The following is a 54,610-nucleotide window of genomic DNA, read 5'->3' as shown; positions in this document are numbered from 1 at the left end:
GGTCAACGAGAACAACGCGACCTACAGCTTTGCTTATGACGCCTCGGACCGGCTGAGCGAAGAGGTGCGGGTCGATAACCTGACCCGGCGCTTCATGTACAACGTCGCTGGTCACCCCACCCGGCTGGATGAGATTGGCTATGGCGAAAATGCCGAACGCCCAGAGCGGCATACGCTGTTCGAACGTGACACCATTGGCCGCTTGATCGCCAAGCTTAATAACGACGCACAGCAGCAATTCACCTATGACGACGGCGACCGGCTGCTGAGCATCGAGCGACAACCCAGCGGGATCGGCAAGCAGCTGGGCATCACCGAAGAAAAGCTGGAATACACATACGATCTGCTGGGGCGGCTGACGAAAGAAATCACCCCCGATGGCACGCTCGGTTATGAGTACGATCCACTCAGCAATTTGACGGACAGTGACGGTAAGATCGTCTGGCAGGCGACGTATCGCTCCTGGGGTGCAATAGAGAGTCTGCCACTCAATGAGGTTGAGCAGCGCCTGCGCTTTCAAGGTCAGTATTCTGATTACGAAACGGGACTGTACTACAACACCTTCAGATACTATGATCCTGAAGCTGGGCGCTTTGTCACTCAAGATCCGATTGGATTGACAGGTGGGCTAAACTTATATTTTTATGCGTCTAACCCGGTCAATTGGATTGACCCACTAGGATGGTCTGGTATCGACGGTAGCGGCCGTCCGCTATCCAGTTCACAATACAGCGTCTGGACTAGTGTAGAGATGCCACAAGAAATTCATGGCTCGAGTAGGGGTGTGCACTTTAAGTATGCTAATGAAGAGCTGTACAAACGGACATTACAATACCCCGAGCTTAAAGCTGCTTTGCCTGCTGAAGTAGTTGAGCACATTCAGCCAGGCCCCAGAGGAGGCTTCAGCGACAGAAGCCCACCTAATCACTCTTGGCACCACAATGCTCAAGTCCCTAAAGATATCGAGCTTATTCCAAGAGCGCAACACCAGGCGAAAGGGCCGGTACAAGCGAGTTTGCACCCTAATCAAAAGGGTGGATTTAAGCAATTACAAAGCACGTCGTGTTGAGGCGATTATGAGAACTTATAGCATACGAGAAGTCCTAGAGAATCTGGATAAAATGCCGGATTCTTGGTTTTATTTGCCAAATACAAGTTGGACCTTGGATACAGAAGGGGCATTTTCATTAGATAGTCGTGACTTTGCTCCAGACTCGACGGATTATCTTCCTCGGCAGGTGGCTAGTGACGGCTGGATTGAAACATTAGATACGCCTATGATACAGGATGTGATTGACTATACAAATCAGCAACTGCCTGTGGCTACTGTTGAGGATTACTTTGAAGCATTTAAGTACTACTTTGAAAATGATGCCTTTTTAGAATTCTAGATAACGGACACGGCTCTGCTCTTTAAGTATCAGTCTTGAGGCGCGGCTCAAGCGCCTCGTTTCTTCCCTAAATAAACCCTATGCCAATGCTCTATCTACGACGGCGAGTGCCGATGCGTCAGCCAGGCATTAGATTATCAAGTAGTCTAAGCTCGATGGCGTGGTCGACCAGAAGCGGTTCTTGTGGCAAGGGTTGAGAATGCTGCACGAGGAGACACCTGGACAGAGTATCTTGTACCTATATGAGCCGGGTAGCTATGCGCCGTTGGCGCGGGTCGATCAGGCGGAAGGGCAAGGGCAGAAGCTTTATTACTTCCATACGGACCAGATCGGTACGCCGCTGGAACTGACAGACAGCAATGGTGAGGTCGTTTGGCAGGCAGTCTATCGGTCTTGGGACGAGATTGAAACTGTAAGTGTTAATAACACTGAACAGAATATGAGGTTCCAGGGGCGGTATCTCGATTTTGAAACTGGGCTGCACTATAATTTATTTAGATATTATGATCCTGAAGTGGGGAGGTTCATTGCCCAAGATCCAATAAGTCTTCAAGGCGGCCACAATCTTTACAGTTATGCTCCTAACGCACTTACATGGGTTGATCCTTTTGGACTGTGCAAGAGTGCCGCAAGTGGTGACAAAGGCCGAACCGAAGCTATGCATGACTTGGAGCGGAACGGTTACAAAATTGTGGCCGAAGAAGTCACTATGAAAGTAAACGGAAGCAGGGTTAGGGTCGATTTTGTGGCTAGAGATGCTCAGGGGAATTTACATGTATTCGAAGTGAAACATGGGTCTGGAGCGCTAACGAAAAATCAAAAAGCTTCGGGGGGTTTTCGACATGAGTAATCCTGCTAATAGTACGCAGCATCTAGGAGGGGGCGTTATTAAGCCGTCCAACGGCACTCCCGCCAAACTTAAAGTTGACACTAAAAGTGCGCGCGGAAAACTACTAGGTGGTAAGGTGCCGTGCATGAAGCTATATTTAATGTTCTCAAGTATCGGTGATTTATGAGTTCTGATGATTGGTTGCATTTTGAATCTGAACTATTGAAAGAACTAAAGAATGTTGCTTCGCAGTATGAGGGCGTGATGGCGTCCAAGAATAAACTGAAATTCAAGTATAACAAGAAGTTTGTCGCAGAGATTTTTCTTGATCACCTAGCCCGTATAGATTCCTATGTGCTATGCGGGATGGTCTATGGTGGAGAAATTCATGAATGCGCTTGCGGTTTCGCCCCTCCATATAAAAGCAATCTCCTCAATGAAGGCAGTTTTTCCTTTATTTCATCAGGTGAACAGAGCAAGCGTTTCAGTGGTGATTTCGGCGGTGCAATTAAAACTCCATTACCTGATGAGGTTGGTAAAGTCTGTGCGCATATCCGATCAGTGCTGGAGGAGTTTTATATTCCAAAAGTACTTGCATGTATCAGGCCTGCCAATCGAACCATAAGTGATGTTTTGTCTGCGCCTGATCAGTATGCCTACCCCGCGGTGTTCATACATTGCGCGGCAAAAATTGGTGGAGTAGGTGGCGCTAAAGATCAAATTAATGAGGCTGTAAATTCAAAGAAAATTATCAAGAATAAATCTTACGACACTCCATTGCTTGTAGAGGTTTTGTAAAGAATTTGGGAGGCCCTTTAAGGTAGGCAGTGATGCCGCTGATGATTAGGGATAATTACCTTTGACCTAAGTGATGCGGTCCACGTACTTTTCGGCAAGCAGGATGAGCTAGCTTCACATGAATCCTCGCAGCTGCGCGCTGTTGGCAAGGATGCCAGTTTGTATTGTTCAAAGACTTTTCAGTTGAATTATGATAGTTGGCCTGGTTTTGATTTACGAAAATCTATCAGTGAGTCGTTGCATAGCTGTATGCCTGATGGTCCACGATGGTTTGTTAAGATCGTTCTAGATGATTAGGCTAAACTGTCTAGTGATGTGGTAAGGCTGCAGAGGAAAGCGCTACTATTGTGGTGGCCGCTCGTGACAATTCTATTTTTGAGAGTAGCTCAGTTCGTGGAATTCGATCTTTAACAATTAATAGTTGAATCGGCTCTGCTAGATCTGTGGTGGAGCCACTATTTTTACGGCATATGCTCACAAGTGTAACGACAAGCCTCCCGAGCAGATGTGTCCGGTCTGCATACAGGGCGGCCACTTTCTGCACTTCTCCCACACCTCAGATTGCACCCGCGTTCACCTGCACTACGACAACCCGCTTGGCCGCCTAACCGACATCAAGCGCGTGGTCGACAACCAGGCCGTGGATGCTAATCTGACCCGGCGCTTCAGCTACAACGTCGGCGGCCATCTCACCCGTCTGGATGAAATCGGCTATGGCGAAAATGCCGAACGCCCGGAGCGGCATACGCTGTTCGAGCGAGACACCATTGGCCGCCTGATCGCCAAGCTCAATCGCGATGCACAGCGACAGTTCACCTACGACGATGGTGATCGACTGCTGAGCATCGAGCGACAACCGAGCGAGATCGGCAAGCAGCTGGGCATCACCGAAGAAAAGCTAGAATACACATAACGATCTGCTGGGGCGGCTGACGAAAGAAATCACCCCCGACGGCACGCTCGGTTATGAGTACGATCCACTCAGCAATTTGACTACATCGACCCTGCCAGACGGCCGCAAGGTCAACCACCTGTACTACGGCAGCGGGCACCTGCACCAGCTGAATCTGGATGGGCAGGTGATCAGCGACATGGAGCGCGATGATCTGCACCGCGAGGTGTATCGCACCCAGGGCAAGCTCACCAGTTGCTTTGGCTACGACGCGATGGGGCGCAAGGCTTGGCAGTTTGCCTCGACCTTGCCCGCCGACAAGCTTTCGCAGGTACACAACACCGGCATCAATACTTCGCTGCTGGTGGAGCATGCCTACAACCCGATTCACCGGCGATACCAGTACGACCCGGCCGGTGAGTTGGTACGCACGCTCGACAAGCTGCGTGGCGAGATCAAGTACGAGTACGAAGCCAATGGGCAGTTGCGCAGTCGCGATACCGGTTCGCTGGTGGGCAGCGAAGAGTTTCGCTATGACCCGGCGGCCAACCGCCTGGACTCCAATGCGCGGCAGTTTGACAAGGTCAAGGACAACCGGATCAAGCAATGGCGGGATCAGGAGTATCGGTACGATCCCTGGGGCAACCTGATCGAGAAGCGCTCGGGGCATAGCAAGCTGCAGCACTTCAGCTATGACTGCGAAAATCGGCTGGTGCGGGCACAGACACTGGTTAACGGCAAGCTGGAGAGTGCCGGTGAGTATCGCTACGACAGCTTAGGGCGGCGGGTTGCCAAGCGGGCTGAGATCAATGGTGAGGTCGAGCAGAAGCGCTTTCTGTGGCAAGGGTTGAGGATGCTGCGGGAGGAGACGCCTGGGCAGAGCATCTTGTACCTGTATGAGCCGGGAAGCTATGCGCCTTTAGCCCGGGTTGATCAGGCGGAAGGGAAAGAGCAGAAGCTTTATTACTTCCATACGGACCAGATTGGTACGCCGTTAGAGCTTACTGACAGTGATGGCAGGATTGTTTGGCAGGCGACGTATCGCTCTTGGGGGGAATTGGATAGTCTGACCGTCAACGAAGCAGAACAGAACCTGCGTTTCCAAGGGCAGTATTGGGACTGTGAAACAGCGCTTCATTATAATACGTTCCGCCACTATGACCCCGCTCTCGCAAGATTTATCACGCAAGATCCAATTGGCTTGTTTGGTGGGTTGAACCTATACTTATGCACCCAGTTCGACGGGGTGGCTTGACCCATTGGGATGGTGTGTCACGACGAATGTCACGAGGGGGATGGCAGATCAGCCATTGAAAGCGACTGCCACAATCACTAAAGGTGATCTGAAGACAGGCACGGCAACCAATCAGTCCTCGAGAGCATGGGCCCGTATGATGGGCAATCCAAATGATGACGCTGGACATATCATTGGTAAGCTCTTAGGTGGTTCCGGAGGCAAAGATGGTGTCTTCCCTCAGTTGAAAGGCATAAATCGTGGCCAGTTCAGAGCCTTCGGAGCTCAAGTTGCAAGTGTGATTCAGAAAAAGGGCGCTGCGGATGTTGAACTGAACTTCATATATGGTAATAGCGGTACGCGCCCCACGTCTATAACTTATGATGTTTATCATCAAGGTCGAAAAAATCCTTGAGGGAATATTTGGGAATTGATATGTCAAGCAAAAATGTTTCAGAAGGTGTGCCGGGAGCTCTTATTGCGTTCATGGAGCAGATGAATGTATGGGAAGTTGAATTTTTTGAAAAGCGCAAACAAAGCCTTAGCGAAGGGATTGATGAGCCAGCGTTAAAGGATGAGTATGCGCAGAAGCTAGAGTTCATTCTCAGCAAATACGCCATGAAAGACAAGTCTAATTGTGGGCGCCTTATAGATTTGGGCTGCACAAAGCCCGCTACCTATGATCCTAATACGGACGAAATTCAAGTTGTAGAGAGTGATGGGAGCAGTTTGACTGTGCAGGTACAGCAGGTTAAAGGGGCTGAAACAGTCTCGCGAATCTATATGGTATATAAGAAAGATGAATGGAAAATAAAAAAGAAAGAAATAATGACTTTTGATGGCAAGTGGCGTCGAGCTCCTTTATGAGTTTGCTGACTAGGCTCTGTACGAAAAGCCTTGATACTGCGTTGAAGACAGCCTCGGCATGCTCATTTACAACTGTTAAACTAAGCGTCCTCGGCTGATCTCGCCTTGCCTGACTTTCGTCTCAAGATTTTTCACAGGGAACCCAGGAAAGGTGGGAGCATGCCTATAGTTTACAAAACTGGTTTGACTGATGCCGAGATCATTTCACTTGAGGTTGCAGTGGTCACCTCACCCGGCTGGATGAGATTGGCTATGGCGAAAATGCCGAGCGCCCGGAGCGGCATACGCTGTTCGAGCGTGACACCATTGGCCGCTTGATCGCCAAGCTCAATCGCGATGCACAGCAGCATTTCACCTATGACGACGGCGACCGGCTGCTGAGCATCGAGCGGCAACCGAGCGGGATCGGCAAGCAGCTGGGCATCACCGAAGAAAAGCTGGAATACACATACGATCTGCTGGGGCGGCTGACGAAAGAAATCACCCCCGACGGCACGCTCGGTTATGAGTACGATCCACTCAGCAATTTGACTACATTGACCCTGCCAGACGGCCGCAAGGTCAACCACCTGTACTACGGCAGCGGGCACCTGCACCAGCTGAATCTGGATGGCCAGGTGATCAGCGACATGGAGCGTGACGACCTGCACCGCGAGGTGTATCGCACCCAGGGCAAGCTCACCAGTTGCTTTGGCTACGACGCGATGGGGCGCAAGGCTTGGCAGTTCGCCTCGACCTTGCCCGCCGACAAGCTTTCGCAGGTACACAACACCGGCATCAATACCTCGCTGCTGGTGGAGCATGCCTACAACCCGATTCACCGGCGATACCAGTACGACCCGGCCGGTGAACTGGTACGCACGCTCGACAAGCTGCGTGGCGAGATCAAGTACGAGTACGAAGCCAATGGGCAGTTGCGCAGTCGCGATACCGGTTCGCTGGTGGGCAGCGAAGAGTTCCGCTACGACGCGGCGGCCAACCGCCTGGACTTCAATGCGCGGCAGTTCGACAAGGTCAAGGACAACCGGATCAAGCAATGGCGGGATCAGGAGTATCGCTACGATCCCTGGGGCAACCTGACCGAGAAGCGCTCGGGGCCCAGCAAGCTGCAGCACTTCAGCTATGACTGCGAAAATCGGCTGGTGCGGGCACAGACACTGGTTAACGGCAAGCTGGAGAGTGCCGGTGAGTATCGCTACGACAGCCTGGGGCGGCGGGTGGCCAAGCGGGCTGAGATTAATGGTGAGGTCGAGCAGAAGCGCTTCCTGTGGCAAGGGTTGAGGATGCTGCGGGAGGAGACGCCTGGGCAGAGCATCTTGTACCTGTATGAGCCGGGTAGCTATGCGCCGTTGGCGCGGGTCGATCAGGTGGAAGGGGAGGAGCAGAAGCTTTATTACTTCCATACGGATCAGATTGGGACGCCGTTGGAGCTGACGGACAGCGATGGCAAGATTGTTTGGCAGGCGACATACCGCTCGTGGGGTTCGATTGAAAGCCTAGTGGTCAATGAGACTCATCAGAATTTGCGCTTTCAAGGGCAATACTTCGACGATGAAAGTGAGTTGCACTATAATATTTTGCGCTATTACGCATCGGATGTTGGGCGTTTTGTAACGCAGGATCCATTAGGTTTAGGTGGTGGCATAAATCTTTATCAGTATGCGCCAAATACTACTGCATGGATTGATCCTTGGGGACTATCGTTCAAGAGTGTTAACTTTGAAGGTTCGCCTGAGTTGTTTCCAGTAACCGGCGCTCAGAAAAATATCGTTTCTATTCAAATGCAAGGGTCTCGAGGGCGTGATTTTACCGAGGCTTATAAGCAGGCTGGCTTGACAAGGGCTCAGGTCAAGTCGATGGGGAAATACACTTGGCATCATGTCGATGATTTCGATCCAGTGACTGGTAAGGGAACTATGCAGTTAGTAACGCAGTCAGCTCACGAGGCTTCATTGCCGCATACAGGCTCGGTAGCGCAATTCGAGAAGCATTTTGGATTGCCTTCTGGATCTTATGGAACACCTGAAGCTGTAGCAGTCTCGCAGGATAAGGGTTGGCTAAAAGGCCGCCCGCAAAAAACAACGTCTACAAATTGCTGAGAATTATATAATGGGTGAATTTAAGCTGTTTAATTCTGATGGCACTGTTTCAGATCTTGATATTGATATGCTTGAGTCTGAGGTTGGTGTGAAGTTTCCCGTCGAGTTCAGGCAGCTATACTTGTCTTGCAATGGCGGGGCTCCAAGTCGGGAGTTTTGGGCGAAAGATGAAAATTATGAGCCGATTAGAGTTGAGGACTTTAAGAGTATTGCTAGTGCTCGTGCTCCAGATAAAAATGAAACCAAATACATAGGTGGGTGTTTCAGATTGATGGTGAGCAGGAACGTATTGCCAGCACACTTGGTGCCATTTGCTGTTGACGAGGCGGGTAACTTTATTTGCCTTGATAAAGACAAGGGGGAGGTCATTTATTTTGCGGTTGATATATTTCAACCGGATGTTGATATGCATATAAATCATATTAATGCTCAGAGGATTTTGTCGTTATCGTTCCGTGATTTTGTTGAGTCTTTGGTTGATGAGGATGAAGTTGATCAGTAATTTTTTGGTGTATGACAATGTAGGCTGGCGGGTGTTTGTTGGCTTGCCGTTTTGACATGATTGGTCTGTAGATTCAATCGATCGATTTGTATACGGCGTCACACCTGCCAAAATATCTATTGTGGGTCTGAGATCTTTAATAACTAAATGTTGGGGGGCTGAGGCAAAGGCCTCAGTCATTCCAGAGAAACGCGTGACACCGAGTGTGGCGTGCTGCTGCAACGGAACGAGGATGTCCTTCCAGGCGACATCAAGCGCGTAGTCAACAATCATGCCGTCGAAACACTGACCCAGTACCGTTACGACGAACACGGTCAGCTGAATGCGGTCATCAACCGCAACGGCGACACCGTGCGCAGCTTCAGCTATGCCGAAGGCCTGATGGTCACCCACAGCAACGCCCTGGGCCTGGGCTGCCACTACCGCTGGGAAACCCAGGGCGGCAGGCCGCGGGTGGTCGAGCACTGGACCAGTGACGGCGAGCATTACCATTTCCGCTACGACCTCGACGCCCGCACCAGCTGGGCAACCGACGTGCTCGGCCGTGAGCTGGAGGTGCAGTACAACGCCGACCATCGGGTCATCGCCAGCCGAGACTACGCTGGCGAACGCTATGCCATCGAGCTGGACGAAAACGGCAACATGGTCGGCCTCGACCTGCCGGACGGCAATCGCCTGACCTTCAAGTACGACGAGTACGCCCGCCTGCTCGAAGAAACCGACCCGCTGGGGCGCACGATCGCCTACGAGTATCACCACCTGATGACGCTGGTGACCAAGGTTAGCTGCCCGGATGGCAGCACCTGGACGGCGCGTTACGACGACAAGGGCAACCTGCTCGCTGAAATCGATGCGCTCGGCCAGATGACCGAATACCTCAACAGCGACGACGGCCTGCCGCACACCACCATCCATGCGGCCTACAAGTCCAGCTACTAGTGGTTGAGCACCTGGCCACAGGTCGGGCCATTATCAGGCCTGTGGGCGGCACGCTTGGGTAGGCAACTTTTCCGCCCAGCAAGTTTGAGGGTTATTTGGGGCTGTGCATGAGGGTTAGTGTGGTTTGGCGATCACAACTAACAGGAGCTGTATCATGCGACCGTCATTAATATTGGCTATTGATCAACAACGCACAGTGCATACAGGTAGCCATTTCCCGTTACGGCGCTATACACCGTATGGCCATCACACCATCGAAAGCGGAGGCTGGTTGGCCTTTGCCGGGGAAGCCGATTCGTTAGTGCCTCATTGTTATCTGCTCGGCAACGGCAAGCGCGCCTTTGACACAGTGCTGATGCGCTTTCATAGTCCGGACTCATTCAGCCCCTTCGGGCGCGGCGGGATCAACACCTATGCCTATTGCCAGGGTGATCCGATTAACAATGTTGACCGCGATGGCCATTCGCCAAGCCGCATAGTCGGGCAGTCAACCGGCCTGGTATGGGGCTCGGTGGGTATGCTTTCCTCGCTGAACAAGGCCTCCAGGACAATTGTCAAACGCTCGATTGCCAAGGCAAACGGGCTAGCTGTACCGAAGGAGTTCGATGACGCTAGCCGCACCAACAATGCAATGATCTTTAACGGGGGGCTGATGAGTACCTTGACTAAAGTGCCAGGCGTGGCATTTGCCTACGCCTTTCCAGCCGCCTCGATTGCCAATGAGGCGTTTACTGCAGTGGGTATTTCAGCCGCATCTTTTGCAGGGGCGGGAAAGTTGCGGCAGTTGTATACCGATATGAAAGCGACCTACCGGGAGGCCAGGTTGAACAGGCTGCCCTTGGTTAAATTGACTGTAGAATCAGTAAAAGAAGCCACCGGATGGAATCGGTTCCGCGGGCAAGAGTCAGCCATTCTTGAGCCCCTCCCGGAAAGGGTGCTGTTGGTGCGGTTTCCGAACAAGGCGTGAACGCGGTTAGTCGCCGCTTGGCCACATTGTGTTCCATAGTGTGAAACCAGATTCGATTGTGCTCCATCGCTCCTCGCGCTTTGCTGTCACCCAGCACGACCTGCCTTACCCGTCGTGACCTCAAGGCAAACAACAAGACCGGGAAACCACCCGCGCGAGGAGACTCTACATGTCCCGACATCAGCACATCCTGGCCTGGCTGAACGATGTGGCCAGCGACTTGCACGCAATCCGTCATGATATCCACGCCCACCCGGAACTGGGCTTTGAAGAAAGCCGCACCTCGGCCCTGGTCGCCCGGTTGCTCGAGGCGTGGGGCTACGAGGTGCACACCGGCATTGGCCACACCGGCGTGGTCGGCGTGCTGCGCAACGGCAGCAGCCCACGGCGCCTGGGCCTGCGCGCCGACATGGACGCGCTGCCTATTCACGAAGCCACCGGCGCGGCCTACAGCAGCCAGCACCAGGGCTGCATGCACGCCTGCGGCCATGACGGGCATACCACCATGTTGCTGGGCGCCGCCCGTTACCTGGCGGCAACCCGGCAGTTCGATGGCACGCTGACGCTGATCTTCCAGCCGGCCGAAGAGGGCCAGGGCGGTGCCGAAGCCATGCTGGCCGACGGCCTGCTGGAGCGCTTCCCTTGCGATGCATTGTTCGGCATGCACAACATGCCGGGGTTGCCGGCCGGGCACCTGGGCTTTCGCGAGGGGCCGATGATGGCCTCGCAAGACCTGCTCACCGTTACGCTCGATGGGGTCGGTGGGCACGGCTCTATGCCACACTTGACCGTGGACCCGCTGGTGGCGGCGGCCAGTGTGGTGATGGCGCTGCAAACCGTGGTGGCGCGCAATATCGATGCGCAGGAAGCGGCGGTGGTCACGGTCGGTGCCTTGCAGGCCGGCGAAGCCGCCAACGTGATCCCGCAACAGGCGTTGCTGCGCCTGAGCCTGCGCGCGCTGAATGCCGAGGTACGCGCGCAGACCCTTGAACGGGTGCGGGCGATCATTGTCAGCCAGGCCGAAAGCTTCGGCTGCAGCGCCAGCATCGAGCACCGCCCGGCCTATCCGGTGCTGGTCAACCATGCCGCGGAAAACGCCTTTGCCACCCAGGTCGGGCTCGAGTTGCTCGGCGCCGACGCAGTCGATACCAATACCCGCAAGCTGATGGGCAGCGAAGACTTCGCCTGGATGCTGCAACGCTGCCCGGGTGCCTACCTGTTCATCGGCAACGGCGTTTCGCGGCCGATGGTGCACAACCCCGCCTATGACTTCAACGACGACATCCTGCTGACCGGCGCCGCCTACTGGGGCGCGCTGGCAGAGCGCTGGCTCGCGCCCGCCTGACCTGCCTTTTTGACGACTGCCGCTGGATCCCGGGCGCGACCGCGCCTGGGCGATCACCCAATCATTGTGTGGAGTGTTCCCTATGCAGACTTCGAGTACTGGCGTGTCGCGTACCCGGCAAGTGGTGGCTGCCGTTATCGGCAACGCCCTGGAGTGGTACGACTTTATCGTGTACGGCTTTCTGGCCAGCATCATCGCCCGGCAGTTCTTCCCGTCCGACGACGAATACGCCTCGCTGCTGATGGCCTTGGCCACCTTTGGCGTCGGCTTTTTCATGCGCCCAGTGGGCGGGGTGTTGTTGGGCATGTATTCCGACCGCAAGGGCCGCAAGGCGGCAATGCAGCTGATCATCCGCCTGATGACCGTGTCGATCGCCATGATCGCCTTTGCGCCGGACTACCTGGCCATTGGCATGGCTGCGCCGATGCTGATCGTGGTGGCGCGCATGCTGCAGGGCTTTGCCACCGGTGGCGAGTACGCCAGCGCCACGGCATTTCTGGTGGAGAGTGCGCCGGCCCACCGCAAGGGGCTGTACGGTTCGTGGCAACTGGTGGGGCAATGCCTGGCGGTGTTCTGCGGTGCGGCGATGGTGGCGCTGGTGACCCACCTGTGCTCGCCTGCGGCGCTGGACAGCTGGGGCTGGCGTATCCCGTTCGTGCTGGGCCTGCTGATCGGCCCGGTGGGGCTGTGGATTCGCAAGCACATGGAAGAACCCGAGGCGTTTGTCGAAGCACGCCGCCAGGCCAAAGGCCCGTCGCCGAGCCTGCTGCAAGTCTTGCGTGTACACCGGCGCAGCCTGCTGGTGTCCATGGGGCTGGCCTGTGGCGCGACGGTGTCGTTCTACGTGGTGCTGGTGAACATGCCGACCTTTGCCCACAAAAGCCTTGGCCTGCCGCTGGACCAGGTGCTGCTGGTGCAGATGCTTGCAGTGGGGCTGATGACCCTCGTGATTCCTTTGGCCGGTGCGTTGTCTGACCGGCTGGGGCGGCGCCCGGTGCTGATGGCTTTCACCCTGGCGTTCTTCGTGATGGTTTACCCGCTGTATGTGTGGGTGGCCGCTGCGCCTTCGCTGGAGCGCCTGCTGGTCATGCAGCTGCTGCTGTGCACGGCCATCGGCGGCTTCTTCGGCCCGGCACCTACCGCGCTGGCCGAGCAGTTCCCGGTCGAGGTACGTTCCACCGGGGTCTCGGTGGCCTACAACGTGGCGGTGATGGTATTCGGCGGCTTCGCCCCGTTGATCGTCACCTGGCTGACCAAGGTGCTCGGCACCCCGGTGGCGCCCTCGTTCTACGTGTTGTTCGCCTGCCTGCTGACGCTATTGGGTACCTATTGCCTGAAAGAAGCACCCCGGGCGGGCAAGCGTGCCGCCTTTCACCTTGGAGTAAAACCGTGAAGCCGCTAGCCATCGACCCCATCGTGGCCCTCGACGCCGAGGCGTTGTCCCAGGCCATCCATACCCGCCAGCTGTCCTGCCGGGAGGTGATGCAAGCCTACCTGGCGCACATCGAGCGCTGTAACCCGCAGGTCAATGCCCTGGTCTCGCTGCGCCCGGCCGACGTAATGCTGGCCGAAGCCGACGAGCGCGACCGCGAACTGGCCCGGGGTCATTCACGCGGCTGGATGCATGGCATGCCCCAAGCGATCAAGGACCTGGCCGCCACTGCCGGGCTGCGCACCACCATGGGCTCGCCACTGTTTGCCGAACAGGTGCCTGAGCACGACGCGATCAGCGTGGCGCGGGTACGGGCGAGCGGTGCGCTGATCGTCGGCAAGAGCAATGTGCCCGAGTTCGGCCTGGGTTCGCAGACCTACAACAGCCTGTTCGGCACCACCACCAACGCCTACGACCCTGGCCGGGTAGCGGGTGGCAGCAGCGGCGGGGCGGCAGCGGCGTTGGCCATGCGCTTGCTGCCGGTGGCCGACGGCAGCGACATGATGGGCTCGCTGCGCAACCCGGCGGCGTTCAACAACGTGTTTGGCCTGCGCCCGTCGCAGGGGCGGGTGCCGCATGGGCCGGCACCGGAGCTGTTCGTGCAACAACTGGCCACCGAGGGGCCAATGGGCCGCAGTGTCACCGACGTGGCGCGGTTGCTGTCGATCCAGGCTGGCGTTGATGCGCGGGTGCCCTTGTCGATCAGCGAGGGGCGGCGCGATTTTGCCGCCGGGTTGCAGCGAGACTTGCGCGGCGTACGGGTCGGCTGGCTGGGGGACTACAACGGCTATCTGCCGATGGACGATGGGGTGATGAGCCTGTGCGAGGCGGCGCTGGCCGACTTTGCCGAGTTGGGCTGCCGGGTCGAGGCCTGCCAGCCGGCATTCGACCTGGCGCGCCTGTGGCAATGCTGGTTGACGCATCGCCACTTTCTGGTGCACGGCAACCTTGGCGCGGCCTATGCCGACCCAGGCAAGCGTGCATTGCTCAAGCCCGAAGCGCAGTGGGAGGTGCAGGGCGGCTTGCAGCTCGGCGCGGCCACGCTGTACCAGGCCTCGCTGGACCGCAGCGACTGGTACCGCGCCTTGGCCAGCCTGTTCGAACGTTACGATTTCCTGCTGTTGCCGTCGGCCCAGGTGTTCCCTTTCGATGCGCAGCAGGCCTGGCCGAAGGTGGTCGGGGGGCGGGTGATGGACACCTACCACCGCTGGATGGAGGTGGTGGTCGGGCCGACCCTGGCAGGCTTGCCGAGCATTAGCGTGCCGGTCGGTTTCAACGCTGCCGGGTTGCCCATGGGCTTGCAGATCATAGGCCCGGCCCAGGCTGACCATGCCGTGTTGCAACTGGCCTATGCGCATGAACAGCTCACCCGCTGGGTGCAGCGTTGTCCGCCAACCAGCCTGCAGGCGCTATAAGGCGCTGGCCAGGCGCGGTTCTTGCTGGCTATCCTGACCATCCCGTTACAAGGAGGTCACACCCATGGGCATCACGGCAGACAGTGGCGGCGTGCGTTCGGTGGAGCGGGCGCTGGCCATCGTCGACCTGCTGGGCGAACACCAGGCACTGGGCCTGGAAGAACTGCATTACCTGACAGCGTTGCCCAAGGCCACGGTGTCGCGCATGCTCGCCACCCTGCAGCTGCAGGGCTGGGTGTACCGTGGCCTGAGCGACCGGCGCTACCGGCTGTGCGCGCGGCGCCTGTATGGTGACCGCCACTTGCGCTTCAAGCGCCGCCTGGTAGAAAGCGCCGCACCGATGCTGCTGGACCTGAGCGAACGCACGGGGTTGGTGGTGGACCTGTCGTGTTTCGATGGCGAGCGGCTGGAAGTGATGGAAAGCGCCATTCCGCAGATACTGCGCAAGCGCTACCCGCATACCTGCCAGATTGTCGGGCATCATGCCAGCCTGTTCCATTCGGCCATGGGCCGGGCCTGCCTGGGTGAACTGGCGGTAGACGAGGTGCAGCGCCTGGCCAGTCATGAGCGGGTGGGTGATGACACGTTGCTGCGCAATATCGAGGAGGAAGCGCACAAGGGCTTTGGCCAGCGCACCGAAGGGCACTGGGAGTACCCGGTACGCCTGCCACACCTGATCCGCGCCATTGCCTTGCCGGTGCATGCCGAGGGGCGACTGGCCGGGAGCATTGCCTTGCACTGGCCACTGGACCAGGCGCCGGTTGAGCGGGTGCTGAACCTGCACCTGAGCAGCCTGGCCAGCACCGTGGGCGAGGTGCAGCGGGCTTTGGCCTGAGCCAGCCTGCACCGGCCTCTTCGCGGGTGAACCCGCTCCCACAGGGAAAGTGCATTGCCTGAAAGCTGCACCGTACCTGGGAGCGGGCGCGCCCGCGAAGAGGCCAGCGCAGCAAACAGCAAAAAGAGCTGTGTCCAAGGTCCTTCAACGCTCCAGGCTGTACATCCGGCATTCTGCCAGCAGCGCCAGCAAGTTGGGCTCGCGCTCCCGCGCCTTCAGGAACACCACGCCAATGTGCTGCTGCAGGCGGTATTGCGGCTTCAGGGCAATCAACCTGACGCGGTTCTCGTACACTGCGGCAATGCGCCCGGGCAACAGGGCAAAGCCCACCCCCGAACTGACCATGCTCAGCAGGGTGAAGATGTCGTTCACCTGCATGGCCACCTTCGGCTCGAAGCCGGCCTGCTGGAACACCCGGGCGCCATCACGGTGGGTGGCAAAGCCCTGGGTCAGGGTGATGAAGGTGGAGTCGGCGAGGTCGGCCAGGTCCACTTCGGCCTGTTCGGCAAAGGGCGAGTCGGTGGGCACGGCGAGGAAGATGTCGTCTGAGAACAGCGGCAGTTGTTCACAGGCCGGGTCGCTGGCGCTTTCGTCGAGGGAGACGAGAACGGCTTCCAGTTCGTGGTTTTTCAGGCGTTGCAGCAGGTCGACGTTGGAGCCCAGGGTCAGGTCGATGTTCAGTTCGCTGCGGCGCAGCTTCAGGCCCATGACCAGCTTGGGCACGGTTTTCACCGTCAGCGAGTAGAGCGCGCCCAGGCGGAAACGCTCGGCATAGAAGCCGGCGGCTTCGCGGGTCTGGCGCACCATCTGTTCAGCGTCCTGGATCAACTGTCGGGCTTTCTTTTCCAGTACGTAGGCACTTTCCAGCGGGATCAGCTGACGGCCTTCGTGCTTGAACAGCGGGCAGCGCAGGGCGCTTTCCAGTGAGTGAATGGCGCGGTGTACGCTGACTGCGCTGGTGGACAGCTCGGCGGCGGCGCGGCCGAGGTTGCCGGTACGCATGAAGGCGAGGAAGGTTTCCAGCTTTTTGAGGGTCAGTTCTTCGTCGATCAGCATGGGGGCCTTGGGTGTATGGCTTGGGTGTTATGGGGGCATTGAGATCGAGCGCCGCCCGCGCGGCGCTTCGCGGCACAAGGCCGCTCCCACATCTGTTTCGGGCCACTCTATTCTGTGAGGCCACCGCTGTCCGCCTTATTTGTTCGACTCGATATCGCGCCAGGGGGCCGCGAAGATGTCACAGGAGTGACTGGACCGAAACAGATGTGGGAGCGGCCTTGTGCCGCGAAGCGCCGCGCGGGCGGCGCTCGATCTCAAACTCACCACATTCCTCAAGCCATACGCTCGATCAACCCCCACAATTCAGGATCATCGAAATCGGCAATCACCAACCCGGCCCCCGCCGCCAGCAACCGCTCCGGTGTCTGCGTGGTGGCCACACCCACGGTAAAAATCCCCGCACCACTGGCTGCGGTAACCCCCGGCAATGAATCCTCAAACGCCAGCGCCTGCCCGGCCTCGACGCCCAGTAACTGCAGCCCGGTGAGGTAGGGCAGCGGGTCCGGCTTGGGCCGCGCCAGTTCTTCGGCCACCAACACATGTTCGAACTGCTGGCCAAGGCCCATGGCGTTAAGCATGTGCTCGGCGTTCAGCCGTGGTGCGTTGGTGACCACGCACATGCCGATATCACGCTCCCGGGCATGCTCCAACAGGCGCAACAGGCCCGGCATGGGTTCCAGCGACGGCGACATTTCACGGAACAAGGCTTCCTTGCGATCAGCCAGCGCCTGGCACTGTTCGGTACTGGCACCGGCAAACAGTTCGGCGAACAGCTCACCATTGGCGCGGCCACTGACCTGGGCGTCGAATTGCGCCTGGCTCAGTTCGCGGCCGTCGTGATCACGCAGCAGTTGGCGAAAAGCCTGCAGGTGAAGGGTGTCTGTGTCGGTAAGGGTTCCATCAAGGTCGAACAGCAGGGCGGTCAGCATGGGATATCCAGATCAAGAAAACACAAGCCAAGGGATCATAACCAAAGCCGACGACAAAGGGGGCTGTTCAGCGTGCGCCAAAGAGAGTACAAATGTGCTCCATGGACAATCTTACCCCCAAACGCCGCGCGATTTTCGAATTCATCCGCGAGCGCATTGCCGACCATGGCCAGCCACCGAGCCTGGCCGATATCGCCACGCGCTTCGGTTTCGCCTCGCGTAGCGTCGCGCGCAAGCACATTACCGCCCTGTGCCAAGCCGGCTATATCGATGTCACGCCCAACCAGGCGCGGGGCATTCGCCTGGCCGAGCCGCTGCGTCGACCAGAAATCCTTGAAGTGCCCGTGCTGGGCCAGGTGGCGGCGGGTGCCCCCATCGGCCCGGACCTCGACATTCACGAACAGTTGCTGCTTGACCCCAGCCTGTTCCGCCGTACCCCCGACTACCTGCTGAAGGTGCGTGGCGATTCGATGATCGATGACGGCATCTTCGACGGTGACCTGGTCGGCATCCTGCAACAGGCCGACGCCCGCGACGGGCAGATCGTGGTTGCACGCCTGGACGGCGAAGTCACCATCAAGCGCCTGCAACGCCAGGGCAAGCAGTACCGCTTGTTGCCACGCAACCCGGCCTATGCGCCCATCGATGTACAGCCAGGGCAGGCGTTCTTCATCGAAGGCGTGTTCTGTGGCTTGCTGAGGCGCGACTGATGGGCGCGGTGGTCGACCTTGATCGGCTGCTCGACCAGCGCCGGGTATGGCGTGGCCGGCAGGCCCAGGCGCGGCCACTCGGCTTGCAGCCGACCGGCCATGCGGCCCTTGACGAGCGCTTGCCGGAAGGCGGTTGGCCGGCGGCAGCACTGAGCGAACTGTTGCTGGCCAGCCCGGGTTGTGGCGAATTGCAATTGCTATGGCCAACCCTGGCGCGGCTGAGCGCCGAAGCCAGCCGCATCGTCCTGGTGGCACCGCCCTTTATTCCGTATGCACCGGCCTGGCAGGCCGCAGGCGTGGACCTGCGCTGGCTGGTGCAGGTAGACGCCAAACCTGCCGATGCCTTGTGGGCCGCCGAACAGTGCCTGCGCTCAGGCAGTTGCGCGGCGGTGCTGTGCTGGCCGGAGCGTGCCGATGACCGCGCCCTGCGGCGCTTGCAGGTGGCCGCCGAAACCGGCCAGGCGCTGGCCTTTGCCTGCCGGCCGCAGCAGGCGGCGCACAACCCTTCACCGGCAGCACTGCGCATTGCCGTCGATACTCACCCGGCACAATGGCGCGTGCTGAAAAGCCGCGGCGGCATGCCGCCGGCGCTGCCCATTGCCTGCCCGGGGCGGGGCTGATGCACCATGCTTTGGGCCTGCATTCTGCTGCCGCAGCTGGCGCTGGACACCGTCCTGCGTGAGCGCGACGACCCTGACGCACCCCTGGCATTGATTGGCGGGCCAACCCAGCGGCGCGTGTTGCAAGCCGTCAACCCGGCCGCAGCGGCACTTGGCCTGCGGGCCGGGCAAACGTTGACCGCAGCGCGTGCACTGGCGGATGGCTTTACCTGCGTGGAAGCAGACGCCAAGCGCATAGACCAGGTGCAGCAATTATTGGCAGCCTGGGCCTACCGCTTCAGTGCCCAGGTCAGCCTGCATTACCCACGGGCGCTGCTGCTGGAAGTGGGTTCGAGCCTGCAATTGTTCGGCCCATGGCCGTTGTTCGAGGCACGTTTGCGCCAGGAACTGGCGGAACTGGGCCTGCGTCAACGCATAGTCCTGGCCAGCAACCCTGTGGCGGCACGCATGCTCGCCAATGCCCATGATGGCCTGGCCGTGAGCGATGCCGATGCCACCCGTGCTGCGCTGCTGGGTATGCCGATCAGCCGTGTTGGCCTGCCCGCAGAGGCTGCCGAAGCCTTTGCCCGCATGGGCCTGCGCCAGCTGGGCCAGGTGCTGGCCTTGCCCCGCGACACCCTGGCCAGGCGCTTTCCCTTGCAGGTTCAGTTGCACCTGGACCAGTTGCTCGGCCTGCGCAACCTGGGGCTGGACTTCTACCAGCCACCGGACCGTTTCGAGGCCCGGTTGGAACTTAATTTTGACGTCGAATCGCACCAGGCACTGCTGTTCCCGTTGCGGCGCATGCTCAACGACCTGGCCGCCTTCCTTGCCGGGCGCGACTGTGGCGTGCAGCGTTTCTGCCTTCACCTGGAGCACGTCGAGGGGCCAGACACTGTGCTCCAGGTAGGCCTGCTGGCGGCCGAACGCGATGCCGCAATGTTGTTCGAGCTGGCCCGTGGGCGGCTGGAGCCGCTACGCATACCGGCTCCGGTACGCAACCTGCGGTTGGTTGCCGAAGACTTGCCAGCCTTCGTGCCGCAGCACCAGGCGTTGTTCGACCCGCGCGCGCAACAGGCGCAACCCTGGGCGCAATTGCGCGAGCGGCTGCGTGCGCGCCTGGGTGATGACGCCGTGAAGGCGCTGAGCGCGGCAGCCGATCACCGCCCCGAATGCGCCTGGCAGCTGGCCGAGCAGGGCGCCCAAGGCAGCATGCCGGTTGCCCCGGGTAGCCGCCCCGGCTGGCTACTGCCGGCCCCGGTGGCGCTGGAGGACAGCGCCTACCAGGTGCAAACCCAAGCCGAACGCATCGAGTCGGGCTGGTGGGATGGCGGTGATGTACGCCGCGACTATTACCGTATTCAAACCCGAGATGGCCTGCGTGGCTGGGCCTACCGCGACCTGAGCCAGGCCGGCCCGCTGTGGCTGCAAGGCTGGTTTGCATGAACGGCCCAGGTTATGCCGAGCTGCATTGCCTGTCCAACTTCAGCTTCCAGCGTGGTGCATCGAGCGCCGACGAACTGTTCCGGCGTGCGCATGAACAGGGCTATCAGGCCCTGGCGATCACTGACGAATGCACCTTGGCCGGAATCGTGCGCGCGTGGCAGGCAGCCAGGCAGCACCAGCTGCGGCTGATCGTTGGCAGCGAAGTGCAGTTGCACGATGGCCCCAAGCTGGTGCTGTTGGTAGAGAACCTTACCGGCTACCAGAACCTTTGCGCGCTGATCACCCGTGCCCGGCGGCGGGCAGAGAAAGGCGACTACCAGCTGTTTCGTGATGACCTGCTGCTGCACCACCAAGGCCTGCTGGCCTTGTGGGTGGCAGAAGACAGCAGCGATACAGCCACCGGCGAGTGGTTGCGCAGTGTGTTCGCTGAACGCCTGTGGCTGGCCGTTCACCTGCACCGGGGCAGTGACGATGCCCGGCGCCTGCAACGCTTGCACGCGCTGGCGGTGGCCCTGGGCATCCGCGCCGTGGCCTGTGGCGATGTGCACATGCACGTGCGTGGCCGGCGTGCCTTGCAGGACTGCATGACCGCCATCCGCCAACATTGCCAGGTGACCGAAGCCGGGCGCTTTCTGTTTGCCAACGGCGAGCGCCACCTGCGCAGCCAGGCGCAGCTGGCCGAGCTTTATCCGCCCGACCTGCTGGCCGAGACCCTGGCCATTGCCGAGCGCTGCCAGTTTGACCTGAGCGAGCTGAACTACCAGTACCCATGCGAACTGGTACCCGAGGGTCATACGCCGGCAAGCTGGCTGCGTGACCTGTGCGAGCAGGGCTTGCCATTGCGCTGGCCAGGCGGGCCGAGTGGCAAGGTGCGGAAAGTGCTGGCCAAGGAGCTGGCGCTGATCGAAGAGCTGGGTTACGAAAGCTACTTCCTGACTGTGCACGACATTGTCGCCTTCGCCCGCAGCCAGCGCATTCTGTGCCAGGGCCGTGGCTCGGCGGCCAACTCGGTGGTGTGTTTCGTGCTGGGTATCACCGAGCTCGACCCCATGGAGCACCGCTTGCTGTTCGAGCGTTTCCTCTCACGCGAGCGCAACGAGCCGCCCGATATCGACGTGGACTTCGAGCACGACCGGCGCGAAGAAGTGATCCAGTACGTGTTCCGCCGCTATGGTCGGCACCGTGCGGCACTCACCGCAGTGGTCAATACCTACCATGCTGCCGGTGCAGTGCGCGATGTGGCGCGGGTGCTGGGGTTGCCGATGGACCAGGTAGATGCCCTGGCCAAATGCTGTGGCCGCTGGAGCGACCGCATTCCTGATGACCAGCGCCTGGCCGAAGCCGGTTTCGAGGCGGGCAGCCCGTCGCTGCGGCGGGTGCTGGTGCTTGCCGGGGAACTCATCGGTTTCCCCCGACACCTGTCGCAGCACCCGGGTGGTTTCGTCATTTCGCAGCAACCGCTCGACCAGTTGGTGCCGGTAGAGAATGCCGCCATGGCCGAGCGCACGGTAATCCAGTGGGACAAGGACGACCTGGACATGGTCGGCCTGCTCAAGGTCGACGTGCTGGCGCTGGGCATGCTCAGCGCCTTGCGCCGTTGCTTCGACCTGTTGCAGCACCATCGTGGCCGGCAGTTGACCCTGGCGACCATTCCCAGTGAAGACCCGGCCACCTACGCGATGATCAGCCGCGCCGAGACCATGGGCGTATTCCAGATCGAGTCGCGCGCGCAAATGGCCATGTTGCCCCGGCTGCGGCCCAACACGTTCTACGACCTGGTGATCGAGGTGGCCATCGTTCGTCCCGGGCCGATACAGGGCGACATGGTCCACCCTTACCTGCGCAGGCGCCTGAAGCAGGAGCCTGTGACCTACCCTTCAAAGCAGCTCAAGGAAGTATTCGAGCGTACATTGGGGGTGCCGCTGTTTCAGGAGCAGGTGATGGAATTGGCCATGGTTGCCGCCGACTATAGCCCAGGCGAGGCGGACCAGTTGCGCCGCAACATGGCCGCCTGGAAGCGCCATGGTGGCCTGGAGCCGCACCGCGAGCGGCTGGTGCAGGGCATGTTGCGCAATGGCTACGAGCTGGCCTTTGCCGAGCGCATCTTCGAGCAGATCAAGGGCTTTGGCAGTTATGGCTTCCCGGAGTCTCACGCCGCCAGCTTCGCCTTGCTGTGTTATGCCAGCAGTTGGTTGAAGTGCCATGAACCGGCAATCTTCACCTGCGCGCTGGTCAACAGCTGGCCCATGGGTTTCTACAGCCCGGACCAGTTGCTGCAAGAGGCACGCCGCCAAGGCATCGAGGTACGGCCGGTCGATGTCTGCCACAGCGAATGGGACTGCACCCTCGAGCCTGATGCGCAGGGCATATTGGCCATTCGCATGGGCTTGCGCCTGGTACGCGGCCTGGCTGAAGCCGACGCCCGGCGCCTGCAGCAGGCGAGGGCACAGCGGCCGTGGCGCGACGTCGAAGACCTGTGCCTGCGCGCGGGGCTCGACACACGCGCCCGTGCCTGCCTGGCAGATGCTGGCGCGCTGCGCGCCTTGGCCAGCAATCGGCATCAGGCTCGCTGGCAGGTGGCGGCGGTGCAGGCGCAATTGCCACTGTTTGCCGATGTGCAAACCTTGCCTGAAGTGGCGGTGGCATTGCCGGTGCCGACCGTAGGTGAGGACTTGGTGGCCGATTACCAGACCTTGGGAACCACCCTGGGGCCGCATCCGTTGGCCGTGTTGCGCTCACGCCTGCGGGCACTGGGTTGCCGCAGTTCGGCCGAGCTGCACGGTGTCGAGCACGGCGACAGCATTGCCATCGCCGGGCTGGTGGTGGGGCGGCAGCGGCCACAGACCGCCAGCGGGGTGACCTTTGTGACCCTGGAGGACGAACACGGCATGGTCAACGTGGTGGTGTGGCGCGAGCTTGCCGAGCGGCAAAGGCGGGCGCTGGTGGGCTCGCGGTTGCTCAAGGTCAGTGGGCGGCTGGAGCAGGAAAATGGCGTGCGGCACCTGATTGCGCGGCGGTTGGAAGATGTGAGCCCGCTGTTGCAGGGGCTGGATGTGCGTAGCCGCGATTTCCACTAACCAAGAGCACAAGTCTTGCGAGGGCCCTGTGGAAGCAACTGCTTTGTGTTGCCTGTTCTGGCCTCATCGCTGGCAAGCCAGGCTCCCACATCGATTGCATTGACCTCAAACCTTGTGCAATACCTGTGCAGGCTGTGTGAAAACCTCCCGACCGATGTAGCTGTTCAAAAAACATCCTAAAAATCGCGCTCTTACGCAAAATCTGGGTCTGCTGAGCAGCCAACTCTTTTCAGATTTCACGTACGAGCGCGATCATCGAAAAGTGACGGGGGTTTTCACACAGCCTGTGTGGGAGCTGGCTTGCCGGCGATGACGCCAGAACAGGCAACACAAGACAGTTGCTCCCAAATCAATCTCTACTGGCGGTCAAACCATCGCCAACCGCTGCTTGCGCGTCGGCGCCGGGAACGCCCGGTCGACCGCACGCAGGTCTTCGCTGGTCAAGGTCAGCGCGCCGGCTGCCGCATTCAGCCGCACATGCTCAGGTGCCACGGCTTTGGGGATGGCGATGACCCCGTTATTGCGAGTTACCCAGGCCAGGCTGACCTGGGCGGGTGTGGCGCCATGGCGTTCGGCAATTTCTGTCAGCACCGGGTGCTGCAGCAAGCGCCCGGCCTGGGCCAGCGGGCAGTAGGCCATGGTCGGCAGCGCACGCTGATCGCACCACGGCAGCAAGTCGAATTCAATGCCGCGCTGGGCCGGGTTATACAGCACCTGGTTGGTGGCACAGTCGGGGTTGTGCAGTTCGCGCAGGTCATCGACGTCGAAATTGGACACCCCCCAATGCTTGATCTTGCCTTGCTCGCGCAAGCGCTCGAACGCCTCGACGGTTTCCTCCAGCGGGTGCTGGCCGCGCCAGTGCAGCAGGTACAGGTCGATGCAATCAGTACCCAGCCGCGCCAGGCTGCGTTCGCAAGCCGCCGGCAGGCCGCGCTGGCTGGCGTTGTGCGGGTAGACCTTGCTGACCAGGAACACCTGGTCGCGGCGCCCGGCAATGGCCTGGCCAACGACCGCTTCCGCGCCGCCTTCAGCGTACATCTCGGCGGTGTCGATCAGGCTCATGCCCAGCTCGATACCCTGTTGCAGGGCCGCCACCTCCGCAGCCTTGCGACCAGGGTCTTCGCCCATGTACCAAGTGCCCTGGCCGATGGCCGGAACGCTCGAACCTGCCAGTTTCACGTAACGCATGTCACCTCCGGGATCCGGGTGTTGGTAAGCAGAACCTCAAGCAGCGCTTGCGCTGCAGTGGAAAGCTTATGTTCGCTGAGGGCAATCACGCCGATGCGTCGCTCGACCGTGGGCTCGACCAGGGGCACGCAGCGGGCACCCAGTTCCTGCATCTGGTTGATGCACAGCGCGGGTACGGCACTGACCCCCAGGCCGCTGGCGACCATGCGGCCAATGGTTGCCAACTGGTGGCTCTCGAACGCCACGGTCAGCTTGCCGTGGTGGGCGGCCACATTCTGCTCCATCAGCAGGCGCACCGCCGAGGGGCGTTGCAAGGCGACGAAATCTTCGGCAATCAGTTGCGCCCAACTGACCTGGGGCAGCAGCGCCAAGGGCGAATCGGCGGGTACCACCGCGACAAAACGGTCCATGTACAGCGGGCGAAAATCCAGCCCGTCGATGTTGTCCGGCTCAAAGCCGATGCCCAGTTCGACGCGGCGATGGCGCACCAGTTCCTGTACCTGTTCGTTGATCACATCATGCACGGTGACGTTGACCTTGGGGTAGCGTTGGCGAAACACCTTCAGCGAATGCGGCAGCAGGTTACCGGCAAACGCCGGCATGGCCGCCACCGAAACCCGCCCCAGTTGCAGGGTAAAGCGCTGGCGCAGCATTTCTTCGGTGTCATCCCAGTCGGCCAGCAGGCGCCGCGCCAGTGGCAGCAGCACTTCGCCCTCGGCGGTCAGGCTGACGCTGCGGGTGGTGCGGCTGAGCAGGGCACCGCCAAGGTTTTCTTCCAGCGCCTTGATGGTCAGGCTCAGGGCCGGTTGAGAAACATGCAGGTGCTCGCCCGCCTGGGCGAAGCTCTGGTACTTGGCCACGGCGACAAAGGCGCGCAGTTGCTTGACGTTCATGTCGGGCCTATCGTTTGTTTTGTAAAAGTTATCAATTGATGATGAAAACAAAATTAACAAATCAGTTGCTTGCGGTGAAGATGTCTACACACGCTCACCGACAGCCTCGTCGGTTCAACAACTACAAAAGGCGGATCAGCATGGCCGGACTGGACAAGCGCGTTGCAACCTATGAACAGGCCCTCGAAGGCCTGACCGACAACATGACGGTACTGGCCGGTGGTTTCGGCCTGTGCGGCATCCCGGAAAACCTCATCAGTGAAATCAAGCGCCGTGGCGTCAAGGGCCTGACTGTGGTCTCCAACAACTGCGGCGTCGACGGCTTCGGCCTGGGCGTACTGCTGGAAGACCGGCAGATCCGCAAGATGATCGCCTCCTACGTGGGCGAAAACGCCGAGTTCGAACGCCAACTGCTCAGCGGCGAGCTTGAGGTGGAACTGACCCCGCAAGGCACCCTCGCCGAAAAAATGCGCGCAGGGGGTGCCGGCATCCCGGCCTTCTTCACCGCCACCGGCTACGGCACCCCGGTTGCCGACGGCAAGGAAGTGCGCGAGTTCAAGGGCCGCAAGTACATCCTTGAAGAATCCATTACCGGTGACTTTGCCATCGTCAAGGGCTGGAAGGCCGACCACTACGGCAACGTGGTGTACCGTAATACCGCGCAAAACTTCAACCCGTTGGCGGCCACAGCCGGCAAGATCACCGTGGTTGAAGTGGAGGAGATCGTCGAGCCTGGCGTGCTGCTGCCCAGCGAAATCCACACCCCGGGCATCTATGTGGACCGCGTTATCGTCGGCACTTTTGAAAAGCGCATCGAAAAGCGCACCGTCAAGGCCTGAGCGCCATCCACCAGAACAACAAAGAGATCCTGACCATGGCACTGACCCGCGAACAGATGGCGCAACGCGTCGCCCGTGAACTGAAGGACGGCTACTACGTCAACCTGGGCATCGGCATTCCGACCCTGGTGGCCAACTACGTACCCGCCGACATGGATGTCATGCTGCAATCGGAAAACGGCCTGCTCGGCATGGGCGAATTCCCCACCGAAAGCACCCTTGATGCCGACATGATCAACGCCGGCAAGCAAACCGTCACCGCCCGCCGCGGCGCCTCGATCTTCGATTCGGCGCAGTCGTTCGCCATGATCCGTGGCGGCCACGTCGACCTGACCGTGCTGGGCGCGTTCGAGGTGGACGTCCAGGGCAACATCGCCTCGTGGATGATCCCGGGCAAGCTGGTCAAGGGCATGGGCGGTGCCATGGACCTGGTGGCTGGCGCCGACAACATCATCGTCACCATGACCCACGCGTCCAAGGACGGTGAATCCAAGCTGCTGGCGCAGTGCAGCCTGCCGCTGACCGGTGCCGGCTGCATCCGCAAGGTACTGACCGACCTGGCCTACCTGGAAATCGAAAACGGCGCCTTCATCCTGCGCGAGACCGCTCCGGGTGTGAGCGTTGAGGAAATCATCGAGAAAACCGCCGGTAAGTTGATCGTGCCGGATGATGTGAAGGAAATGACCTTCTAAGACACCACACACTCCTACCCTGTGGGAGATCACCCAGCCCTTCCGGGCTGCGCTGTCTCGCAGAGAACAATGTCCATTGTGGGAGCGGGCTTGTCCCGCGAAGAAGGCAACCCGGTGTCTGGCACCGGCTTTGCCGGTGTTCGCGGGACAAGCCCGCTCCCACAAGTTTCGCTAAATCAAAAAGTTAGAGTTTGTTCTATGAGAGCGGGTTCACCCGCGAATGCGTCGGTACATTCACCGCCGCATTCGCGGGTAAACCCGCTCCCACAGGTTTTTCGTTTTCTGGTAATACCGCTTCACCTCATAAAACCAATAAAAGGAATGCCACTGTGGCCGCTGAAATCCAAGACAGCCGTTCCGCGCGCTTTGCCTTGCGCTGCTCCAACTGGGCCGAACGCTGGTTCCCCGACTCCTGGGTATTCGCCGCACTGGCGGTGCTGCTGGTGTGCATCGGCGCACTGGCCATGGGCGCCAAGCCGACCGACACCGCCAAGGCCTTTGGCGATGGCTTCTGGAGCCTGATCCCGTTCACCATGCAGATGGCCTTTGTGGTCATTGGTGGCTATGTGGTTGCCAGCTCGCCGCCCGCGGCTCGGCTGATCGACCGCCTGGCGCGTATCCCCGCCAATGGCCGTTCGGCCGTGTGCTGGGTGGCGCTGATCTCGATGCTGGCGTCGCTGCTCAACTGGGGCCTGTCGCTGGTGTTCGGTGGCTTGCTGGTACGTGCCTTGGCGCGGCGTACCGATCTGAAGATGGATTACCGCGCTGCCGGTGCAGCCGCCTACCTGGGCCTGGGTGCCGTCTGGGCATTGGGCCTGTCTTCGTCTGCGGCGCAGTTGCAGGCCAACCCGGCCAGCTTGCCGCCGTCGATCCTGTCGATTACCGGGGTCATCCCGTTCACCGAAACCATCTTCCTCTGGCAGTCTGGCGTGATGCTGGCGGCGCTGGTGATTGTTTCGCTGGTGATTGCCTACGCCACGGCCCCAGGCCCGAACAGCGCGCGCAGCGCTGAAGAGTGCGGTGTCGACCCCAGCTTCACTGCACCGCCAGCGCCGCAGCGCACCCGCCCGGGTGAGTGGCTGGAACACAGCCCGATCCTGATCCTGCTGCTGGTGGCTCTGGCTGCCGGCTGGCTGTACCAGGAGTTCGCCACCAAACCGGCGATTACCGCGATCTCCGGCCTGAACACCTATAACCTGCTGTTCATCATGCTCGGTGCCTTGCTGCACTGGCGCCCGCGCAGCTTCCTTGACGCGGTGGCACGTGCGGTACCGACCACCACGGGTGTACTGATCCAGTTCCCGCTGTACGGCTCGATCGCGGCCATTCTCACCCAGGTTAAGGGCATCGACGAGCAGACCCTGGCGCATCATATTTCGCTGTTCTTCACCCAGATCGCCACCCATGACACCTATGCCTTGCTGATGGGCGTGTACTCGGCGGTGCTGGGCTTCTTCATCCCGTCGGGCGGTGGCAAGTGGATCATCGAGGCGCCCTACGTAATGCTGGTGGCCAACGACCTGCAGTACCACCTGGGCTGGGCAGTGCAGATCTACAACGCTGCCGAAGCCTTGCCGAACCTGATCAACCCGTTCTACATGCTGCCGCTGCTGGGCGTGCTGGGGCTCAAGGCGCGCGACCTGATCGGCTTCTCGTTCGTGCAGTTGCTGGTGCATGTGCCGTTGGTGCTGGTGTTGCTGTGGGCGTTGGGTACTACCTTGCAGTACGTGCCACCGGTAATGCCCTGAAGATTGGGCCGCTGTGCGGCCCATCGCCGGCAAGCCAGCTCCCACACCCACCGCGTTTGCCTCAAGCCATTTGCAGAACCTGTGCGAGTAGTGAGTTGCACAACATCAAAGGATTGATGCGATCCTTGTGGGAGCCTGGCTTGCCGGCGATGGGCTGCACAGCAGCCCCAGCATTTCCTCGGCAGTCCACGTATCATGGCCAGGCTGCCTTCGCCTGGGAAACTCGCGTCACATGTCTATCCGATTGAAACTGCTGCGTAAGAAACTGGGGATGACCCTGGAAATGCTGGCCGAAAAGACCGGCATGACCAAAAGCTACCTGTCCAAGGTCGAACGCGGCCTCAACACGCCCTCGATCGCCGCCGCACTGAAACTGGCGCGGGCCTTGAACGTCAATGTCGAAGAACTGTTTGCCGAAGAGCAGGCCGGCCAGAGCCGCTATAGCCTGGTGCGCCATGGCGAGCGTCAGGCCCTGGTCGGGGATGGGCAGGGCCCGGGCTACGCTGCCTTGACCAGCCAGGTCGGCCAGCGCAGCCTGTTGCCGTTCCTGATCCAGCCACCGTCCGAGTTCAGCGACCCCACTTTCAAGGAGCACCAAGGGGAAGAGTTCCTGTTCGTGCATGCCGGCCAGGTAGAAGTGGATTTCATGAACGAGCGGGTGTTGCTGGAGCAAGGCGATGCCCTGCATTTCAATGCCCAGACCCCGCACCGGCTGCGCTCGGTAGGGGAGCGGCCTGCACAGTTGCTGGTCGTGGTGCACCACGGCGACGAGTGAATCGCCCGGAGCCGTTAGGCCGCTCCAGGCTTTCTCAGCGGTGAAACGCTACAGCCAGCAGCACCCTCCTGCTGTGCATATTTTGCATGCCGATATTTTGACGAATCGCCCCATCACCCATTGAATTTTATTATGGTGTCGGATCATTGACGTAGTGTCATTGTGCCCATAAGCTCAATTCAACAGCGACACAATTCCCGCACCACCACACCAATAACTATTTGATTTTCCTATTCTAAGGAGGGGGCGTATGCGCACGGCTCTGATCATCAAATCGATGTTCCTGTTGGTGCTGCTAAGTGGGGCGGCACGCGCGGCTGATTCGTATATAAATCAGAACAGTATCATTCCTGTTTCAACAGCCGGCTGGTTCTTTGCCTTTGCGGTAGTCGGCTTCGTGGCCGTGGCCAATAGAAGAAAGATTTGAAGACAGCGCTGGCGTTTCGGCATAGCGCCGGGCGCCATTGGCTTGTCAATTTCCCAACCGTTGCTATATTGCCATTAGCCTGTGAAAGTCAATGTTCACGGGCACCGCAGCCCAGGCTGCACAGCGTCAAGGTAAGGGCCTCCAGGAAGGTCGAGGCCATCGCGGCAGCGGTACGTCGCGAAGCAGAGCGAGAGTTGGTGCGTTGTTCTCATTCAGTGCTCTTTGTCGGGCCATTTGGCCGGAGGGACCCTCATGCTGCGTTCAATGTTTGCCACCTTCTGCATGCTGACAGTGTGGTCCACTGCCGGCAACGCCGACCAGAACAGCGCTGCCTACCTGCTCAGCCCCGGCGATGTGGTGATGGTTTCGGTGTGGCAGGAAGACAGCCTGCGTCAAGAAGCCACCGTTCTTCCGGATGGCAGCATCACCTTCCCCCTGGCCGGGCGCATCAATGTCGCCGGGCTGGATGTAACGGCAGTCGAAAAGCAAGTGGCCGCCAAACTGGAAAAATTCCTTCCCGACCCGAACGTCAGCGTTGTCGTCAAGAGCATCGCCGGCAACATGGTCTATGTCCAAGGCAAAGTGATCAAGCCCGGGCCGGTGCAAATGGCCGGGCCGACCGCTGTATTGCAGGCCCTGAGCATGTCGGGTGGCCTGGACAAGTTTGCCGACGAAAGCGAAATCAAGGTAGTCCGCGGCGCAGGCGCTTCCCAAAAGATCCTGCCCGTGCGATATAAGGACCTGGTGTCTGGGCGCGATATGTCCACCAACATCCAACTTCAGGCTGGCGACACGCTGGTCGTTCCTTGATCTTGCCTTTAATAAGAACATTTAATGCCTCTTCTTAGAACAACTAGCATTGCAACGGCAATCTTGGCCTTGCCGTTTACGGACGCGGCCCTGGCGGCAAACTGGCAGTCAACGGTGGTGGTACCGACCTCTGTCGAGTACGACAGCAACCCGTTGTTGCTGACATCGGGGGAGAAGGGCATAACGCGCACGATCATCGCGCCCGATTACACCTTGATCGGCACCTTCGACCGTGACGAACTGAGGTTGGGGCTGGGCGTGAATGTGTTGCGCTCATCCGACACCGATGTGGTCGATGACCGTGAAGACCCCGATATCAGCCTGGGCTGGCAGCGCACCACCGAACGGGGGCGCTTCGGCCTGGTGGCGCGCTACAACGAAAGTTCGACGTTGTCGGGAACGGTGCTGGATACCGGTGTGATCACCACCGACGGTACGCAAAAGCTCTACACCCTGACCGGCAACTGGAGCCAGGCGGTTAGTGCACGCAGTACCTTGAGTAACGAGACCACGTACAACCGGGCCCGTTATGACATCAGTTCGCTGACGGGTTATGAGGAACTGGCCAACGTATTTACCTGGACCTACAACTGGAGCGAGCGGGCTGACCTGTATACCCGCTTCGGTGCCCGGCGCTATGAGCCGGAGCAGGACCAGACCGCGGTCGCCTCCAACAGCTATAGCCCGGCAGTCGGCATCAAGTACCAGCTCGCCGAAGGTTTGAGCGCAGATGCGCACATTGGCGTCAACAAAGTGTCTGGCGACGAAGGCGGCCGGCGCGGAGAGGGCGGGGTGGCATTGCTGTACACCGGTACCCGTGCCGATGCCAGCTTTACCGCGGAACGTAGCACGGTGGCCAGCGCCGAAGGTGGCTTTGCCGAACTGGACCAGGTGCGGGGTGTGTGGAGCTACGCGGTTACCGAGCTGACGCGGGTGGGTGCCGACGCCGCCTGGCAAGACAGCAAGGGGCAGTCACCCAACACGCTGCAGACTTACAGTGTATGGGCCAGCCGCGAGTTTTCGCCGTACTGGGACTTGCGCTTGTCGCTGATGTACAAGGAACGCCAGCAGGACCATGTACCTGATGCAACCGCAACGATTGTGGGTTTGACATTGACGTACAGGTACCCCGACATCTGAACTTCAGCCAGGTGGCCCCATGAAGTCTGACTACGAGCTATCCCTCAGAGATTACATCGCCATAATCAAGGACAGGGCCCTGGTGTTGGGGGTGAGTGCCGCAGTCATTCTTGCCGCGACAGTGGCGGTCGCATTGATGGTGCCGCCGATCTACCAGTCGACCGGCACCATCCTGGTGGAGTCGCAGCAGATTTCCCCCGAGCTGGTGTCGACCAACAACACCAGCTTTGCCGATGAGCGTATCGAGGTGATCCGCCAGCGCGTCATGACCCGCGAAAACCTGCTGCGCATCATCGGCAAATACGACCTGTTCGCGGACAAGCGCCTTAGCGAAAGCGACAAGATCGACCAGATGCGCAACGCCATCGTGGTCGAAACCCTTACCACCTTTGTGCGTGGCCGTGGCGAAGCGACCGTGGCGTTCAACGTGTCGTTCGAGCACAAGCAGGCGCAAGTGGCCAAGGAAGTCGCCGACGAACTGGTGACGCTGTTCCTCAACGAAAACCTCAAGCAGCGTACTGAGCGGGCCAACGAAACCACTGAATTTCTCACCCAGGAAGCCAACAAACTGGGCGCCGAGCTGGCCAGCCTGGAAAACCAGCTGGCCGATTTCAAGCAGGCCCATGCCAATGCCTTGCCCGAGCACCAGACCCTGCGCATGAACATGCTGTCGCGCTCGGAACTGGAGTTCCGCGAGGTCGACCGCGACTACAAGGCCGCCCAGGAAGAGCTGCGCTACCTGGAGCTTGAACTCTCTGCTGCCAACGCCGGCTTGGCGACCAAGACCAGCGACGGTGTACGGCCGAGCCCTGCGGACCAGCCCCAGGACCTTGCCAGCCTGAAGGCCGAGTACGCACGGTTGCTGACCCGTTACAAGGAGGCCCACCCGGATGTGGCAGCAGTCAAGCGCAAGATCCAGGCGCTGGAGGCCAGTGGTGGCCGCACCGCTGCGACATCCACCGTCAGCCTCGACGTGGCCCGCGTGCGCGCCAAGATGAGCGCCGCCCAGGAGCGGATCAGCTCGCTGGCCGCACAGAAACGCGAACTGACCAGCAAGATGGAAGGCTACGAAGCAGAGATCCTCGAGGCACCTCAGGTGGAGCGTGGCCTGGTGACCTTGATGCGTGACCACGACAACGCACGCAAAAAATATGAAGAAATCCGCGCCAAGGAAATGGGCGCGAAAATTACCGAAAGCCTGGAGCAGGAAAACAAGGCCGAACGCTTTGTGCTGCTGGAGCCACCCCTGCTGGCCGAGAAGCCAATCAAACCCAACCGCAAGAAGATTGCGGCGTTGGGCCTGGTACTGGCGCCGGCCGGTGGCGGTGCGCTGGTGATGTTGCTGGAAATGCTCAACCAGCGCGTGCGTGGCGTTGGCGCCCTGGAAAGCCTGCTCGGCAAACGGGTGCTGGTGGCATTGCCCTATATAGACACCCGGGCCGATGTAGCCAGGCGCAAGCGCTGGCGTAATTGGCTGATCCTGGCAGCACTGGCGTTGGCAGCTATCATGGTAGTGCTGGTGCACGTGTTCTACATGCCGCTGGATGTGCTGTTGTTCAAGGTCATATCTCGGTTTGCATAGGGAAAGCAGTGATGGACAGGACCAAGCCGGCTGTTGGCAACAATCTTCACCAGGTTACTCCAGGTACCCCTCAGGCACTGTCTCCCGCACCCGGTACGGCGCTGGCGGAAGTGCCGGGGCAGTTCGACTACGTCAATACCAAGGTGGTACCGCTGCGCGCCGACCACCTGGAGCGCCACCGTATCGTTGCCTACAACAAGAACTCGAACATGAACGGGCCCATCGACCTGCTGCGCACGCAGGTGCTGAGGTTAATGGAAGAAAATGGCTGGCGTACCCTGGGGATCACATCGCCCACACCCGAAGCCGGCAAGACGGTGTTGGCAGTCAACTTGGCCATGAGTATTGCCCACCACACCACCAAGACCGCATTGCTGGTGGACTTCGACCTGCGCCGGCCCAAGGTCGGCAGCACCCTGGGCCTGCCCATGGAGCAGGCGCTGAACGAGTTCCTCACCGACAAGGCCGAGCTGCAGGATTGCCTGGTCAACCCGACCTTGCCGCGTTTCGTGGTGTTGCCGACACGGGCGCCGGTGCCGCTGTCGACGGAAATGTTGTCTTCGCCCAAGGTGAACAACCTGATCAGCGACTTGCGCAACCGTTACGAGTCGCGCATCTGCATTTTCGACCTGCCGCCGCTGCTCAGCTCGGACGACGCGATCACCGTGATACCCAAGTTCGATTGTGTATTGCTGGTGGTGGCCAATGGCATGAACAACAAGAAGGAAATCGAGGATTGCCTGCATCACCTGGCAACGGTGAACCTGATCGGCACGGTGCTGAACAAGGCTGACGAGCAGCCGCGGACGTATTACTAAGAGCTTCCGCTTGTCCGTGCCTGCAGTGAGAGATGTGGGAGCGGGCTTGTCATGACGCCAGTCAGTCAAGCAAATTGGGGCCGCTTTGCAGCCCATCGCCGGCAAGCCAGCTCCCACAGATACGGCGCATGGCCTGAATTCAGTGCAAAACGGTGTGGGAGCTGGCTTGCCGGCGATGGGCTGCGCAGCAGCCCCGGCAGTCTTGACTGACTGACATCAGGGCAAGCCCGCTCCACACACCGATGGTTTTCAGCCCTGACGCCTGACCCAGGGATACTGCAACTCCCACTGCCAGGCATGCCGCACGATCTGCTCCAGCGAAGCAAACTCCGGCTGCCAGCCCAGCACCTGCATCGCCTTGCCCGCATCCGCCACCAGCCGTGGCGGGTCGCCAGCGCGGCGGTCTGCGTCCAGGGTGTTGATTTGCCGCCCGGTCACTGCCCGGGCCGTGTCGATCACCTGCTGCACCGAGAAGCCCAGGCCATTGCCCAGGTTGAACGCGGTGCTCTCGCCCCCCGCGATCAGATAATCCACCGCCAGCGCATGGGCTGCCGCCAGGTCCGACACATGTACGTAGTCGCGTATGCAGGTGCCGTCCGGGGTGTCGTAGTCGCGGCCAAACACGGTCACGGCATCACGCCGGCCTGAAGCGGCCTGCAAGATCAGCGGGATCAGGTGGGTTTCCGGCTCATGACACTCGCCCAACTGGCCTTGCGGGTCGGCACCCGCCGCATTGAAGTAGCGCAGGCACACCGACTTCAGGCCATATGCCCGGTCAAAGTCTTCGAGGATCTGCTCGACCATCCACTTGCTCAACCCGTAAGGGTTGATCGGCCCTTTGGCATGGGCTTCATCGATGGGAACATACTGCGGGTTGCCATACACCGCGGCACTGGATGAAAACACCAGGTGCCTGATACCGGCATTGACCATGGCCTGCAGCAGGGCAAGGGTGGCGGCGACGTTGTTCTGGTAGTACTTGCCGGGTGCGCTGACCGACTCACCCACCTGGATGAACGAGGCGAAGTGGAACACCGCATCGAAGCGGCAAACCCCAAACAGCACATCCAGTGCGGCTTCGTCGGCAATGTCGAGCTTGGCCCACTGGATGCCAGGGCCAGGCCAGACCAGGTCGGCCACCACCACTTCATGGCCGCCCGCGAGCAGGTGCTTGACCATGTGCGAGCCTATGTAGCCCGCGCCACCCACAACCAGAAATTTCATCCCCACCTCTTGGAATCTGCTGTTTACAGACGCAGTGAACGCTCCCTGATACGTACAGGTGGGATGATCAGCTACAGGTGAACTGAGCGTAGATGGCCATATGCCCTATTTCAAGAACAGCCAGTTCGACATGTAACTGCGGTCGAAGCTGATTGTGTAATGCCCATCTTTGTAGACTGCCGGCAGGGCCTTGAGCTGCGTCTGTGCATCGCGGGCAAACAGTTTCAGGCCGGCAGGCGCCTTGATGGTCAGGCTGCCTTCAAGAGGTTCGACATTGAACGGTGTCTTGTCATCGGCCTTGGGTACGGCACGGGTGCCCACGGACAGCAGCAGTTCGCGCGACTGCCCCAAAGGCTGGTTGTCCAGGCTCTGCACCACGACGCTGGCGTACGGCGTTTTCGTCTGCACCTGGATAGCCCCCAGGCCGATCGAGCGGCCACCCAGCCAGCCGGTGGCGGCCTGGGTCAGCGGGGTGTCGATGGTGTAGATGCCTTGTTGCCAGTTGCGCCTCAGCTCGCCGGTGTCGGTCACTGCCTCGCTCGCATCGGCGGGCAACAGCGATTGCCCAGGGTCGTGCATGACTTGCGCGTTTGCCGGGATGGCTGCCGGTTTCAGCCACGGCAGCTCCGGTGTTTGTGGCAGGGCAATCTGCAGGCGGCCCTTTTCCATGGCCGTGCGCAGCAGTGCGGAGTTGCGCGGGGTGATCTCCTGGTTGTACAGCGTGGCCGGTGTCGGTGCGAACACGTAGTCGGTGGTTGCCGGCTTTACGTCGGCGCGTCGGTAGAGCAGGGCGGCAGCGGGCAGGGTGGCGAGCATCGCCGGGTCGTTATAGGCGTGCCAGTTGTCTGCCGTGCGCCAACCTGGGTTGAACGCCTGCTGGCTGTAAGCGTATTGCATCAGGGCGTCCCAGCCCTGGTGGCTGGCGGTGCCGGCTACGTACAGCGGCAGTGAGTGGCGGTCGGGCAACGGGAAGGGTTCGGCGTTCCACTCGGTAACCGTCAGCGGTTTGCCAACCACCTGGGCAGCGCCTATCCAGTCGATCATGCCGTCACTGGTCAGTGGGTTCTTTTCCAGCTGGCCGATGTCGCCATAGCTGTGAGCGTCGATGACATCACCCACACTCAGCGCCGGCAGCGCGCTCAACCCATTGCCGCCCCAGGTGCTGGTGGTCGCGATCGGTACTTTTACGCCCACGCTGCGCAGGTGGGCGATCATGTCGGCATTGAAGCGCTGCTCCAGTTCGTTGAGGAACAGCTTGGATGGCCCGTGCTCCCAGGCGCGCCACGTGAGGTCGGCGGGCAGGTCATAGTGTTTGGCAAAGGCCTTGGCGGCTGCCATATAGCGTTCGCTGTGGCGTGGCACGTCCTTGTTCGGCATCAGGGCGTTGCCGTAGTGCTGGGTCAGGTCATTCTCGTTAGTGATCAGTACGGCGGCAATGGCGGGGTCGTCCTTGTAGGCCAGGCCGGTGTATTCGTTCACATGGGTCAGGTACTGCTCGGCAAAGCGCTGCATGGCCTTCTGGATGCTGCTGTTGACGTAGGCGTAGCCTTTCAGGTCGATGCGTTGTTCGCCTTTGGCCAGTTCCTTGAAGTCGTCGATGTTATCGTTGACGGTCAGTGCGCGCTGCACGTGCATGTCCAGCCAGATGTAGATGCCTTCGTCCTTGAGTGCCTTGATCCACAGGTCCAGCTTGCGCAGCGATTCGGCGCTGAGCTGTTGGGTATCGCGCACCAGCGTGCCGTCGCCAAACACGTTGGGGCTTACCCAGGGCGAGTCGTGGTGGTGCAGGCGCACCAGGTTGAAGCCCAGGGCCGAAAGGCGTTTGGCCTGCTGGCGGATTTCTTCGTCGGGGCTTTTGAACAGTGAATAGGCAGACAGGTTGGTGCCCCAGAAACGTACCGCGGTGTTGTCGGCGAACATCAGCTGGTCGCCGACCGCCTTGACGAAGCCGCGCTTGCCGGCAGGCTTTTCTGGTGCATTGAGAAACGACAGGTCCACCGGCGACGTGCGCCAGTCCAGCTGGTCATCAGGCCACCCGGCGGGGTCGGCCAGGCCGAAGCGCTCGGTAGGGGTGGGCCCCAGGTCGATGTCGCCGGTTACGTTGAGCACCGCCTTGAGCTGCTGCTTGCCGGCGTTGATCGGGTCTTTATAGAGGAACGCCCGCAGCTCGGACGGGTTGCCACGTTCGAAATAGACCTTGGCCAATGGCGGGTCGAAGCGCATTTCGATGCGCCGGCCCTGGTCGGCGTTGCCCCACGCCCAGCCTCGGTTGTCGGGCAGCAACTGCGGGGCGCCCATGGCCCCGGCGATTTGCGCAGGGTCGAACTGGAAAACCATGCCGCCCCCCATCACCCCGGCCTGACGGCTGTGGGCGTCGAGGTCGAACGCCCAGCTCAGGGTTTGTGCCTGCTCCTTGCGGATATCGGCGGCCAGGTCGAAGTCCAGCTCTTTGTTCTTGCCCCGCAGCGTGTACTGGTAAGGGCCATTGACCTTGAAGTCGGTGTAGAAGCCGGTCCAGCTCCAGTTGGCAGCCCAGAAATCGAATTTGGCTTTCATGACCGGCCCGCCGCCGTGTGTCACGGTGGGCAGGCCATTGTGCTCATCGACACTGACCTGCCAGTCTGAAGCCCAACCGCTCAAGGGCAACAAAGCCAGGCCGGTAATGGCCGAAAGACGCACGAACTGACGCAGGGCGAGCACATTCATTGACATTACCTGGGTTGAAGGTCGGGTTCGGCCAGTTCCGTGGCCTGGCTGTCATGCAGCCGGCGCACCATCTGGATATAGGCCACGCCCAGCCCGGCGATTGACCAATACACCACCGGGATGAAGGTGATGCTGCTGACGGTGAAAATGATGACCAGGATGCCGATCAGCGTGGCCAGCAACACGCGGCCCAGTTGTCGTCGCTCGTCGTCCTTGTCGGTAATGCTGCGCATGGCCTTGCGGATACCCTGCAGCACCACGGCAAAGAACGCCACGAACAGGCCAAGCCCGACCAGGCCGACGCGCAGTGCCAGGTTGATGTAGGTGTTGACGATGTCGATGATGCCTTCGCCCTGGATCATCGACTGCATTTCCGGGGTGTTGCGGAAGTCGAACGAACCAAACAGCGGGTTGCGCTGGATAACGATCCACGAGTTGTCCATCAGCCGCTCGCGGTAGGTAATGTTCTCTTTTTCGATAGTGCCGATGTAGGGCAGCAGGTCCAGCACCTTGTCGCCGCCCGGCACCACGGTCAGCAACGGCAGCGCCAGCATGCCGGCGGCGCCCAGCAGCGCCAGGCGCTTGACCGCGCCTTTGCCCAGGGCAATGAACACCACCACGATGACCAGCGCACCGATCCAGGGCCCACGTGACAACGGGGCAAACAGCCCGGCCGCCAGCAGCAGGGCGCCCATGGCCTTGTGCAGCGGGCGCTGCACGTAACCCTGCACAAACAGGAACAGGCCGATGGCCACGCTCATCACGTAGCCCAGGGCAATTGCCTGGCCGGTGGTGACACTGGCACGCAGCGCGCCGCCACGGCTCAGGTAGCCGGACATGCTCCACTGCACGCCCATGGCGTCGATCAGGGCGCTGTACAGCAGCCAGTGGCGCACATACTCGGCCACGGCGATCAGCGCCATGACGAAGCAGGCGAGCACGAACGCCAGCATGGCGTCCTTGAAGTCGCTGACCTGGCGCAGGCCGCGGCTGGCCACGTAATACGGCAGGAACACGTCGACATACAGGTACAGCGTCTGGCGCAGGGTATCGGTGAGGGTGGTCTCGCGCAGGTACAGCACGCTCATCAGCACCAGGCCGGCGACCAGCAAGCGGTCGGCCCAGGTGCGGCCAAAGCGCAGGGTATCGCCTTGCCGGCGCAGTTCCAGCGCGGCCGGGAGCAGCACGCACAGGGTCAGCAGGCGGATATGGTTGAGGTCGACCAGGTAATTGACCACACCAAAGCCGGGCACCTGCACCGTTGCTGGCGGGATAAGGAACAGCAGCATGTAGAACAGCGCCATCGGGTTGTGTTCGCGGCGCCCGGCCAGCAACAGAATCACCGCCCCTGCGCCCAGGTACAGCCAGAAGCTGTGCGAGACGAAGGCCAGCACGGTTAGCAGGAACCACAAATTGCGCCGGCGTTTGTAGTCGCCAAGCGGAATAAGGTCGGTGGCAGGTCGCCGCGCCAGCAGGAACACCACACTCGCCAAAAACAGGATGACGATCAACGCACGAAAATGTTCAGGCATCGGCTATGTACACCTTTCCTTCGGTGGGCAACGGCTAGCATCGTGGCTAATTGAAACTATAGTGACTTTTAGCTAATCAGTCAGAGATTGAATTCATGCCGTCGATTGATGTGTCAGCCGCCGCGAGCCTGCGCAAGCGGGCCCTGAGAGCCGGGTCATGGAACCTGGTTTCGCAGGTGGCGTCGCAGGTGATGCGCCTTGGCGGCAATCTGATCATGGCCCGTTTGCTGCTGCCGGAAATGTTCGGGGTGATGGTCATCGCTACCACTGTTTCGGTCCTCCTGCACCTGTTGTCCGATGTCGGCTTGCGCCAGAACATCATCCAGAGCCACCGCGGTGACGACCCGGACTTTCTCAATACGGCCTGGACCGTGCAGATCATCCGTGGCTTTCTGCTGTTCGCCCTGACCCTGCTGCTGGCCCTGGCGGCCTGGGTGGCCCAGTACGAAGAGCTGTGGCCGACAGACTCCACCTATGCCGCACCGGTACTGCCGATGGTGCTGGCGGTGACCGGGCTGTCGGCGCTCATCTGGGGCTTCCAGTCCACCAAGATAGATGTGGCCGTGCGCACTTTCCAACAGAAGCGTGTGGTGCTGGTCGACCTGGCGTCACAGGCTGCCGGCCTGGTGGTAATGCTGGTGCTGGGCTTGATGACCCATTCGATCTGGTCGCTGGTCGTATCCGGGCTGGTTTCGGCGGTAGCCTGGACGGTGCTGGGGCATACCGCGCTTGAAGGGCCTGACAACCACCTGCGTTGGGACCGCACGGCGCTGACCGAGTTGATCGTGTTCGGCCGCTGGATCCTGCTGTCGTCGATGGTCGGCGTTTTGGCCATGTACGGCGACCGCATCTGGTTTGGCGCCAGCATGTCGGCGGCGCAGCTGGGGGTGTATTCGATTGCCGTATTGATTCTCGGCGCCGTCCAGACTGCGCTGACGAAAATTGTCGGCGCCGTGGCGCTGCCGGCTTTCAGCGAGGCGGCCCGGGCCGGTGACAAGGAGCGCCTGAAAGCGCTGTATCACCGCTTTCGCCTGCTGGTGGACCTGCTGGTGCTGTTCATCTGTGGCGGCTTCCTGACCGCCAGCCCGCTGCTGATCGGCTGGATGTACGACGATCGCTATCAGGAAGCTGGCCCGATGCTAGCAATTCTTTCACTGTCATTCCTTGTATTGCGCTATACCTTGGCACATCAGGTGTGGATTGCACTGGGCATGACCAAATACCAGGCCATGGACAATATCATCCGCCTGGTCTCGCTCTGGGGGCTGTTGCCGTTGCTGCTGGCGATAGGTGGTGTGGAGTGGGCGATCTGGGGGGTTGCCCTGCACGCCGTGCCCACCTTGGTGCTGGTGGTGTATGTGAACAGCAAGCTGGGTATGTTCAGCCTCAAACGTGAGCTGGTGGTGCTGCCGATGCTGCTGGTCGGGGCACTGTGCGGGGCGCTGCTGACGGCCTTTTTCAATTGGCTGTAAGGCAACGCGCTGGGTGTAACTATCAAGGGTACAGGTCACGGGAACATGGGGAAGCTCACTTTTTGTACTGCGCAGTTGGGTCGTAGAGGCTTTCTCCAGCGTTGTGTCTTGCTCGGCGTGGGCGGCGCAATGTTTGGCGCCTCGGCCGCCATCGCCGGCACGCCTGCCGCAGAAACCGGGTTCGTGATGATCAACGGCTGGGTATTGCCTGCGCGTTACTTGCGGAACGAACCCGCATGATCCAGGACTACGAGCAGCATCAGGCGCTGCGTGACAACTACGACTTCTGCATCATCGGTGCTGGCCCGGCGGGTATTACCCTGGGCCTGCGCCTGGCGGCTGCTGGCTGGAACGTGCTGCTTGCCGAAGGCGGCGGGCGCGAGTATGCGGCGCATTCGCAAGGCTTGTACGCCTGCGCATCCACAGGCCTGGAGCTGTACGTCGAGGAAACCCGCCTGCGCTACCTGGGCGGCACTTCCAATCACTGGGCAGGCCGCTGCCGCCCCTTTACGCCCTCCGACTTTGCCATGGCCCCGCCAGGCGACTTGCCTGGCTGGCCGATTCCCTATTCGGAAATCGAGGGCTACCTGCCGGCGGCCATGGACATCGTCGACCTGCCGCCGGGTTCGGATTTTCGGGCCATGAACGCTGGGCTGGAGGGTGGCGACTTCGAAGCCGACCGCTTTCTGCTCAGCACGCCGACGCGCTTTGCGCAAAAATACGCCATGGCCCTGGAACAGACCAAAGGCCTGGATGTATTCATCAACTGCAATTGTGTCGACCTGGAGTACGACAAGGCCAGTGGCCACCTGGTTGCCGTGGTGTTGTCCGACTACCAGCGCAATCGTCAGCGCCTGGTGGCACGAAACTTCATCCTGGCCACGGGCGCCATTGAGAATGCCCGGCAACTGCTCAATAGCCAGAGCCTGGTAGCGGCAGGGGTGGTGAGCAGGGAGGGGCTGGTTGGCGGGTGTTTCATGGAACACCTGAACATCGACCTGGGCACCTTCATCCTCAAATCCGGGCTGGACCCGGTGCCGCGCCAGTACTACACCACCGATGCGTTCATCAACGAGTACAAGGCGGGTAAAGGCAATGTCACCGCCGCCTTGCTGGCCGATGTGCAAACCTACGGCCGCACTGCCGAGGTCAAGTATTTTCTGGAGAACATGGCGTGCGACATGGGCTTTGCCCACAAGATTGAATTCGTCGCCAAGTTCAGTTGCCCCGGTGACGGCGTGATCAGCACCATGATCGAGCAGTTCCCCAACCTGCACAGCCGTATTTCGCTGCTGGACGAGAAGGATGCGCTGGGCGTGGCCAAGGTCAATGTCAACTGGGCGCTAAGCGCCGATGACCGGCACACCATCAAGTGCATCGGCAGCGAGCTGGCCAAGCAGTTCGCCGACATGGACCTGGGCTTCGTCAAGCTCAACGAGTTTGTCTACGACACCAGCGTACCGCTGAAAATGGCACCACACGCCCACCATATGGGCACCACGCGCATGGCCGCCTCGCCGGAGTTTGGCGTTGTCGATGCCGATTGCAAGGTTTTCGGCACCGAAAACCTGTATGTCGCCGGCAGCAGTATTTTCGCCAAGGGCGGTGCCTCCAACCCGACCATGCCGCTGTTGCAGTTTGCCGTGCGGCTGGCCGACCACCTTAATAGCAAGATGAGAGCAGCCAACGGCGCTGCGGCGTAATGCAAGTTGTTTACGGGTTGAGCGTGCTGCGGTCAGCACCTAGAAGAACGAGACCGCATACAGCTCAGGGTCAGTCCAGATCGTTTTGAACGTGAGGCCAGGCAGTATGAAGGGATGGATACGCAGGGCAGTGACGCATTACGTGCACGCAACCGGAAAGGCCAGCTCGCTGTACAAGAAATTGTGCAACCCGTCCGGCTTGGAGTGGGGCGCCTACCTGGCCCGCTGGGGAGGCTTCCACTCGGTGGGCAGCAACTTCTACGTCAACCAGGGCTGCAACATCACCGACCCGTCGCTGGTGCGCATCGGCAATAGTGTGGGGCTGTCCGACTGCACGCTGATCGGCCATGACGGTGTGGTACTGCTGATCGAGCACCGCTACGGCAAGCACCTCGACTCGGTCGGTTTCATCGACATCAAGGACAACTGCTTCATCGGCCATGGCGCGATCGTCATGCCCCGGGTCACCATCGGCCCGGAATCGATCGTGGCTGCCGGCGCGGTGGTGACCAAGGATGTGCCGCCTGGCACCGTGTATGGCGGCAACCCGGCAACATTCATCTGCACCACCGAGCAGTTGATCCAACGGGTGGAGGCCCGCTGCGAGGCCTATCCGTGGATCGATATCGTCAAGCAGCGCAACGGCGCCTATGACCCGGAGGTGGAGCCGATGCTGATGGCGCAACGGCGACAGTATTTCTTCGGGGACAGCAACAATGGCTAAACCCGTGGATGTAATGGTGGTCAACTTCAACACCGCGGGCTTGTTGCAGCCGATGTTCGATGCCTTGCGCCGGGCTGACAGTGAACGCCTGGCCAGCTACCTGGTAGTGGACAATGCCTCGGCCGACGATTCGGTGCAGCGCATGGCCCAGGTTTGCCCGGAAGCCTTGCTGCTGAGCAACAGGCAGAACATCGGTTTTGGCCGCGCCAACAACCAGTTGCTGGCGCACCTGAAAGGCAAGTACGCCTTGTTGCTCAATACCGACGCTTTCGTGGCCGCCGACTCCCTGCAAAAAACTGTGGATTACATGGACGCCCACCCGGATTGCGGTGTACTGGGCGTGCGCCTGGAGGGCCGTGACGGTGACCTGCAACCCAGTTGCCGTTACTTCCCCACGCCGCTCAACGTGTTTGTCGGGCGTACTGGCCTGGGGCGCTTTTTCCCGGGTGTGAAGATGGTCGATGAAATGAACTGGGACCATGCTTCGGTGCGCGAATGCGACTGGTTGCCCGGCTGCTTCTACCTGGTACGCCGCGAAGTACTCGACCAGGTGGGCCTGTTCGACCCGCGCTACTTCCTCTATTACGAGGAAGTCGACCACTGCAAACGGGTGAAAGCGGCGGGCTGGAAGGTGGTGTTCTACCCGCACACCACGGTGGTGCACATTGGCGGCGAAAGCTCCAGGTCGGTGGCCGAACTGGAGGCGGCCAGCCGCCAGATCTCGTCCTACCAGATCGAAAGCGAGTTGCTGTATTTCCGTAAGCACCACGGGCGGGCGGGGCTTGCCCTGCACATGCTGCTGGTCACCCTGGGCGACCTGGTGCTGGCACTCAAGGCACTGTTGAAGCGACGCGGCTGGGGCGCGATACACGCCTGCTGGCGTCATTGCCGGGCAACCTGGTCGCTGCTGTTCAAGACCCGGTACGCCAGCCAACCGACAAGGTAGGTGGAGCCATGTTCGAGAATATTCGTGCCGACCTGCGGGCCCACGGGGGCAATTGGGGTGCCCAGGGCTTCTGGGTGTTGCTGGTATACCGCTTTGGCCGTTGGCGCTATGGTCTGCGCCCGGCGTTGCTGCGCAAGCTGTGCTCGTTCATCTACAAGGTGCTGTTCAAGTTCGTGCAGATCATTACCGGCGTGGAATTGCCATGCGAGGCAGTGATCGGGCGCAACTTTGTCATCGACCATTTTGGCGGCATTGTGGTCAGCGGCTACGCCCGCTTTGGTGATGACTGCCGCATTCGCAACGGCGTGGTAGTGGGCCTGAAGAATGTCGACGAGCCGATTGCGCCGGTGTTCGGCAACAACGTCGATATCGGCACCGGGGCCAAGATATTGGGCAGCATTCGCATCGGCAACAACGTGATCATTGGCGCCAATGCCGTGGTGCTGGTGGATGTACCGGACAATTCACTGGCGGTAGGGGTGCCGGCGATCATCAAGGCCCGGCAACCGGTTGCCCCGGCGCCGGTCGAGTGAGGCTTATGGCGACGCAGACAGGTGTGGTGGTGATCGGCCGCAACGAGGGCCAGCGCCTTGAGCGCTGCCTGCGTTCGTTGGCGCAGGGGGCCGACAAGGTCGTGTATGTCGACTCGGGCTCCACGGACGGTTCGCAGCAACTGGCCGCAGCCTTGGGCGTGGAAGTGCTGGCGCTGGACATGGGCATGCCGTTCACCGCGGCCCGCGCCCGCAACGAAGGCTTCACCGCCTTGCAGCGGCTGTTGCCAGCGATGCAGTGGGTGCAGTTCGTCGATGGTGACTGCGAAGTGGATGCCGGCTGGCTGGCCACAGCGCAGGCGTTTCTGGCCGGGCACCCCGCAGTGGCGGTGGTGTGTGGCCGGCGGCGCGAACGCTTCCCGCAGCGCTCGGTGTACAACCTGCTGTGCGACCTGGAATGGGACACCCCCATCGGTGAAGCCAAGGCGTGTGGCGGCGACGCGCTGATGCGGGCAGACGCTTTTGCTGCAGTGGGGGGCTTTCGCCCCGACCTGATCGCCGGGGAAGAGCCGGAACTGTGCGTGCGCTTGCGCGCCAACGGCTGGAAAATCTGGCGCCTGGCTGCCGAAATGACCTTGCACGACGCCGCCATGACCCGCTTCAGCCAATGGTGGCGGCGCAGCCTGCGCGCCGGGCATGCCTATGCCGAGGGCGCCCATCTGCATGGCCAGCCCCCCGAACGGCATTGGCTGCGCGAGTCGCGTCGGGCCTGGCTGTGGGGCTTGGGCCTACCCTTGGTGATCGTTTTAGCCTGCCTGCTGCTGGGGGGCTGGGGCTTGTTGCTGCTGTTGATCTACCCGCTGCAGGCCGTGCGCCTGGCGCGCCGTGGCGGCAAGACCGCGCGTGAGAACTGGTTGCAGGCGGTGTTTCTGGTGTTGGGCAAGTTCCCGGAAATGCTCGGCCAGCTGAAATTCCTGCGCCACCGCCTGGCGGCCGGCAAATCGGCTTTGATCGAGTACAAGTGAGAGAAACCCATGATGCTCGGCACCCTCGTGAAAAGCGTGTTTACCTTGCAACCGGGCTACTCGTTGCGGGCGTTGAACAACAAATACAAGTTGACCCTGCAGATGGCCAGGCATTGGCCGCAGTTGCACAGCTTCATGCAACGGATGACGGCGGCGCTGGGCCAGCCAGGCTTGCAGCGCCTGGGCGTGGACTGCATCGGTGTCGTGCAATGGCCCTACATCAGCCAGTGCTGGGCGGCGCCGCAACGCCTTGATGTGGTGGCGTCGCACTTCGAACTGGTGGCCAGGCAGTTCCCCACGCTGTTGCTGTTGGGGCGAGATGAAAGCCTGACGCTGTGCGACCTGTCCAGCCATTCACCGGGCTGCAACCTGGTGCTGGACCGGCCGATGTGGTTCAAGCGCGAAGGCGAGCTGGTGCTGAACCTGTTCCAGGGCGACCTGCGCGTGGCCTCCCTGGCCTTCACCCTGTGCCGTAGCGAGGCCGGGCTGAGCCTGTTCATCGGTGCGGTGCAGGGCATTCACAAAGGCGTCGACAGCGAAACCTCGCTGGCCATCTACCGCGACCTGACCAAAGACTTCGAGGGCTTGCGCCCGCGTAGCCTGCTGCTGGAAGCGCTGAAATGCCTGGCCAGGACCTTGGGTGTGACACAGCTGTATGCCGTGAGCGATGCCTGTCGGCATCACCGTCACCCGTATTTTGGCGGCGACAAGGGCCAGGATCTGGCGGCCAACTACGATGTCATCTGGCAGGAACACGGCGCCACGGCATCGAACCGCGAGGACTTTTTCAGTCTTCCATTGGCGCCTGCACAACGTGCAGATGCTGACATACCGGCGAAAAAGCGGGCCATGTACAGGCGCCGCCAGGCGTTGCTCGACGATGTTTTTACCGGTTTGCAAGCAGCATTGCCAGGCGCCAGTCGCAACCTTGGACTACAAGGAAAACAGGGGGATGCATTTGCTGCGAGTGCATCGGCAGTAGGCACACCGCCCGTGGTCGACAGCCTGAAATGAAGGTTGCCACGCAAGGTGGGTCATCAAGCGGGCTTGGATCTGGATTCATATGCGCATTGCTTACTTCATCAATCAGTACCCGAAGGTCAGCCACAGTTTCATCCGACGCGAGATCCTGGCGCTGGAGCGCCAGGGGGTAGAAGTGCAACGTATGGCACTGCGCGGGTGGGACGCCGAGGTGCAAGACGCCGAGGACGTGGCTGAAAGGGACAAGACCCGCTACGTACTGCAAGGCGGGCTGAAGGGGCTGCTAGGGCCGACGTGGCAGGTGCTGCGCGCGCAGCCGCGGCGTTTTGGCCAGGCCGCGTGGCTGGCCCTGCGCCTTGGCCTGCGGGCTGACCGCGCCTGGCCCTACCACCTGGTCTACCTGGCCGAGGCCTGCCAGGTGCTGCAGTGGTTGCAGGCCGGGGAGGCAAAACACGTGCACGCGCATTTCGGCACCAACTCTACCGAGGTGGTCATGCTGGCCAACGTCCTCGGCGGGCCGGCCTACAGCTTTACCGTGCACGGGCCGGAAGAGTTCGACAAACCGCAGTTCCTGCACATGGGGGAGAAGGTGCGGCGCGCCGCCTTTGTTGCGGCGGTCAGTTCTTACGGGCGCAGCCAGCTGTACCGTTGGGTGGCACACGAGCACTGGGTCAAGGTGAAGGTGGTGCATTGCGGCCTGGAGCGCGGTTTCCATGAGGTGGCGGCGGTCACTGTACCGTCGCTGCCCCGCCTGGTGTGCGTGGGGCGCCTGTGCGAGCAGAAAGGCCAGCTGTTGCTGCTGGAGGCGGCGCGCACGCTTGCGGCCCAGTCGATCAACTTCGAGCTGGTACTGGCGGGTGATGGCGAAATGCGCGGTCAGATCGAGGCCTTGATTGCCCGCTACGGTTTGCAGCAGCAGGTGCGTATCACCGGCTGGATCAGCAGCGCGCAGGTACGCGAGGAAATCCTTGCCGCCCGCGCGTTGGTATTGCCCAGTTTCGCCGAGGGCCTGCCGGTGGTGATCATGGAGGCAATGGCCTTGCGCCGGCCTGTGCTGACCACCTATGTGGCAGGTATCCCCGAGCTGGTGCGGCCTGGTGAAAATGGATGGCTGTTCCCTGCCGGTGCGGTGGACGAGCTGGCGGCGGCCATGGCCGATTGCCTGGCACAGCCTGACGAGGTACTGCAGCGCATGGGCGAGGCAGCCTACCAGCGCGTACTGCAACGGCATGACATAGACACCGAGGCGGCCAGGTTGGCCGGCTATATCAAGGCATTCGCATGATTAGTGTATTGGGTTGGTTGCTGGGCCTGCTGACGGTCATCGTCCTGGTGCCGGTGTTGGTATTTTTGCTGCAGGTACTGCTGGCCTGCCTGCCGCCACGGGTGCAGCAGCCGGGCAGCGCTGCCCGGCCCCGGGTTGCGGTGCTGGTGCCGGCCCACGATGAGTCGTCGATCATCAAGGCCACCCTGGCGAGCATTACCCCGCAGTTGCTTGAGGGCGACCGCTTGCTGGTAGTGGCAGACAACTGCTCGGACGATACGGCGCAGTTGGCCCGCGAGGCCGGCGCCGAAGTGGTGGAGCGCCACGATACCCGTTTGCGCGGCAAGGGCTATGCACTGGACTTTGGCGTGCAGCACCTGGCGCACCAGCCGCCGGACGTGGTGATTGTGGTAGATGCCGATTGCCAAGTAGGTGAGGGCGCAATCGACATCCTGGCACGACGTTGCCGTGAAAGCGCACGTCCCGTGCAGTCGCTGTACCTGATGCGCGCACCTGCCGGGGCCGGGCTGAAAGTGCAGGTTGGCGAGTTTGCCTGGCGCGTCAAGAACCTGGTACGGCCTCGCGGCTGGGCGCGGCTGGGCTTGCCGTGCCAGCTGATGGGGGCCGGCATGGCATTCGGCTGGCACGACCTCAGCCTGATCAACTTGGCCAACGGTCACTTGGTCGAGGATGTGAAACTGGGCCTGGACCTTTGCCAGCAGGGCAAGCCACCCCTGTTCTGCCCGGAGGCCCTGGTGACCAGCCAGTTTCCACTCAGCCAGCAAGGCCTTAACAGCCAGCGTACCCGTTGGGAGCATGGGCATCTGGGTTTGATGCTGGGCGATGGCCCCAAGCGGGCGCTGGCCGCCATTACCCAGCGCAATGGTGCCCTGGCGGCCATGACCCTGGACCTGGTGGTATCACCTTTGGCATTGCTGGTGCTGACCTTGCTCGGGCTAAACCTGGTGACCTGGCTGGCATACCTGTTGTTTGGCCTGGCGGCGCCCGCGTGGCTGGCCCTTGCCGGGTTGGCGCTGCTTGGCCTTGCAGTACTGTTGGCCTGGGCGCGTTTCTGCCGAGCGCTGATACCGTTTTCGGTGCTGCTGTACGCGCCGTTCTACGCGGCAAGGAAGATCCCCCTGTACCTGAGCTTTCTGATCAGGCGCCAGGTTGAATGGGTACGCTCAAAACGGGATGACGACTGATGGCCAAATGGCTATGGCAGCAACGCTGGGCGTGCGTGATCGACCAGCTTGACGTGGTCGCCGACGAGCCCGCAGCACAGCAACTGCTCGGGCGCCTGGCCGCGCCGGAGGCGGTCTGCGTGCTGGGCTTCGTCAATGCCCATGCGATGAACCTGGTGGTGCGCGATGGCGCTTATTGCCAGGCACTGTCGGCCGCCGACGTGTTGCTGCGTGACGGCTCGGGCATGGCCATCCTCTACCGGTGCCTGGGTCTGGAGCCCGGGCTGAACATGAACGGCACCGATTTCATCCCCAGGCTCATGCATGCCTACCGTGGGCGCAGGGTCGCGTTTTGGGGCACTCGGCAGCCTCACTTGAACCAGGCCGTGCAGCGCTGTGCCGACGCGTTCGGTGTGGTGCCGGTGTCGGTCCACGATGGCTTTGCCAACAGTGCAACCTATCTGCAGCTGGCCCGTGAGCAGCAACCCGAGCTGATCGTGCTGGGCATGGGCATGCCCAAGCAGGAAGCGCTGGCGGCAGAGCTGGCAGCCGTGGGCGTGCCCTGTTTGATCGTGTGTGGCGGGGCGATCCTGGATTTTCTCGGCGGCAAGGTCAGTCGCGCCCCCAGGTGGCTGCGGCGTATCGGCGGCGAGTGGCTGTACCGGTTGTTGCGCGAGCCCAGGCGCTTGTTCATGCGCTATGTGGTGGGCAACCCGCTTTTCCTGTTGCGCACCCTGTTGTATCGGCGTGCGGCGGTTTCGGCCAGGCGCACCGTGTGAATCGGCAAAAAGCGGTAGCGGCGCTTACTCCGGGCACACCGGTGGCAGGTGGCTGCTACAGTGAGATCAATGGTTTAGCTGTTTTCAAGACTTGCTGTTTGATGGAAGGCACTTGCTACGCTCCAATTGATGAGGTCTGAAATGGTTTTCGAACCCAGAAGCAGTCGTTCCTTACTCCAGAGAAGAAGCAGTGTCAGTAACGCCATCCAGGCAGGCCTTGATGGTATTGCCGTGACCGGTATTGCCTGGTACCTGATTTACGACCAGTTCGGCCACATCACCTCCGATTACGTAATCATGCTGCTGTTGCTGATTGGCGCACTGGCAGTCATTTATGATCACTATGCGATCTACCGCACCAACGTCGGGCTGTCGATCAAGGCCTTTCGCCTGTTCAAGGCCTGGTCGGCGACGTTCTGCTTTTTGGTGGTCATGGCGTTCCTGACCAAACAGAGCGAAACCTATTCGCGGCTATTGATGGTGCAGCTGTTCGTCATCGGCTATGTTGCCCAGTTGTTCCTGCATTTTGCCGTGCGTGAATTGCAAAAACGCTTTACTGCCCATGCGCGCCTGGACAACGCGCTGATCATTGGCAACGGCGACCTGGCCAACTTCCTGTACCAGAAAATCAGCAACAACCCCTGGTTTGGCGAGCGGGTGCTGGGTTGCGTGCAGATCGGCAAAGCCGAAGAGGCGGCACGCGAGAATGCCGAAGGCAAGCAGCGCCTGCCCGTACTCGGCAATATCGAAGACCTTGACGAGCTGGTGGCACAGCACGGTATCCGAACGGTGTACCTGGTGACGCCGTTGGGTGGTTCCGAAGTGATCAACGATGTGTACTTCAAGCTGCTCGACAAGTGCATTGCGGTCAACTGGGTGCCGGATATCTTCTCGTTGCGCCTGATCAACCACAGCGTGCGGGAAATTGCCGGCATCCCGGTACTGACCTTGTCGGAGACGCCGTTGACGGGCATGAGCCTGTTCCTGAAAAACCTTGAGGACCGGGTGCTGGCAGCGTTGATTCTGCTGTGTGCATCACCGGTGCTGCTGGCGGTTGCCCTGGCCATCAAGATTGACAGCCGCGGCCCGGTGTTCTTCCGTCAGGAACGTACCGGCTGGACCGGCGAATCGTTCCGTATCTGGAAGTTTCGCAGCATGCATGTGCACCAGCCGGAGCAGGGCGTGGTGGTGCAGGCGCAGAAGAATGACCCGCGGCTGACCCGGGTCGGCGCCTTTATCCGGCGCACCAGCCTGGATGAGCTGCCACAGCTGTTCAATGTGCTGACCGGGGAAATGTCACTGGTTGGGCCGCGGCCGCATGCCTTGCAGCATGACACCTTGTATTCGCAGGATATCGTTGACTACTTTGCCCGCCACAACATCAAGCCGGGCATGACCGGCCTGGCGCAGGTGCGCGGGTTCCGGGGCGAAACCAAGGACATCGAGCAGATGATCCAGCGGGTGGATTCGGACATCGAGTACATCAACAACTGGTCGTTGTGGCTGGACTTCGTGATCCTGGTGCGTACGCTGAGTGCGTTTACCGGCAAGCAGGCGTATTGAGATAAGGACCTCGTCGTTCTGAAGGATTGTGAGTGGCTTGAGACTCTGGGGCTGCTTCGCAGCCCATCGCCGGCAAGCGCGGCTCCCACACCAAAAGCGGCGGGCTTGCTGGCAGAGTGCCCTGCGCGACAGCGCAGCCCGGAAGGGCTGGATCATTCCTTGCTCAGCGGATGCAACTCCCTGAACCCCCGCGCTTCCTCCACCAGCCAGTCATGCACCGCCCGCGCCCCCGGCTGGTTCAGCCCACCCGGCGGGTAATGCACCACGTAGCGCTTATGGTTGGCGATCGGCAGGCCAAACGGCACGATCAAGGCGCCACGCTCCAGTTCATCATTGAGCAGCGTGCGCCGTGCGATGGCCACGCCGATGCCAGCAATCGCCGCCTCGATGGTCAGGTGGTTGCGGTTGAAGGTGTGCCCACGGCGTACATCCAGCCCGCTGGCGCCGATACCCTCCAGGTAGAACTCCCACTCGGCATATTCCGAACTGCCACGCCAGGCGGTGATGTCGTGCAGCAGCGGGTAGTGCGCCAGGTCGGCCGGCCCGTGCAGGGGTGGGCGCCCGCGCAGCAGGGTGGGTGAGCACACCGGGAAGATCTGCTCGTCCAGCAGCGGCGTGGAAAGCATGCCGGGGTAGCTGCCATCGTTCAGGTCAATGGCCAGGTCGAAGTCGCCCGGGGTCAACGCCTGGGCACTGTCTTCGGCGACCAGGCGCAGTTCGATGTCCGGGTAGCGTTGCTGAAAGCGCGGCAGGCGCGGCGTAAGCCACTTCGCCAGGAACGAGGGGATCGAGCGCACCCGCAAGGTGCCACGGATTTCACCCGCTTCCAGGCGCTGCAACTCGGCCTCGATGCTGCCGTAGGCCTCTGCCACCGTCTGGGCCAGGCGTTGCCCCTCGGCGCTCAGCTCCACACCGCGCGCCCGGCGCAGGAACAGCCGGTAGCCCAGGCGTTCCTCTAGCTGGCGCATCTGCTGGCTGACCGCGCCCGGGGTAATGTGCAGCTCTTCGGCGCAGCGGGTAAAGGACAAGTGCCGGGCTGCACAGGCGAATACATGCAGCCAGACGAACACCTGGCCGTTGAGTTGTCGTCGCATCGTTTAGTACCACTAAAGCCTTGCTTAGGAAGTTTCGTTGGTCATTCGTGAGCCAGAGCGTCAGTATCGCGCAAAATCGCAACAACGCTCAATTTCTCCAGATAACCGTACGTTGGATACAGATCAGGGTACGGTCAGGCATTAGTATGGCTATCAGTGTTTTCGACCTTTTCAAAATCGGCATCGGCCCGTCCAGCTCCCACACCGTCGGCCCGATGCGGGCGGCTGCGACGTTTGCCCAGGCCCTGCGAGTGCAGGGCCTGCTGGCGCAGGTGACGCGTGTCGAAGTGCGGCTGTATGGCTCGCTGTCTGCCACTGGGGTAGGCCATGCCACCGACCGTGCCTGCCTGCTCGGCCTGATGGGCCAGTGGCCGGACCGCATCGATCCGGCCACCATCGAGTCGCGCATTGGCCAGGTGCTGCAGGAGCACTGCCTGATGCTCGATGGCAGCCACCCGCTGGGGTTCGAGTATGCCCGTGACATGCTGCTGCTCGACGAGAACCTGCCGTACCACCCCAATGCTATGAGCCTGGAAGCCATGGGCGGGCAGGGCAGCCTGTTGTGCCAGACCTATTACTCGGTAGGTGGCGGGTTCATTGTCGAACAAGCGGAGATCGATGCACCCGCCAGTGCCATGAACGCGGTGGCACTGCCCTACGCGTTCGACAGTGGCGCCCAGTTGCTGAGTTTGTGCAAGGCCCATGGCTTGAGTGTGGCGCAACTGATGATGGCCAACGAATGTGCCTGGCGACCGGAGGCCGAGGTGCGTGAAGGTTTGCTGCGCATCTGGGCAGCGATGCGTGACTGCGTTGATAACGGCCTGCGCAACGAGGGCATCCTGCCTGGCGGGCTGCACGTCAAGCGCCGTGCGGCAAAGCTGCACCGCAGCCTGCAGGAACTGGGCAAGCCCAACGTGATCGGCTCGACCCTCAGTGCCATGGAATGGGTCAACCTGTTCGCCCTGGCCGTCAATGAAGAGAACGCTGCGGGTGGGCGTATGGTCACTGCGCCCACCAATGGCGCCGCGGGCATCATTCCGGCTGTGCTGCACTACTACATGAAGTTCAACCCTACCGTTTGCGATGCCGATGTCGTGGACTTCCTGCTGGCGGCAGCGGCGGTCGGCATCCTGTGCAAGATGAACGCGTCGATTTCCGGGGCTGAGGTGGGCTGCCAGGGTGAAGTGGGCTCGGCGTGTTCAATGGCTGCTGCCGGCCTGGCTCAAGTGCTGGGCGCTACACCGCCGCAACTGGAGAATGCCGCCGAAATTGCGCTGGAGCACAACCTTGGGCTGACCTGCGACCCAGTGGGTGGCCTGGTGCAGGTGCCGTGCATCGAGCGCAATGCGATTGCCGCGGTGAAGGCGATCAATGCTGTGCAGATGGCGTTGCGCGGGGACGGCGAGCACTTCATCTCGCTCGACCGGGTGATCCGCACTATGCGTGATACCGGGGCGGACATGCATGCCAACTACAAGGAAACCTCGCGTGGCGGTTTGGCAGTTGCGTTTGTCGAGTGCTAAACCAATCCCCCGGCAAATGCGGTTGCTCTTTGGACTGCCCCCCAAAAGTTGGACAGTTTTAAGCTGCTGCCTGGGTCCTGTACTCGACAGGGCTCAGGCCATTGAGCCTCAGCTTGATGCGGTCA

Annotated in this window: 43 protein-coding genes and 4 pseudogenes; 39 read left to right on the top strand and 8 right to left on the bottom strand. The window is 60.8% G+C overall.

The features are described from left to right. From ACI2KG_RS26625 to ACI2KG_RS26560, 14 genes and pseudogenes are all read left to right on the top strand, one after another. On the top strand, nucleotides 1-1,069 hold a 1,069-nt coding region (locus tag ACI2KG_RS26625), incomplete at its 5' end, for an RHS repeat domain-containing protein (RefSeq protein ID WP_404663912.1). 7 nt (nucleotides 1,070-1,076) lie between these two features. After that, complete coding sequence (locus ACI2KG_RS26620) at nucleotides 1,077-1,391, top strand: hypothetical protein (protein ID WP_404663911.1); 315 nt, start codon at nucleotides 1,077-1,079, stop codon at nucleotides 1,389-1,391. Between the two features lie 148 nt (nucleotides 1,392-1,539). Beyond that, nucleotides 1,540-2,022: pseudogene (locus tag ACI2KG_RS26615) on the top strand (RHS repeat domain-containing protein); the annotation flags it as partial. Nucleotides 2,023-2,403: 381 nt separating this feature from the next. Continuing rightward, nucleotides 2,404-3,018, top strand: coding sequence for a hypothetical protein (locus tag ACI2KG_RS26610; protein ID WP_404663910.1), 615 nt, complete (start codon nucleotides 2,404-2,406; stop codon nucleotides 3,016-3,018). A gap of 649 nt (nucleotides 3,019-3,667) precedes the next feature. Next, nucleotides 3,668-5,559, top strand: a pseudogene (locus tag ACI2KG_RS26605) (RHS repeat-associated core domain-containing protein); the annotation flags it as partial. A gap of 20 nt (nucleotides 5,560-5,579) precedes the next feature. Next, entirely contained in the window at nucleotides 5,580-6,011 is a 432-nt protein-coding gene (locus ACI2KG_RS26600; protein ID WP_404663909.1) for an NTF2 fold immunity protein, read from the top strand. Nucleotides 6,012-6,232: 221 nt separating this feature from the next. Continuing rightward, nucleotides 6,233-8,110: pseudogene (locus ACI2KG_RS26595) on the top strand (RHS repeat-associated core domain-containing protein); the annotation flags it as partial. Between the two features lie 10 nt (nucleotides 8,111-8,120). Continuing rightward, nucleotides 8,121-8,612: an SMI1/KNR4 family protein gene (locus tag ACI2KG_RS26590; RefSeq protein ID WP_404663908.1), complete on the top strand. Its 492-nt coding sequence runs from the start codon at nucleotides 8,121-8,123 to the stop codon at nucleotides 8,610-8,612. 246 nt (nucleotides 8,613-8,858) lie between these two features. After that, a pseudogene (locus tag ACI2KG_RS26585) lies at nucleotides 8,859-9,548 on the top strand (type IV secretion protein Rhs); the annotation flags it as partial. 157 nt (nucleotides 9,549-9,705) lie between these two features. Continuing rightward, on the top strand, nucleotides 9,706-10,518 hold the full coding sequence (locus tag ACI2KG_RS26580; RefSeq protein ID WP_404663907.1) for an RHS repeat-associated core domain-containing protein: 813 nt from the start codon (nucleotides 9,706-9,708) through the stop codon (nucleotides 10,516-10,518). 169 nt (nucleotides 10,519-10,687) lie between these two features. Next, nucleotides 10,688-11,863 carry a M20 aminoacylase family protein gene (locus ACI2KG_RS26575; RefSeq protein ID WP_404663906.1) on the top strand — a complete coding sequence of 392 codons (1,176 nt, stop codon included), beginning with the start codon at nucleotides 10,688-10,690 and terminating at the stop codon, nucleotides 11,861-11,863. Between the two features lie 82 nt (nucleotides 11,864-11,945). Beyond that, complete coding sequence (locus tag ACI2KG_RS26570; protein ID WP_404663905.1) at nucleotides 11,946-13,256, top strand: citrate-proton symporter; 1,311 nt, start codon at nucleotides 11,946-11,948, stop codon at nucleotides 13,254-13,256. Next, nucleotides 13,253-14,710, top strand: coding sequence for an amidase (locus ACI2KG_RS26565; protein WP_404663904.1), 1,458 nt, complete (start codon nucleotides 13,253-13,255; stop codon nucleotides 14,708-14,710). The genes ACI2KG_RS26570 and ACI2KG_RS26565 overlap by 4 nt, the downstream gene beginning before the upstream one ends. A gap of 64 nt (nucleotides 14,711-14,774) precedes the next feature. Then, nucleotides 14,775-15,545 carry an IclR family transcriptional regulator gene (locus ACI2KG_RS26560; RefSeq protein WP_404663903.1) on the top strand — a complete coding sequence of 257 codons (771 nt, stop codon included), beginning with the start codon at nucleotides 14,775-14,777 and terminating at the stop codon, nucleotides 15,543-15,545. 144 nt (nucleotides 15,546-15,689) lie between these two features. On the opposite strand, the gene ACI2KG_RS26555 is transcribed toward ACI2KG_RS26560, so the two are convergent. Together ACI2KG_RS26555 and ACI2KG_RS26550 are read right to left on the bottom strand one after the other, a co-directional pair. Next, nucleotides 15,690-16,601, bottom strand: coding sequence for a LysR substrate-binding domain-containing protein (locus tag ACI2KG_RS26555; protein ID WP_404663902.1), 912 nt, complete (start codon nucleotides 16,599-16,601; stop codon nucleotides 15,690-15,692). Nucleotides 16,602-16,873: 272 nt separating this feature from the next. Then, nucleotides 16,874-17,530, bottom strand: coding sequence for an HAD family hydrolase (locus ACI2KG_RS26550; RefSeq protein ID WP_404663901.1), 657 nt, complete (start codon nucleotides 17,528-17,530; stop codon nucleotides 16,874-16,876). Nucleotides 17,531-17,622: 92 nt separating this feature from the next. Here ACI2KG_RS26550 and lexA point away from each other — a divergent pair, with 92 nt between their 5' ends. Genes lexA through ACI2KG_RS26530 form a run of 4 tightly spaced genes read left to right on the top strand, consistent with a single transcriptional unit; the run spans nucleotide 17,623 to nucleotide 23,362 of the window. Beyond that, a complete protein-coding gene (lexA, locus tag ACI2KG_RS26545) occupies nucleotides 17,623-18,240 on the top strand; it encodes a transcriptional repressor LexA (RefSeq protein ID WP_404663900.1) in 618 nt (205 codons plus the stop codon). After that, nucleotides 18,240-18,860 carry a translesion DNA synthesis-associated protein ImuA gene (gene imuA / locus ACI2KG_RS26540; RefSeq protein WP_404663899.1) on the top strand — a complete coding sequence of 207 codons (621 nt, stop codon included), beginning with the start codon at nucleotides 18,240-18,242 and terminating at the stop codon, nucleotides 18,858-18,860. Before lexA ends, imuA begins: the two co-directional genes overlap by 1 nt. Before the next feature lie 6 nt (nucleotides 18,861-18,866). Then, complete coding sequence (locus tag ACI2KG_RS26535; protein ID WP_404663898.1) at nucleotides 18,867-20,285, top strand: Y-family DNA polymerase; 1,419 nt, start codon at nucleotides 18,867-18,869, stop codon at nucleotides 20,283-20,285. Beyond that, nucleotides 20,282-23,362, top strand: coding sequence for an error-prone DNA polymerase (locus ACI2KG_RS26530; RefSeq protein WP_404663897.1), 3,081 nt, complete (start codon nucleotides 20,282-20,284; stop codon nucleotides 23,360-23,362). The genes ACI2KG_RS26535 and ACI2KG_RS26530 overlap by 4 nt, the downstream gene beginning before the upstream one ends. 366 nt (nucleotides 23,363-23,728) lie before the next feature. Here the strand turns inward: ACI2KG_RS26530 and ACI2KG_RS26525 are convergent, their stop codons facing one another. Further along, nucleotides 23,729-24,550, bottom strand: a complete 822-nt coding sequence (locus ACI2KG_RS26525) for an aldo/keto reductase (RefSeq protein WP_404663896.1) — start codon at nucleotides 24,548-24,550, stop codon at nucleotides 23,729-23,731. Beyond that, complete coding sequence (locus ACI2KG_RS26520; RefSeq protein WP_404663895.1) at nucleotides 24,538-25,443, bottom strand: LysR family transcriptional regulator; 906 nt, start codon at nucleotides 25,441-25,443, stop codon at nucleotides 24,538-24,540. Before ACI2KG_RS26520 ends, ACI2KG_RS26525 begins: the two co-directional genes overlap by 13 nt. A 140-nt stretch (nucleotides 25,444-25,583) precedes the next feature. Between ACI2KG_RS26520 and ACI2KG_RS26515 the strand changes: the two genes are divergently transcribed. The 9 genes from ACI2KG_RS26515 (at nucleotide 25,584) to ACI2KG_RS26475 (ending at nucleotide 34,274) form a co-directional block, all read left to right on the top strand. Continuing rightward, nucleotides 25,584-26,282, top strand: a complete 699-nt coding sequence (locus tag ACI2KG_RS26515; RefSeq protein ID WP_400618978.1) for a CoA transferase subunit A — start codon at nucleotides 25,584-25,586, stop codon at nucleotides 26,280-26,282. A gap of 35 nt (nucleotides 26,283-26,317) precedes the next feature. Beyond that, nucleotides 26,318-26,974 (top strand): CoA transferase subunit B, encoded by a 657-nt coding sequence (locus ACI2KG_RS26510; protein WP_400618976.1) that lies wholly within the window; start codon nucleotides 26,318-26,320, stop codon nucleotides 26,972-26,974. 329 nt (nucleotides 26,975-27,303) lie between these two features. Next, nucleotides 27,304-28,722, top strand: a complete 1,419-nt coding sequence (locus ACI2KG_RS26505; protein WP_404663894.1) for a short-chain fatty acid transporter — start codon at nucleotides 27,304-27,306, stop codon at nucleotides 28,720-28,722. Nucleotides 28,723-28,954: 232 nt separating this feature from the next. Next, on the top strand, nucleotides 28,955-29,497 hold the full coding sequence (locus ACI2KG_RS26500) for a helix-turn-helix domain-containing protein (RefSeq protein WP_201203753.1): 543 nt from the start codon (nucleotides 28,955-28,957) through the stop codon (nucleotides 29,495-29,497). Between the two features lie 250 nt (nucleotides 29,498-29,747). Further along, the gene (eppA, locus tag ACI2KG_RS26495) at nucleotides 29,748-29,924 is read left to right on the top strand and encodes an EPS-associated small membrane protein EppA (protein WP_162948974.1); all 177 of its coding nucleotides are present in this window, start codon (nucleotides 29,748-29,750) and stop codon (nucleotides 29,922-29,924) included. Between the two features lie 252 nt (nucleotides 29,925-30,176). Further along, complete coding sequence (locus ACI2KG_RS26490) at nucleotides 30,177-30,734, top strand: polysaccharide biosynthesis/export family protein (RefSeq protein WP_404663893.1); 558 nt, start codon at nucleotides 30,177-30,179, stop codon at nucleotides 30,732-30,734. A gap of 24 nt (nucleotides 30,735-30,758) precedes the next feature. Next, on the top strand, nucleotides 30,759-31,874 hold the full coding sequence (locus tag ACI2KG_RS26485; protein WP_404663892.1) for a hypothetical protein: 1,116 nt from the start codon (nucleotides 30,759-30,761) through the stop codon (nucleotides 31,872-31,874). A 19-nt stretch (nucleotides 31,875-31,893) separates the two neighbouring features. Next, the gene (locus ACI2KG_RS26480) at nucleotides 31,894-33,456 is read left to right on the top strand and encodes a GumC family protein (protein WP_404663891.1); all 1,563 of its coding nucleotides are present in this window, start codon (nucleotides 31,894-31,896) and stop codon (nucleotides 33,454-33,456) included. An 11-nt stretch (nucleotides 33,457-33,467) separates the two neighbouring features. Further along, nucleotides 33,468-34,274, top strand: a complete 807-nt coding sequence (locus ACI2KG_RS26475) for a CpsD/CapB family tyrosine-protein kinase (protein WP_404663890.1) — start codon at nucleotides 33,468-33,470, stop codon at nucleotides 34,272-34,274. A 249-nt stretch (nucleotides 34,275-34,523) separates the two neighbouring features. Here ACI2KG_RS26475 and galE read toward each other — a convergent pair whose 3' ends face one another. The 3 genes from galE to ACI2KG_RS26460 form a co-directional block, all read right to left on the bottom strand. Then, complete coding sequence (galE, locus tag ACI2KG_RS26470) at nucleotides 34,524-35,498, bottom strand: UDP-glucose 4-epimerase GalE (protein ID WP_404663889.1); 975 nt, start codon at nucleotides 35,496-35,498, stop codon at nucleotides 34,524-34,526. A 105-nt stretch (nucleotides 35,499-35,603) separates the two neighbouring features. Then, nucleotides 35,604-38,204 carry a cellulase family glycosylhydrolase gene (locus ACI2KG_RS26465; RefSeq protein WP_404663888.1) on the bottom strand — a complete coding sequence of 867 codons (2,601 nt, stop codon included), beginning with the start codon at nucleotides 38,202-38,204 and terminating at the stop codon, nucleotides 35,604-35,606. Nucleotides 38,205-38,209: 5 nt separating this feature from the next. Further along, entirely contained in the window at nucleotides 38,210-39,736 is a 1,527-nt protein-coding gene (locus tag ACI2KG_RS26460; protein WP_404663887.1) for an O-antigen ligase family protein, read from the bottom strand. A 95-nt stretch (nucleotides 39,737-39,831) separates the two neighbouring features. Here ACI2KG_RS26460 and ACI2KG_RS26455 point away from each other — a divergent pair, with 95 nt between their 5' ends. The 11 genes from ACI2KG_RS26455 to ACI2KG_RS26405 all read left to right on the top strand — a co-directional run bounded on the left by ACI2KG_RS26455 (nucleotide 39,832) and on the right by ACI2KG_RS26405 (nucleotide 51,868). Further along, nucleotides 39,832-41,208, top strand: coding sequence for an oligosaccharide flippase family protein (locus ACI2KG_RS26455; protein ID WP_404663886.1), 1,377 nt, complete (start codon nucleotides 39,832-39,834; stop codon nucleotides 41,206-41,208). A gap of 236 nt (nucleotides 41,209-41,444) precedes the next feature. Then, a complete protein-coding gene (locus ACI2KG_RS26450) occupies nucleotides 41,445-42,911 on the top strand; it encodes an FAD-dependent oxidoreductase (protein ID WP_404663885.1) in 1,467 nt (488 codons plus the stop codon). A gap of 106 nt (nucleotides 42,912-43,017) precedes the next feature. Continuing rightward, nucleotides 43,018-43,635, top strand: coding sequence for an acyltransferase (locus ACI2KG_RS26445; protein WP_400618939.1), 618 nt, complete (start codon nucleotides 43,018-43,020; stop codon nucleotides 43,633-43,635). Beyond that, nucleotides 43,628-44,581: a glycosyltransferase family 2 protein gene (locus ACI2KG_RS26440; protein WP_404663884.1), complete on the top strand. Its 954-nt coding sequence runs from the start codon at nucleotides 43,628-43,630 to the stop codon at nucleotides 44,579-44,581. Before ACI2KG_RS26445 ends, ACI2KG_RS26440 begins: the two co-directional genes overlap by 8 nt. An 8-nt stretch (nucleotides 44,582-44,589) precedes the next feature. Then, nucleotides 44,590-45,114: a serine O-acetyltransferase gene (locus tag ACI2KG_RS26435; RefSeq protein ID WP_404663883.1), complete on the top strand. Its 525-nt coding sequence runs from the start codon at nucleotides 44,590-44,592 to the stop codon at nucleotides 45,112-45,114. Between the two features lie 5 nt (nucleotides 45,115-45,119). Next, a complete protein-coding gene (locus ACI2KG_RS26430; protein WP_404663882.1) occupies nucleotides 45,120-46,097 on the top strand; it encodes a glycosyltransferase family 2 protein in 978 nt (325 codons plus the stop codon). A gap of 9 nt (nucleotides 46,098-46,106) precedes the next feature. After that, nucleotides 46,107-47,111 (top strand): VirK/YbjX family protein, encoded by a 1,005-nt coding sequence (locus tag ACI2KG_RS26425; RefSeq protein ID WP_404663881.1) that lies wholly within the window; start codon nucleotides 46,107-46,109, stop codon nucleotides 47,109-47,111. Nucleotides 47,112-47,160: 49 nt separating this feature from the next. Beyond that, a complete protein-coding gene (locus ACI2KG_RS26420; protein WP_404663880.1) occupies nucleotides 47,161-48,363 on the top strand; it encodes a glycosyltransferase in 1,203 nt (400 codons plus the stop codon). Next, the gene (locus ACI2KG_RS26415) at nucleotides 48,360-49,547 is read left to right on the top strand and encodes a glycosyltransferase family 2 protein (RefSeq protein WP_404663879.1); all 1,188 of its coding nucleotides are present in this window, start codon (nucleotides 48,360-48,362) and stop codon (nucleotides 49,545-49,547) included. Before ACI2KG_RS26420 ends, ACI2KG_RS26415 begins: the two co-directional genes overlap by 4 nt. Beyond that, nucleotides 49,547-50,305, top strand: coding sequence for a WecB/TagA/CpsF family glycosyltransferase (locus ACI2KG_RS26410; RefSeq protein WP_404663878.1), 759 nt, complete (start codon nucleotides 49,547-49,549; stop codon nucleotides 50,303-50,305). The genes ACI2KG_RS26415 and ACI2KG_RS26410 overlap by 1 nt, the downstream gene beginning before the upstream one ends. A 141-nt stretch (nucleotides 50,306-50,446) precedes the next feature. Continuing rightward, nucleotides 50,447-51,868 carry an undecaprenyl-phosphate glucose phosphotransferase gene (locus ACI2KG_RS26405; protein WP_404663877.1) on the top strand — a complete coding sequence of 474 codons (1,422 nt, stop codon included), beginning with the start codon at nucleotides 50,447-50,449 and terminating at the stop codon, nucleotides 51,866-51,868. 152 nt (nucleotides 51,869-52,020) lie between these two features. Here the strand turns inward: ACI2KG_RS26405 and ACI2KG_RS26400 are convergent, their stop codons facing one another. Further along, a complete protein-coding gene (locus tag ACI2KG_RS26400) occupies nucleotides 52,021-52,962 on the bottom strand; it encodes a LysR substrate-binding domain-containing protein (protein WP_404663876.1) in 942 nt (313 codons plus the stop codon). 146 nt (nucleotides 52,963-53,108) lie between these two features. Here ACI2KG_RS26400 and ACI2KG_RS26395 point away from each other — a divergent pair, with 146 nt between their 5' ends. Beyond that, nucleotides 53,109-54,485, top strand: coding sequence for an L-serine ammonia-lyase (locus tag ACI2KG_RS26395; RefSeq protein WP_404663875.1), 1,377 nt, complete (start codon nucleotides 53,109-53,111; stop codon nucleotides 54,483-54,485). Nucleotides 54,486-54,610: the final 125 nt, after the last annotated feature.

The sequence above is a fragment of the Pseudomonas sp. NPDC089407 genome (assembly GCF_044900445.1).
Lineage (GTDB): Bacteria > Pseudomonadota > Gammaproteobacteria > Pseudomonadales > Pseudomonadaceae > Aquipseudomonas.
This window is presented reverse-complemented; position numbering and strand designations above follow the sequence as displayed.

What these genes read in the sequence shown, in the direction of transcription:
- ACI2KG_RS26620 (WP_404663911.1), top strand. Translation starts at nt 1,077, where the DNA reads ATGAGAACTTATAGCATACGAGAAGTCCTAGAGAATCTGGATAAAATG.
- ACI2KG_RS26610 (WP_404663910.1), top strand. Translation starts at nt 2,404, where the DNA reads ATGAGTTCTGATGATTGGTTGCATTTTGAATCTGAACTATTGAAAGAA.
- ACI2KG_RS26600 (WP_404663909.1), top strand. Translation starts at nt 5,580, where the DNA reads ATGTCAAGCAAAAATGTTTCAGAAGGTGTGCCGGGAGCTCTTATTGCG.
- ACI2KG_RS26590 (WP_404663908.1), top strand. Translation starts at nt 8,121, where the DNA reads ATGGGTGAATTTAAGCTGTTTAATTCTGATGGCACTGTTTCAGATCTT.
- ACI2KG_RS26580 (WP_404663907.1), top strand. Translation starts at nt 9,706, where the DNA reads ATGCGACCGTCATTAATATTGGCTATTGATCAACAACGCACAGTGCAT.
- ACI2KG_RS26575 (WP_404663906.1), top strand. Translation starts at nt 10,688, where the DNA reads ATGTCCCGACATCAGCACATCCTGGCCTGGCTGAACGATGTGGCCAGC.
- ACI2KG_RS26570 (WP_404663905.1), top strand. Translation starts at nt 11,946, where the DNA reads ATGCAGACTTCGAGTACTGGCGTGTCGCGTACCCGGCAAGTGGTGGCT.
- ACI2KG_RS26560 (WP_404663903.1), top strand. Translation starts at nt 14,775, where the DNA reads ATGGGCATCACGGCAGACAGTGGCGGCGTGCGTTCGGTGGAGCGGGCG.
- ACI2KG_RS26555 (WP_404663902.1), bottom strand. Translation starts at nt 16,601, where the DNA reads ATGCTGATCGACGAAGAACTGACCCTCAAAAAGCTGGAAACCTTCCTC.
- ACI2KG_RS26550 (WP_404663901.1), bottom strand. Translation starts at nt 17,530, where the DNA reads ATGCTGACCGCCCTGCTGTTCGACCTTGATGGAACCCTTACCGACACA.
- lexA (WP_404663900.1), top strand. Translation starts at nt 17,623, where the DNA reads ATGTGCTCCATGGACAATCTTACCCCCAAACGCCGCGCGATTTTCGAA.
- imuA (WP_404663899.1), top strand. Translation starts at nt 18,240, where the DNA reads ATGGGCGCGGTGGTCGACCTTGATCGGCTGCTCGACCAGCGCCGGGTA.
- ACI2KG_RS26535 (WP_404663898.1), top strand. Translation starts at nt 18,867, where the DNA reads ATGCTTTGGGCCTGCATTCTGCTGCCGCAGCTGGCGCTGGACACCGTC.
- ACI2KG_RS26530 (WP_404663897.1), top strand. Translation starts at nt 20,282, where the DNA reads ATGAACGGCCCAGGTTATGCCGAGCTGCATTGCCTGTCCAACTTCAGC.
- ACI2KG_RS26525 (WP_404663896.1), bottom strand. Translation starts at nt 24,550, where the DNA reads ATGCGTTACGTGAAACTGGCAGGTTCGAGCGTTCCGGCCATCGGCCAG.
- ACI2KG_RS26520 (WP_404663895.1), bottom strand. Translation starts at nt 25,443, where the DNA reads ATGAACGTCAAGCAACTGCGCGCCTTTGTCGCCGTGGCCAAGTACCAG.
- ACI2KG_RS26515 (WP_400618978.1), top strand. Translation starts at nt 25,584, where the DNA reads ATGGCCGGACTGGACAAGCGCGTTGCAACCTATGAACAGGCCCTCGAA.
- ACI2KG_RS26510 (WP_400618976.1), top strand. Translation starts at nt 26,318, where the DNA reads ATGGCACTGACCCGCGAACAGATGGCGCAACGCGTCGCCCGTGAACTG.
- ACI2KG_RS26500 (WP_201203753.1), top strand. Translation starts at nt 28,955, where the DNA reads ATGTCTATCCGATTGAAACTGCTGCGTAAGAAACTGGGGATGACCCTG.
- eppA (WP_162948974.1), top strand. Translation starts at nt 29,748, where the DNA reads ATGCGCACGGCTCTGATCATCAAATCGATGTTCCTGTTGGTGCTGCTA.
- ACI2KG_RS26490 (WP_404663893.1), top strand. Translation starts at nt 30,177, where the DNA reads ATGCTGCGTTCAATGTTTGCCACCTTCTGCATGCTGACAGTGTGGTCC.
- ACI2KG_RS26485 (WP_404663892.1), top strand. Translation starts at nt 30,759, where the DNA reads ATGCCTCTTCTTAGAACAACTAGCATTGCAACGGCAATCTTGGCCTTG.
- ACI2KG_RS26480 (WP_404663891.1), top strand. Translation starts at nt 31,894, where the DNA reads ATGAAGTCTGACTACGAGCTATCCCTCAGAGATTACATCGCCATAATC.
- ACI2KG_RS26475 (WP_404663890.1), top strand. Translation starts at nt 33,468, where the DNA reads ATGGACAGGACCAAGCCGGCTGTTGGCAACAATCTTCACCAGGTTACT.
- galE (WP_404663889.1), bottom strand. Translation starts at nt 35,498, where the DNA reads ATGAAATTTCTGGTTGTGGGTGGCGCGGGCTACATAGGCTCGCACATG.
- ACI2KG_RS26465 (WP_404663888.1), bottom strand. Translation starts at nt 38,204, where the DNA reads ATGAATGTGCTCGCCCTGCGTCAGTTCGTGCGTCTTTCGGCCATTACC.
- ACI2KG_RS26460 (WP_404663887.1), bottom strand. Translation starts at nt 39,736, where the DNA reads ATGCCTGAACATTTTCGTGCGTTGATCGTCATCCTGTTTTTGGCGAGT.
- ACI2KG_RS26455 (WP_404663886.1), top strand. Translation starts at nt 39,832, where the DNA reads ATGCCGTCGATTGATGTGTCAGCCGCCGCGAGCCTGCGCAAGCGGGCC.
- ACI2KG_RS26450 (WP_404663885.1), top strand. Translation starts at nt 41,445, where the DNA reads ATGATCCAGGACTACGAGCAGCATCAGGCGCTGCGTGACAACTACGAC.
- ACI2KG_RS26445 (WP_400618939.1), top strand. Translation starts at nt 43,018, where the DNA reads ATGAAGGGATGGATACGCAGGGCAGTGACGCATTACGTGCACGCAACC.
- ACI2KG_RS26440 (WP_404663884.1), top strand. Translation starts at nt 43,628, where the DNA reads ATGGCTAAACCCGTGGATGTAATGGTGGTCAACTTCAACACCGCGGGC.
- ACI2KG_RS26435 (WP_404663883.1), top strand. Translation starts at nt 44,590, where the DNA reads ATGTTCGAGAATATTCGTGCCGACCTGCGGGCCCACGGGGGCAATTGG.
- ACI2KG_RS26430 (WP_404663882.1), top strand. Translation starts at nt 45,120, where the DNA reads ATGGCGACGCAGACAGGTGTGGTGGTGATCGGCCGCAACGAGGGCCAG.
- ACI2KG_RS26425 (WP_404663881.1), top strand. Translation starts at nt 46,107, where the DNA reads ATGATGCTCGGCACCCTCGTGAAAAGCGTGTTTACCTTGCAACCGGGC.
- ACI2KG_RS26420 (WP_404663880.1), top strand. Translation starts at nt 47,161, where the DNA reads ATGCGCATTGCTTACTTCATCAATCAGTACCCGAAGGTCAGCCACAGT.
- ACI2KG_RS26415 (WP_404663879.1), top strand. Translation starts at nt 48,360, where the DNA reads ATGATTAGTGTATTGGGTTGGTTGCTGGGCCTGCTGACGGTCATCGTC.
- ACI2KG_RS26410 (WP_404663878.1), top strand. Translation starts at nt 49,547, where the DNA reads ATGGCCAAATGGCTATGGCAGCAACGCTGGGCGTGCGTGATCGACCAG.
- ACI2KG_RS26405 (WP_404663877.1), top strand. Translation starts at nt 50,447, where the DNA reads ATGGTTTTCGAACCCAGAAGCAGTCGTTCCTTACTCCAGAGAAGAAGC.
- ACI2KG_RS26400 (WP_404663876.1), bottom strand. Translation starts at nt 52,962, where the DNA reads ATGCGACGACAACTCAACGGCCAGGTGTTCGTCTGGCTGCATGTATTC.
- ACI2KG_RS26395 (WP_404663875.1), top strand. Translation starts at nt 53,109, where the DNA reads ATGGCTATCAGTGTTTTCGACCTTTTCAAAATCGGCATCGGCCCGTCC.